This is a genomic window from Methanobrevibacter sp. (assembly GCF_017431965.1).
GTDB lineage: Archaea > Methanobacteriota > Methanobacteria > Methanobacteriales > Methanobacteriaceae > Methanocatella.
The window spans coordinates 1-44,275 of the sequence record NZ_JAFRKB010000048.1; the positions used below are offsets into that span (position 1 = coordinate 1).

The 44,275-nt window shown below is 32.1% G+C and carries 47 protein-coding genes; 20 read left to right on the forward strand and 27 right to left on the reverse strand.

Annotated features, from left to right (window positions below):
• Positions 1 to 111 precede the first annotated feature (111 nt).
• From IJI93_RS06625 to glp, 3 genes are read right to left on the reverse strand one after another with little or no spacing between them, the layout of a single operon-like run.
• Complete coding sequence (locus IJI93_RS06625; protein ID WP_292821441.1) at positions 112 to 360, reverse strand: hypothetical protein; 249 nt, start codon at positions 358 to 360, stop codon at positions 112 to 114.
• Between the two features lie 9 nt (positions 361 to 369).
• A complete protein-coding gene (locus IJI93_RS06630) occupies positions 370 to 831 on the reverse strand; it encodes a GyrI-like domain-containing protein (RefSeq protein ID WP_292821444.1) in 462 nt (153 codons plus the stop codon).
• Between the two features lie 26 nt (positions 832 to 857).
• The gene (gene glp / locus IJI93_RS06635; RefSeq protein WP_292821446.1) at positions 858 to 2,081 is read right to left on the reverse strand and encodes a gephyrin-like molybdotransferase Glp; all 1,224 of its coding nucleotides are present in this window, start codon (positions 2,079 to 2,081) and stop codon (positions 858 to 860) included.
• A 107-nt stretch (positions 2,082 to 2,188) separates the two neighbouring features.
• Between glp and eif1A the strand changes: the two genes are divergently transcribed.
• Together eif1A and IJI93_RS06645 are read left to right on the forward strand one after the other, a co-directional pair.
• Positions 2,189 to 2,494: a translation initiation factor eIF-1A gene (gene eif1A / locus IJI93_RS06640; RefSeq protein ID WP_067044464.1), complete on the forward strand. Its 306-nt coding sequence runs from the start codon at positions 2,189 to 2,191 to the stop codon at positions 2,492 to 2,494.
• Positions 2,495 to 2,520: 26 nt separating this feature from the next.
• Positions 2,521 to 3,294 (forward strand): serine protein kinase RIO, encoded by a 774-nt coding sequence (locus IJI93_RS06645; RefSeq protein ID WP_292821450.1) that lies wholly within the window; start codon positions 2,521 to 2,523, stop codon positions 3,292 to 3,294.
• Between the two features lie 99 nt (positions 3,295 to 3,393).
• Here the strand turns inward: IJI93_RS06645 and IJI93_RS06650 are convergent, their stop codons facing one another.
• Both IJI93_RS06650 and IJI93_RS06655 read right to left on the reverse strand, forming a co-directional pair.
• On the reverse strand, positions 3,394 to 3,945 hold the full coding sequence (locus IJI93_RS06650) for a hypothetical protein (protein ID WP_292821452.1): 552 nt from the start codon (positions 3,943 to 3,945) through the stop codon (positions 3,394 to 3,396).
• A 228-nt stretch (positions 3,946 to 4,173) separates the two neighbouring features.
• A complete protein-coding gene (locus IJI93_RS06655) occupies positions 4,174 to 4,353 on the reverse strand; it encodes a hypothetical protein (RefSeq protein WP_292821454.1) in 180 nt (59 codons plus the stop codon).
• A gap of 444 nt (positions 4,354 to 4,797) precedes the next feature.
• Between IJI93_RS06655 and IJI93_RS06660 the strand changes: the two genes are divergently transcribed.
• From IJI93_RS06660 to IJI93_RS06700, 9 genes are all read left to right on the forward strand, one after another.
• Positions 4,798 to 5,949, forward strand: a complete 1,152-nt coding sequence (locus IJI93_RS06660) for a KamA family radical SAM protein (RefSeq protein ID WP_292821456.1) — start codon at positions 4,798 to 4,800, stop codon at positions 5,947 to 5,949.
• Between the two features lie 390 nt (positions 5,950 to 6,339).
• Positions 6,340 to 6,957, forward strand: a complete 618-nt coding sequence (locus IJI93_RS06665) for a KH domain-containing protein (RefSeq protein WP_292821458.1) — start codon at positions 6,340 to 6,342, stop codon at positions 6,955 to 6,957.
• 500 nt (positions 6,958 to 7,457) lie between these two features.
• A complete protein-coding gene (gene top6B, locus IJI93_RS06670; protein ID WP_292821460.1) occupies positions 7,458 to 9,167 on the forward strand; it encodes a DNA topoisomerase VI subunit B in 1,710 nt (569 codons plus the stop codon).
• 8 nt (positions 9,168 to 9,175) lie between these two features.
• Positions 9,176 to 10,273, forward strand: coding sequence for a DNA topoisomerase IV subunit A (locus tag IJI93_RS06675; RefSeq protein ID WP_292821462.1), 1,098 nt, complete (start codon positions 9,176 to 9,178; stop codon positions 10,271 to 10,273).
• A 102-nt stretch (positions 10,274 to 10,375) separates the two neighbouring features.
• Positions 10,376 to 10,648: a metal-sensing transcriptional repressor gene (locus IJI93_RS06680; RefSeq protein ID WP_292821464.1), complete on the forward strand. Its 273-nt coding sequence runs from the start codon at positions 10,376 to 10,378 to the stop codon at positions 10,646 to 10,648.
• 60 nt (positions 10,649 to 10,708) lie between these two features.
• Positions 10,709 to 12,586: a cation-translocating P-type ATPase gene (locus tag IJI93_RS06685; protein ID WP_292821466.1), complete on the forward strand. Its 1,878-nt coding sequence runs from the start codon at positions 10,709 to 10,711 to the stop codon at positions 12,584 to 12,586.
• Between the two features lie 17 nt (positions 12,587 to 12,603).
• Positions 12,604 to 12,807 carry a heavy-metal-associated domain-containing protein gene (locus IJI93_RS06690; protein WP_292821468.1) on the forward strand — a complete coding sequence of 68 codons (204 nt, stop codon included), beginning with the start codon at positions 12,604 to 12,606 and terminating at the stop codon, positions 12,805 to 12,807.
• A gap of 121 nt (positions 12,808 to 12,928) precedes the next feature.
• Entirely contained in the window at positions 12,929 to 13,945 is a 1,017-nt protein-coding gene (locus tag IJI93_RS06695) for a phosphorylating glyceraldehyde-3-phosphate dehydrogenase (RefSeq protein WP_292821470.1), read from the forward strand.
• Between the two features lie 34 nt (positions 13,946 to 13,979).
• Positions 13,980 to 14,816: a TIM barrel protein gene (locus tag IJI93_RS06700; protein WP_292821472.1), complete on the forward strand. Its 837-nt coding sequence runs from the start codon at positions 13,980 to 13,982 to the stop codon at positions 14,814 to 14,816.
• Here IJI93_RS06700 and IJI93_RS06705 read toward each other — a convergent pair.
• Both IJI93_RS06705 and IJI93_RS06710 read right to left on the reverse strand, forming a co-directional pair.
• Positions 14,813 to 15,319 carry a zinc ribbon domain-containing protein gene (locus IJI93_RS06705; RefSeq protein ID WP_292821474.1) on the reverse strand — a complete coding sequence of 169 codons (507 nt, stop codon included), beginning with the start codon at positions 15,317 to 15,319 and terminating at the stop codon, positions 14,813 to 14,815. The genes IJI93_RS06700 and IJI93_RS06705 overlap by 4 nt on opposite strands.
• 13 nt (positions 15,320 to 15,332) lie before the next feature.
• Positions 15,333 to 16,403, reverse strand: coding sequence for a metallophosphoesterase (locus IJI93_RS06710; protein ID WP_292821476.1), 1,071 nt, complete (start codon positions 16,401 to 16,403; stop codon positions 15,333 to 15,335).
• 105 nt (positions 16,404 to 16,508) lie between these two features.
• Between IJI93_RS06710 and IJI93_RS06715 the strand changes: the two genes are divergently transcribed.
• Positions 16,509 to 17,633 (forward strand): AAA family ATPase, encoded by a 1,125-nt coding sequence (locus IJI93_RS06715; protein WP_292821478.1) that lies wholly within the window; start codon positions 16,509 to 16,511, stop codon positions 17,631 to 17,633.
• On the opposite strand, the gene hemA is transcribed toward IJI93_RS06715, so the two are convergent.
• From hemA to IJI93_RS06730, 3 genes are read right to left on the reverse strand one after another with little or no spacing between them, the layout of a single operon-like run.
• Entirely contained in the window at positions 17,634 to 18,833 is a 1,200-nt protein-coding gene (gene hemA / locus IJI93_RS06720) for a glutamyl-tRNA reductase (protein ID WP_292821480.1), read from the reverse strand.
• Positions 18,833 to 19,450, reverse strand: coding sequence for a bifunctional precorrin-2 dehydrogenase/sirohydrochlorin ferrochelatase (locus tag IJI93_RS06725; protein WP_292821482.1), 618 nt, complete (start codon positions 19,448 to 19,450; stop codon positions 18,833 to 18,835). The genes hemA and IJI93_RS06725 overlap by 1 nt, the downstream gene beginning before the upstream one ends.
• A 1-nt stretch (position 19,451) precedes the next feature.
• Positions 19,452 to 19,934 carry a methanogenesis marker 9 domain-containing protein gene (locus IJI93_RS06730; RefSeq protein WP_292821484.1) on the reverse strand — a complete coding sequence of 161 codons (483 nt, stop codon included), beginning with the start codon at positions 19,932 to 19,934 and terminating at the stop codon, positions 19,452 to 19,454.
• Between the two features lie 188 nt (positions 19,935 to 20,122).
• Here IJI93_RS06730 and IJI93_RS06735 point away from each other — a divergent pair, with 188 nt between their 5' ends.
• Positions 20,123 to 20,800 (forward strand): M48 family metallopeptidase, encoded by a 678-nt coding sequence (locus tag IJI93_RS06735; RefSeq protein WP_292821486.1) that lies wholly within the window; start codon positions 20,123 to 20,125, stop codon positions 20,798 to 20,800.
• A gap of 5 nt (positions 20,801 to 20,805) precedes the next feature.
• Here IJI93_RS06735 and atwA read toward each other — a convergent pair whose 3' ends face one another.
• From atwA to IJI93_RS06790, 11 genes are all read right to left on the reverse strand, one after another.
• Positions 20,806 to 22,407 carry a methyl coenzyme M reductase system, component A2 gene (atwA, locus tag IJI93_RS06740; RefSeq protein ID WP_292821488.1) on the reverse strand — a complete coding sequence of 534 codons (1,602 nt, stop codon included), beginning with the start codon at positions 22,405 to 22,407 and terminating at the stop codon, positions 20,806 to 20,808.
• Positions 22,408 to 22,480: 73 nt separating this feature from the next.
• A complete protein-coding gene (locus tag IJI93_RS06745; RefSeq protein WP_366513289.1) occupies positions 22,481 to 23,191 on the reverse strand; it encodes a tRNA-dihydrouridine synthase in 711 nt (236 codons plus the stop codon).
• 29 nt (positions 23,192 to 23,220) lie between these two features.
• Positions 23,221 to 23,982 carry a GTP cyclohydrolase III gene (locus IJI93_RS06750; RefSeq protein ID WP_292821492.1) on the reverse strand — a complete coding sequence of 254 codons (762 nt, stop codon included), beginning with the start codon at positions 23,980 to 23,982 and terminating at the stop codon, positions 23,221 to 23,223.
• 21 nt (positions 23,983 to 24,003) lie between these two features.
• Positions 24,004 to 24,909 carry a 2-phospho-L-lactate transferase gene (gene cofD / locus IJI93_RS06755; RefSeq protein WP_292821494.1) on the reverse strand — a complete coding sequence of 302 codons (906 nt, stop codon included), beginning with the start codon at positions 24,907 to 24,909 and terminating at the stop codon, positions 24,004 to 24,006.
• Between the two features lie 8 nt (positions 24,910 to 24,917).
• Positions 24,918 to 25,682, reverse strand: coding sequence for a coenzyme F420-0:L-glutamate ligase (locus IJI93_RS06760; RefSeq protein ID WP_292821496.1), 765 nt, complete (start codon positions 25,680 to 25,682; stop codon positions 24,918 to 24,920).
• Between the two features lie 33 nt (positions 25,683 to 25,715).
• A complete protein-coding gene (locus IJI93_RS06765) occupies positions 25,716 to 26,345 on the reverse strand; it encodes an IMP cyclohydrolase (protein ID WP_292821498.1) in 630 nt (209 codons plus the stop codon).
• Positions 26,346 to 26,357: 12 nt separating this feature from the next.
• Entirely contained in the window at positions 26,358 to 26,768 is a 411-nt protein-coding gene (locus IJI93_RS06770; RefSeq protein WP_292821500.1) for a biopolymer transporter ExbD, read from the reverse strand.
• Positions 26,769 to 26,776: 8 nt separating this feature from the next.
• Positions 26,777 to 27,616 (reverse strand): MotA/TolQ/ExbB proton channel family protein, encoded by an 840-nt coding sequence (locus IJI93_RS06775; protein WP_292821502.1) that lies wholly within the window; start codon positions 27,614 to 27,616, stop codon positions 26,777 to 26,779.
• A gap of 91 nt (positions 27,617 to 27,707) precedes the next feature.
• Positions 27,708 to 28,322 (reverse strand): ribonuclease HII, encoded by a 615-nt coding sequence (rnhB, locus tag IJI93_RS06780; protein WP_292821504.1) that lies wholly within the window; start codon positions 28,320 to 28,322, stop codon positions 27,708 to 27,710.
• 48 nt (positions 28,323 to 28,370) lie between these two features.
• Positions 28,371 to 29,444, reverse strand: a complete 1,074-nt coding sequence (locus IJI93_RS06785) for a rod shape-determining protein (protein WP_292821506.1) — start codon at positions 29,442 to 29,444, stop codon at positions 28,371 to 28,373.
• A 2-nt stretch (positions 29,445 to 29,446) separates the two neighbouring features.
• Positions 29,447 to 30,085, reverse strand: a complete 639-nt coding sequence (locus IJI93_RS06790) for a hypothetical protein (RefSeq protein WP_292821508.1) — start codon at positions 30,083 to 30,085, stop codon at positions 29,447 to 29,449.
• A gap of 390 nt (positions 30,086 to 30,475) precedes the next feature.
• On the opposite strand from IJI93_RS06790, the gene IJI93_RS06795 reads away from it, so the two are divergent.
• The 4 genes from IJI93_RS06795 to IJI93_RS06810 all read left to right on the forward strand — a co-directional run bounded on the left by IJI93_RS06795 (position 30,476) and on the right by IJI93_RS06810 (position 33,521).
• Positions 30,476 to 31,171: an archaetidylserine synthase gene (locus IJI93_RS06795; protein ID WP_292821510.1), complete on the forward strand. Its 696-nt coding sequence runs from the start codon at positions 30,476 to 30,478 to the stop codon at positions 31,169 to 31,171.
• Positions 31,172 to 31,232: 61 nt separating this feature from the next.
• Positions 31,233 to 32,387: a DUF515 domain-containing protein gene (locus tag IJI93_RS06800; RefSeq protein ID WP_292821512.1), complete on the forward strand. Its 1,155-nt coding sequence runs from the start codon at positions 31,233 to 31,235 to the stop codon at positions 32,385 to 32,387.
• Positions 32,388 to 32,424: 37 nt separating this feature from the next.
• Positions 32,425 to 33,147, forward strand: a complete 723-nt coding sequence (locus IJI93_RS06805) for a class E sortase (RefSeq protein ID WP_366513288.1) — start codon at positions 32,425 to 32,427, stop codon at positions 33,145 to 33,147.
• Positions 33,147 to 33,521 carry a dihydroneopterin aldolase family protein gene (locus IJI93_RS06810; protein WP_292821516.1) on the forward strand — a complete coding sequence of 125 codons (375 nt, stop codon included), beginning with the start codon at positions 33,147 to 33,149 and terminating at the stop codon, positions 33,519 to 33,521. Before IJI93_RS06805 ends, IJI93_RS06810 begins: the two co-directional genes overlap by 1 nt.
• A gap of 1 nt (position 33,522) precedes the next feature.
• Here the strand turns inward: IJI93_RS06810 and mfnA are convergent, their stop codons facing one another.
• The 3 genes from mfnA to rplJ form a co-directional block, all read right to left on the reverse strand.
• Complete coding sequence (gene mfnA / locus IJI93_RS06815) at positions 33,523 to 34,680, reverse strand: tyrosine decarboxylase MfnA (RefSeq protein WP_292821518.1); 1,158 nt, start codon at positions 34,678 to 34,680, stop codon at positions 33,523 to 33,525.
• 59 nt (positions 34,681 to 34,739) lie between these two features.
• Positions 34,740 to 37,016 carry a phosphoenolpyruvate synthase gene (ppsA, locus tag IJI93_RS06820; protein WP_292821520.1) on the reverse strand — a complete coding sequence of 759 codons (2,277 nt, stop codon included), beginning with the start codon at positions 37,014 to 37,016 and terminating at the stop codon, positions 34,740 to 34,742.
• A gap of 189 nt (positions 37,017 to 37,205) precedes the next feature.
• On the reverse strand, positions 37,206 to 37,688 hold the full coding sequence (rplJ, locus tag IJI93_RS06825; protein ID WP_292821522.1) for a 50S ribosomal protein L16: 483 nt from the start codon (positions 37,686 to 37,688) through the stop codon (positions 37,206 to 37,208).
• Between the two features lie 211 nt (positions 37,689 to 37,899).
• Between rplJ and IJI93_RS06830 the strand changes: the two genes are divergently transcribed.
• Both IJI93_RS06830 and IJI93_RS06835 read left to right on the forward strand, forming a co-directional pair.
• Positions 37,900 to 38,127, forward strand: a complete 228-nt coding sequence (locus tag IJI93_RS06830) for a KEOPS complex subunit Pcc1 (protein ID WP_292821523.1) — start codon at positions 37,900 to 37,902, stop codon at positions 38,125 to 38,127.
• Between the two features lie 141 nt (positions 38,128 to 38,268).
• Entirely contained in the window at positions 38,269 to 39,231 is a 963-nt protein-coding gene (locus IJI93_RS06835; protein WP_292821525.1) for a hypothetical protein, read from the forward strand.
• Here the strand turns inward: IJI93_RS06835 and IJI93_RS06840 are convergent.
• The gene (locus IJI93_RS06840) at positions 39,211 to 40,305 is read right to left on the reverse strand and encodes a nucleotidyltransferase family protein (RefSeq protein ID WP_292821527.1); all 1,095 of its coding nucleotides are present in this window, start codon (positions 40,303 to 40,305) and stop codon (positions 39,211 to 39,213) included. The genes IJI93_RS06835 and IJI93_RS06840 overlap by 21 nt on opposite strands.
• Before the next feature lie 87 nt (positions 40,306 to 40,392).
• Between IJI93_RS06840 and IJI93_RS06845 the strand changes: the two genes are divergently transcribed.
• Positions 40,393 to 41,649, forward strand: coding sequence for a dihydroorotase family protein (locus IJI93_RS06845; RefSeq protein WP_292821529.1), 1,257 nt, complete (start codon positions 40,393 to 40,395; stop codon positions 41,647 to 41,649).
• 44 nt (positions 41,650 to 41,693) lie between these two features.
• Here the strand turns inward: IJI93_RS06845 and IJI93_RS06850 are convergent, their stop codons facing one another.
• A complete protein-coding gene (locus IJI93_RS06850; protein ID WP_292821531.1) occupies positions 41,694 to 42,929 on the reverse strand; it encodes a 4Fe-4S binding protein in 1,236 nt (411 codons plus the stop codon).
• A gap of 21 nt (positions 42,930 to 42,950) precedes the next feature.
• A partial coding sequence (locus IJI93_RS06855) for a Ni/Fe hydrogenase subunit alpha (protein WP_292821532.1) occupies positions 42,951 to 44,275 on the reverse strand: 1,325 nt, incomplete at its 5' end.

Genomic DNA, 44,275 nt, shown 5'->3' on the forward strand with positions numbered 1-44,275 from the left:
AAAAAAGTAGAAGGTTTAAATTCAGAAATAAAACAATATGGGTCATTCATCATTCCTAAACTATTAGTGCATGATTTAAGAGTAGTTGGTCAAAATTAAAAAAAGGAAATATTAAATTCTCTTTAATTTTTCCCTATATCTTTCAATAGAAGATTCGCTATAATCCATAGTCAAATAATCTTCTGTTAATTTTTTATTATTGTCAAAATCTTTAATTTTTCCTTTTACGATCTTATCAATGTCTTCATCCAATTTTCTTATTTGATTTTCAAAAGCATATTCAGATTTTCTCATATTAATTTTGGATTTACGAGAAATTTTTTTTATTTCTTCATCAATATCAAATTCTTTTTCAGACATCACATCACCCTACATTTCTATAATAGGCAATTGAATTTCAGTTACAAAATCCTTTTCATCATCACAATTGTGGAAACTTTTTTCCAAAATCTCTTTAGGAGAACCGATAATATGATAATTCTTTTCCTGAGCAACCTCAACCAGTTTAGCATAGGTATCTAAAATATTATCTGTTGAGCCAAAGTGTTTTGCTGATAAAACCTTATTCTCTATCATATCAACAACACGAATCATATCTTTTTCATCAGCATCCTCTTTGATTACAATACTGACATCATATACAGCATCCCCCTGATTTACTTCATGTCTTGGGGAGAAATAAACAACAAAAGGTTCGCCTTCATATTCTATTTCTTCAGCATCAACCCAACCCATTATTTTAGAAACTAAAATGTCCAAATCAGTAATCGGGCCCTTATAATTAATAACTCCTAACTTTTGCTCCGGAATTACTTTTACCTCATAATCCATAATTACACCTTACATTAACTATAAATTTAATTAAATAAATAAACTTCTACTTCTTCACCTTCGTTTAACAATTCCACCAATTTAGGAATTTTTACATAACCATCGGCTGTTGAAAGTGAAAAAATTGCCCCTGAATCTTTAAAAATCGGATGAATTTCATCACCATCGACTTTTACAAGTTGATATTGCATTCTTCCAACTTGTGAGTGGATCCTGCGAGTCATCCTGCCTTTAACTGTTTTTAATTCAAAGTCTTTTTCAATACCTGCCAATTTAGATAAAGGTTGGGAAACAAATGCATTGAATATCATTAAAGCAGATACGGGATTTCCAGGAAGTCCAATTACTAATTTGCCTTCAATTACTCCCACAATAGTTGGTTTGCCCGGCTGAACTGAAATTCCATGAATATGGACTTCACCCAACTCATCCAAAACATGTTTTAGGACATCCCCAAGGCCTGCTGAAGTTCCACCAGAACAGAACAATATGTCTACTTCTTTTAAGGATTCTGTAATCTTTTGCTTAACCTCATCATAGTTATCTCTCATAACGCCTAAGAATTTGGCATCAGCGCCGCAGGAAATAGCATCGTTTTTAATCATTCCACCGTTTACATCATATATTTTTCCATATTCGAGCTCTTCACCTTGAAGTGTAATCTCATTTCCGGAAGAGACTATGCCAACAGTAGGTTTTTTGTAAACTTCAATGGTTTCAAAACCTTGTGACAGCAAAACACCAATTTTGCCAGGGTTTAAAAAGTCTCCTTTTTTAAGTATCAATTTGCCCTCTTCAATGTCGGAACCTTTTTTGGCCACATCCTGGGACGGTGTGGCAGTAGTCAATAAATTAACTTTATCATCAAATTTTTCAGCATATTCAACCATCACAACAGCTTCACTTCCTTCAGGCATGGCTGCACCAGTACTGATTTCAATACATTTGCCTTTTTCGACTTTTTTATCAGTAGTTGAACCTGCTTCCAAAAAGTCAATGACTTCCAAGGTATTTGGAGACTCTTCTGAAGCTCCGAAACTATCACTTGAAAGAATTGCAAAACCATCTTTCAGGGCTTTATCAAATGGTGGAAAATCCATTCTTGAGTAAACATCTTCAAACAATATCCTCCCATAAGATTCACTGACATCAATTTCTTCGCTTTGAGGTTTTAAATTATCATCAAACAACTTTTGTATAATATCAATGGCTTCATCGCATTCCTTAATTTTTAAAAATTCAGTTCCCATAATAACCCCTTTTAAATAATATCCAATAAATTAATATATAATATATCAATAAATATATAAATAATTTAATCTTATGGAGAAACGTATTATTATTTGGAGGAGAGTATTTGTCTAAGCCTAATCAAAATCAACAACAAGAATATAGGAGAGTAAGAACTCCTAAAAAAGGAGAAATACCTGGAGTAGTCGAACAAATCATGGGACACGGAAAATTAAAAGTTCGTTGTGCTGATGGTAATATTAGAATGACCAGAATCCCTGGAAAAATGAAAAAACGTATTTGGATTCGTGAAGGAGATGTAATCCTTGTAAAACCTTGGGATTTCCAAGCTGATGAAAAAGCTGATGTAATTTGGAGATATACAAAAACCGAATCAAATTGGCTTGAAAGAAAAGGCTACTTGAAAATGTAGCTTTACTTACTTATTTTTTGATTTAAATGGATAAAAAAGTAGCTAAAGCAGATGCTAAATACCAAAAAATACATTCCCAAAAAAGAAAAAAAGATAGCTCCGACAGAAAAGTTGGGAATGAGATTTTTGACAAATTAACTTTAGAAACTTTATATAAACTTGCTAATCAAGGCTACATTGATATCCTCAACGGAGCAATAAGTACCGGTAAAGAGGCGAATGTGCTTACAGGAATTACCGATGCTGAGAAATTTGTAGCTGTTAAAATTTATAGAATAGCTACTTCTGATTTTAAAAAAATGGATTACTATCTTAAAGGAGATCCAAGATTCAATATTAAAACTAAAAATAAAAGGAAAATCATCTATTCCTGGGTTACAAAAGAATTTAAAAACTTAACCAGATTGCACACTGCAGGAGTGAATGTTCCAGAACCCATAACCAGTTCCAATAATGTTTTAATTATTGAGTTTATCGGTGATGAGGACGGAAATCCTGCACAGCCTGTGAGAAACCAACCCCCTCAAAATCCAGAAGAGTTTTTCAATAAATTACTTGTTCAGTTAAAATTATTTGTTAATGAAGCAAAGTTAGTTCATGGAGATTTATCCAATTATAACATCCTGAATTTAGATGAAGAACCCGTTATAATCGATGTTTCCCAATCTGTTGTGCTGGACAATCCTATTTCAAAAGAACTTCTTGAAAGAGACATTAACACCCTTGTCCGAGAGTACACCAAACTCGGCGTGAAAACTAGTTTTGAAGAAATTTGGGAATATGTGGATCCAAAATTTTAAATAGGTTACTCTGATTATAACATCCATTATTTAAAAACAGGAAAAATCCGTTATAAATTTGCTTGAAACAACATTACTACCCATTAAAAATTAATATGATTAATAACCTTCATCTTCAAAGTGTTCTTTAATTTTAAGGTAAAATTCTTCACTGGTAAAATCAAAATCATTATTAAATGATTTATAGGCCAAAATACAATCATTTTTTAAATTAAATCTGAAATCTGGGCATTTTTCAAAGAGTTTATTGAAACAATACTTGGAATGTTCTGGAAAGGGAACTTCCTCAAAAGAAATTTTATCAATCACAATTTTCATTGCACAAGATAGGACAGTCAGCTGAAGAGCTGAAGCATAAGCGTCATAACATTCCCCATAATCCAGATTAACATTAAAATAAATCATGAAGTTAATCATTACATGAGACACCCAAATTAAAGAATTAGGCTCAAATTTTTCTAATTGCAAATCCGTAAACTTAAAAATTAATTCTTCTAAATCACCATCATTCTCTTGACAAAAATTTACAAAATCAATAAAAGAATAATTTGTTAAATATTTAATATACGCTTCTTTAATTTCCTCATCACAAGGAAATTTAGAAATTTTTTTTAACTCTTTGCGCATTAAAACTTTTGGATAAGTAAACATGATAACTCACTTTAACTTTGATAATTGTCTCATATATATTTAAATTTTGAAAAATTTCAATATAATATGTATTCTGAATGGTGATTTCTATTCAAATTACTGCTCATAATAATCATTATGAAAAAATAACTATTTAAAAGTTAATAAAATAATTTTTATAAGTAATTAAACCTCTAAAAATATTTATCCAATTATAAAAAAATTTTTTGAGAAATATTCCTAAGAATATCAATGTCCCTTGATATATAGAACAATTCCTGCAATAATGACAATTAAACCTAAAAGTGATACTATGTCAAAAGCTAAACCCATCAATTTAAAACCTAACTTCAAAAAGAAAGGTCCTAATGCACAGAACAATAATATCAAACCTACAATTATTGCAATTATTCCTCCGATTCCTCTCATTATTTTACCTCCATATTATAATTAAGATACATCAAATATCTCCAATTAAAATTATGAATACAATAATATTTAAAATTAATTTTTTCAAATGCAAACGAACTGGAAATTTTTAACAGCCAAAAACCCAAATGTTAACGCAAAAAAATTAACATGACACTATTAAATCTTCAAACGCCTGGTAAATCATAAGCCATAATATATTCATAGCCACACAAGGGATTTGCAGACTTAAAGTTTAAGACAAAAAACTGTTATTGAGACCTAATAATGTTTTGCATACCCATCATATTAACATATTATACCCCTATAAAATAAAATATATAATTGATGAACAATAATACTTATAATAAAAAAAGATTATGAACTGAGGTTGATAGCATAGACATCAATAAGAAAAAATCATTAATTCGCTCAAATGAACTCGACAAAATAGCTATTGATGATATGGGGCATAAATCAAAAGTTAGAACAGGATTTAGTGAGTTTTCTAAAAAATTATATGCTAATAATAAGAATAAGATTTTAAAAGAATTGAATGCAAGTGAAAAAGATTGGAATAATCCCAAATGGCAATTAAAAAATCGCATCAGTGATGTTGATGAACTTTCAAAATACGCTAACCTTACAAATGAAGAATATGAAAATATAAAAAAGGTTAGTGAAAAATATAGATTTGCAATAACACCTTATTATTTCTCATTAATTGACTTTGACAATCCGATTTGTCCAATAAAACTGCAATCCATTCCTGACATTAAAGAATTTGAAGAATTTGGGCAATTAGATCCAATGAAAGAAAATCAATCTAATCCTTCAGGAAAAATCACTAGAAGATATCCCAATAAATTGATTATCAATGTCACCAATGCCTGTCCCATGTATTGCCGGCACTGCCAACGCCGCAGATTAATAGGCAACATTGATAAACATACTTCTAAAGAAGATATCGATGAATCAATAGAATTTATAGAAAATAATCAGACAATCAGAGAAGTATTGGTTACCGGAGGAGATGCATTATTATTATCCAATAATAAATTAGAATATATATTCGACAACCTATCAGACATCAGCCATGTTGAAGTAATAAGAATAGGTACAAGAACCTTGGCAACCCTTCCATTTAGAATTGATGACAAGTTGGCTTCATTGCTTAGAAAATATAAGGTGCAGGTCTCAACACAATTCAATCATGCCTGTGAGATTACGCCGGAAGCCGTTAGCGCAATAGATACCTTAGTCGATAATGGAATACCTGTACGAAATCAGATGGTGTTGCTGCATAATGTTAACGACGACAAATATTGCATTCAAAAAACAAATGAGGAACTGCAGAAATATCGCGTTATTTCATATTATTTATTCCATCCGAAAGATGTTAAAAGCACTAAACACTTCCAAGTTGACATTTCGAAAGGTTTAGAGATTATGAAACATTTAGAAGGCAGAACAAGTGGCATGTGTAAACCAACATATGTATATAATTCGCCGGATGGTCTTGGAAAAGTACCTTTAGTGCCAATGGAAAATGTTGAATTTGATGAAAACGGATATAAGTTCACAACATGGGAAAATAAAATAATTAAAAAAGGTTAAATTTAATACTATAGCGGACATTATTTTTTAAATTTTAAAATAAGATGGAGAGGGCATATTTTACAGAATTATTCGCCATTTACCTATTTAATTTTTTGTTAGTGGAATACAATGAAAATATCCATGCAATATAACTATAAAACAAGTTGTAATACAAACCGCTTAAGCGCCCCATTATTGCCCAAAGGGTTTGATTGTTATCCTATATAAAGACAATGTTATATTAAAACTTTATTTTTTATTTAATTAAAAAGAAAAATATATCCTATAACATTATTAATCTAATGAAAATATTTAAAAATGATAAAACACTAAAATCTAACTACTTTGTAGAAATTATTATATAAAATTGATTAAATAACTATTATTAATTAACAAAAAGGTGATAAAATGCCAGAAACAGATTATTTGAAAATACCTCAAAATAGAGTAGGGGCATTAATTGGAAGCAATGGAAAAGTAAAAAAATCCATTGAAAACATAACTGGAACCATCTTAGATATTGACAGTGATGATGGAACAGTTTATATTACACCTAGCGAAAATATGGAAGATCCATTGGGAGTGTGGAATGCCAATCATATAGTAAAGGCAATAGCCCGTGGATTTAATCCAGAAGTTGCGCTTAAATTAATCAGTGATGACATTTATTTAGAAGTAATCAGCTTACCGTTATATATAGGCAAATCCAAAAAGGCCCTTGCAAGACACAAAGGTAGAATCATTGGAAAAGATGGGAAAACACGTGAAATAATCATGGAAATGGCCGAAGTTGACATGGCGGTTTATGGAAAAACCGTTTCATTGATTGGTGAAATGGACAATATTATGATTGCAAAAGAAGCCATTGAAATGATTTTAAACGGTTCCAGACATAAATCAGTGTACGGGTTTTTAGAACATAAAAAAGAAACCTTGAAAATGAAAGAATTTAAAGATCTTGTTGGAATTGAAGACGATAAAATCGAATTCAAAGATGGAATCGACTTTGATGAAAAAGATTACTAGGAGTGTAAACTCCTAAAACTTATTTTTTTAATTAATTTCTAATGAAAACCAATTTCACCAAGTGCCATATCAGACTCGGAACCTGATTTAGATTTTTCATTTTACAGAGAAATAAATTCTAATTTTAAATAATAATAATTTTACAAAATCTCATGAAATATTAAAGATTCATACAACTTTTATCAAGTTCAAAAAAAATAATAATCATGAAATCAAAATATCCTATCAAAGAAATATTCCAATTTACAACTAATTTTAATTGAATTTAACATAGAAAATTATACACTTATAAGCAAAATATTATATACTTTAACCCACATATATAGGTAGTATAGTATAAATACTATAATTTCGTTATGTTTTAAAATTATTATTTTACCATATTTTTAATCAACTTAGATAGGGCACCATAAAAATATTACTTTGCAAATGCTCTCTCACTTGGTTTAAATATTGTCATCATAATAAACATAAACATGTAAAATTTTAGGAGGAAAATTTTGTCACAGCAAGAACCAGGACTCGACTGGAGAAATGATTTTAAGAACTTAACTCCATCCGAGTTCTTTAGAAAAAACAAACAGATGTTAGGATTTACTGGTAAAATCCGTTCTTTAACAATTGTTTTTCACGAATTGATTACAAACAGTTTTGATGCAGCTGAAGAATCCGGAATCCTACCAGAAATAGACATCGAATTAAAACGTATTGATAAAGAGCATTACATACTCAGACATAAGGATAATGGTCCGGGTATTCCAGAAGACTATGTAATGAGAGTTTACTGTAGTATGTTTGCAGGGTCAAAATTCAGAAACATTCAATCCAGAGGACAGCAAGGTTTAGGATGTAGTGGTTGTGTGCTTCTATCACAAATGACTACCGGTAAACCTGCTCGCGTAATTTCATGCTATAAGGAAGGCGATGAAATTAAAGGAGTAAAAATGAAATTCCAGATGGATGTTAAAAACAACAGAGGAATCCTCATGGAACGTGAAGATTATCCTGCTGAAAGTACTGGAGTTTGTATTGAATTGCAATTTAAAGAAGTTTCTTACTCTATGGCAGAACAAGGTGCATTTGAATACATCAGAAGAACCATGATTGGAAACCCTCATGCTAAAATTACATTCAGAGATCCATCCGGACACAAATATATCTTTAAAAGAGCTGCAGACATTGTCCCGATACTTCCAAAAGAAGTATTGCCACACCCTAAAGGTGTAAGTGCAGACGATATTATGACCATGGCGCAAAACACCGACAGCAGAAGATATAAAAGTATGTTAACTTCATCCCTTTCAAGAATGTCAGCCAAAAGAGTGGATGAAATTGCAGAAATTACTGGAATTGACATGAATAAACGTCCGAAAGCCATGACATTTGCAGAAGCGGAAGCTATCGTTCATTGCTTTAAGAAAATGAAATTCATGGCACCTCCTACCGATGGACTTATACCTATTGGATCTGAACAAATTGAAAAAGGTATGAAGCAAATTCTTAAACCGGAATTTGTAGCAACCATTACAAGAAAACCTGTAACCTACAGTGGTGGTGTTTCATTCATTATTGAAGCCGGCCTTGCTTATGGTGGAGATGCCGGAAGAGTTGTAAATGAACAAAGGAAATCAGAGATTATGAGATTTGCAAATAGAGTCCCATTAACATTCGATGCAGGAAGCTGTGCCATTACTGAAGCTTTAAAAAGTATCGATTGGAAACGTTACGGTCTTAGAGACTTAGATAATACTCCATTAACATTATTTGTGAATATTATTTCAACACAAGTTCCATACCTCTCAACAGGTAAACAAAGTGTATCTCCAGAACCTGAAATCGTTCATGAAATAAGACAGGCAACAATGAAACTAGCCCGTAAACTCCAAAAACATTTAAGGGCTAAAAAAGCTGCAAAAGAAAAAGAAAAACGTTCCAAAGTATTTGAAGAATATGTGCCAGTTATCATCGAAGAAGCTGCAAAACTTGGTGAAACTGGAGTTCCAGAATACCAGGAAGTATTGGCCAAAGTTACAAAAAGAGCCCTTGCTGAATTACTCGGTGAAAAGGTCGAGGATGAAGAGGAAGAAGAAGAACTTGATGCACTCATCATGGAAGAAGTTGATGAATTTGGACATACCGTCGAAAGGGTCGATTCAACATTAGACAGCTTCATGGATGATGAAGACAAAGATGAGGAACCAGAGGAATAGGTGATTAAATGACTGAAGTAAAACAAGAAGGCAAATCCCATAAGGAAAAAAGGAAAGAATACACCTACAACAAACTTAAAGGATTAGGCCAGGAAATCATTGAAGAAATTGAAAAGCAAAAAGTTCCTAGCATAAGAGTTCCATCCAGAGGTACTGGAAACATTGTTTATGATGATGCAAAAAGATACTACGTATTAGGTGACAGATACGGAAGAAGATCTCTAGGTAATGTAAAACAAATTAGAAAATTAGGTCAAATGGTATATGTTGCTAATTTCTGTAAAGATTTAGTTGCAAGAGAAAAAACCGCTACCATCAGGGAAATGTATTATGTTTCTGAAGGTTGGGGAATAAGTTTTAAAACACAACAGGAATCAAATATTGTTGGAGAAGACTTGGAAGTGACTCTTGGAACTACTCGTGAAGATTTAGGATTAATGCCAGAAGAAGACGGTGCATCCGTATACGGGGACATTACCTTATTTGATGAAACGGAAATCAATGCTTCAAAAATGGGTAAATCAGGCTATACTATCTCACCAACAATTGACCAGGTGGACTTCCTCGACTATAATGTTGATAAGGTATTGGCAGTGGAAACCATGGGAATGTTCCACAGGCTAGTGCAGGAAAATGCTCACAAAAGATTTAACTGTTTGATTGTTGGACTTAAAGGGCAAGCTGCTCGTGCTACCAGAAGATTCATCAAAAGAGTTAATGAAGAACTTAACTTACCAGTTTATATCTGTAACGACGGAGACCCTTGGGGATTCCACATTGCACAGGTAATTATTTCCGGAAGTGCAAAATTAGCTCATGTTAATAAAGATCTTGCAACTCCAGATGCCAAATTCATTGGAGTAACTGCATCTGATATTATCAACTATGACTTGCCAACTGATAAACTCAAAGATGTTGACGTCTTGAGATTGAAAGAACTATCAAAAGACCCAAGGTATAAAACTGATTTCTGGCAAACTGAAATTAAAAAGATGCTTAAAATTGGTAAAAAAGCAGAACAACAATCTTTCTCAAAATATGGGCTTGAATACGTTGTAGATGAGTATTTCCCAGCTAAATTTGAGGAAATGGAAAATCAAGCATAGGCTTGAAATTTTCCTCCTTCTTTTTTTATTTTTTTATAAAAAACAAAATGTTTATATACTACTTTTATAATATATACCCTTACAGGTATAGGTTGTGTTATTTTGAAAGAATGTATGGATAGCGAAAATTTACATAGAAGACTTAAAAAAATCATCGGCCAAATTAATGCTATTGATCGAATGATTGATGACGATATCCCATGCGAACAGATATTAATGCAAATAAATGCATCCAAATCCGCATTACATAAGGTTGGACACATCATTGTTGAAGGACATCTCGAACACTGTGTTAAAACAGCAATTGAAGAAGGCGATGCAGATGATGCCTTAAGCGATATTACATCAATTTTGGAATACTACTCTAGACTTTAATTTTTTTTAAAATAACCAATATACCCATAGGGGTATACCTATCCTGAGGGGCTGTTTAAAATGAAGTTAAGATTTGACAAAAAACAAATAGTAGATCTTCTACTCATCATAGTATCCGCAATAAGTATTATTGCAAGTTTTATACTATCAATAAACTATCTCTCATGGATAGCAGTAATATTTTGCGGTATACCAATATTTAAAGAATGTATCGAAGGACTAATTACTGAATTTGACATTAAAGCAGATTTGCTTGTATCCCTTGCAATCATAGCTTCAATAATAATTGGTGAAGTATTTGCAGCAGGTGAAATTGCAACAATTATGGCAATAGGTGGATTTTTAGAAGAATATACTGTATCTAAAACTCAAGGAAAAATTAAGGAACTTGCAAAACTTACACCCCAATTTGCAACAAGAGTAAGAAATGGAATAGAAGAAAAAATATCTGTCGAAAAAGTACAAGTCGGAGATATCTTAAAAGTACTCCCTGGTGAAAGTATTCCAACAGATGGAAAAATAATAAGTGGAGAAACATCTATTGATCAATCCACATTAACCGGAGAGTCATTGCCTGTTGATAAGGAAATTGGTGACGAAGTATATAGTGGAACCGTAAATCTTTACGGGTCATTTGCAATGGAAACTACAAAAGTAAGTGAAAATAGTTCACTGCAAAAATTGATTAGATTGGTTGAGTCATCCTCACCAGAAAATGCAAAAATAGTCAGAACAGCCGATAAATGGGCAACATTGATAGTAGTAATTGCATTTATAGCTGCCTTATTGACTTATTTATTTACATTTGAAATAACAAGATCCGTGACAATATTGGTGGTATTCTGCCCATGCGCTTTAGTATTAGCTACCCCAACTGCAATTATGGCTTCAATTGGAAATTTGACAAAATATGGAATTTTAGTAAAAGATGGAGCATCAATTGAAGAATTAGCAAAAATTGATGAAATAGTATTTGACAAAACAGGGACATTAACCTATGGAACACCAAAAGTGGTTAATGTCATTTCAAGTGATGAAAATGAAATGATGTATTTACTTGCCTCACTTGAATCAAAATCTGAACACCCCTTAGCAAAAGCTATTGTAAACTATTACGATAGTAATGAGTTAGCTCAAGTAGATAATTTTAAAATAGAAATCGGAAAGGGAATTAGCGGGACAATTGATGGCTCTAAGATAATTGCTGGAAATAAAAAATTTTTAGAATCTGAAAATATTCCGCTAAAATATAATCAGAAAATAGAAAAAGGTGAAATAGAACTTTTTGTTGCAAAGGAATCCGAGGTAATTGGTAAAATAGTGCTTGCCGATACTTTACGTGACGATGCAAAGCAAACAGTTAAAAACTTAAAATACTTAAGAGTCAGAATTGCATTGCTTACAGGGGATAACGAAGAAACTGGAAAATTCATAGCAAAACAAGCCAATATTATAAAAGTACGATGCAATTGCTTGCCTGAAGATAAAACAGAATACATAAAACAAGAACAAATAAAGGGAAATAAAATGGCCATGATTGGAGATGGCATTAATGATGCTCCCTCCCTAAAAAAGGCCAATGTTGGAATTGCAATGGGTACAATGGGAAGTGATATTTCTATTGAAGCAGCAAATATTGCTTTAATCAAAGACAATATCAAAGATCTGCCCCATCTAATAGGAATATCCAGAAAAACAATAAAAACAATTAACATCAGCATTGGATTTGCATTAATTTTAAACATTATTGCAATGGTTTTAGCGATTTTAGGAATGTTAAATCCGATTGAAGGAGCATTAATCCATAATATTGGATCAGTTATTGTTATACTCTATTCCTATACATTAGTAAACTTTAAAATGTCTAAAAAAGATTACAAAAAATCTAAAAAATTAGGCATAGCTAAAAGTTTAAATAAAACAATGACCTATTTATAACTATAAAGGTGATTATTATGGCTGAAAAAGAAATTAAAGTTGTGGGCATGCACTGTCCATCATGCGTAAACGCTGTAGAACTTTCCTTAAAAGATGTTGACGGAATTGACGATGCTAAAGCTGATTTAGACTCAGGAATTACAAAAATTACAATGTCCGAAGATGTAAGTGATGCAGACATTACCGAAGCTGTCGAAGAGGCAGGTTTTAAAGTAGAATGATTCTACTTCTTTTTCTTTTTTTTCTTATTTTATCTATTTTAAATATCAAATTATATATAATTTAAAAAACAGATTTTAATCCATATAATATTAAATTATTATAACACAAAAAGGGATTAAAATGAAAACTGTTGCAATTAATGGTTATGGAACCATCGGTAAAAGAGTGGCTGATGCAGTAGCTGCTCAAGAGGATATGAAAATAGTTGGTGTAAGTAAGACTAGGCCTAACTATGAAGCAAGAACTGCTGTCGAAGAAAAAGATTATCCATTATACATTGGAATTCCGGAAAGAGAACAATTATTTAAAGATGCCGGAATTGAAATAGCCGGTACCGTTGAAGACATGATTCGAGAAGCAGATGTTGTTGTTGATTGTACTCCTGGAAGTATCGGACCACAAAATCTTGAAATGTATAAAAAAGCAGGTGTTAAAGCTATTTATCAAGGCGGAGAAGACCATGAATTAACCGGTCTTTCATTTAATGCTATTTCTAATTATGATGATTCATATGGTGCAGATTACACAAGGGTTGTATCATGTAACACCACCGGTTTGACCCGTACATTATTTACTATTGACAAAATCGCAGATATCAAAAAGGTTAGGGCAGTAATGGTAAGAAGAGGATCAGACCCATCTGAAGTTAAAAAAGGTCCAATCAATGCAATTGTACCAAATCCTCCAAAAGTACCTTCTCACCACGGACCAGATGTAAAAACAGTGATGAAAGGTATTGATGTAACTACAATGGCATTGCTCGTACCTACTACATTAATGCACCAACACAACATTATGGTTGAAATCAACAATGATGTGGAAACTGAAGAGATACTTGAAGCTTTAGAAAAACGTTCAAGAGTAATTGTAGTTTCTGCTGAAGAAGGATTAGGCTCTACTGCCGAGTTAATGGAATATGCTAAAGAACTTGGAAGAAGCAGAAACGATTTATATGAAATTCCAGTTTGGAAAGAATCCGTTAATGTCGTAGACAATGAACTGTTCTATATGCAAGCAGTACATCAAGAATCTGATGTAATACCTGAAAATATTGATGCGATTCGTGCACTTTTAGAAATGGAAAGTGACAACGAAAAATCAATTGCAAAAACAAACAAAGCAATGGGAATTTTATAAATTCCTATTTTTTACTATTTTTTTAACGATTTAAATGAAACATAAAGTACTTTTTGGACCTGCAGGAAGTCCTGTTAAATATAAAGGTCCAGCATATAAGGCGCCCAAATACATCACCGAAGAAGGTCTTGATTCCTATGAATATCAAACCCCCTATGGAGTGAGGATTGGTGAGAAAGCTGCGACCACTTTAAAGGAAGAATCTCAAAAGCATGATGTTTTAGTTTCCATGCATGGACCATACTACATCAACTTATGTGCAAAGGATGAGGAAAAATTAAATAAAAGTATGGGCCATCTAATATCCCTGGCTCGTGCAGGCGAATGGATGGGAGCTTACAGATTGGTATTCCACCCAGGAGCATATATGAACAGAAAACCTGAAAAGGCTATGGAAATATCAAAAACAACAGTTAACAGATTATTTGAGGAACTTGAAGCTGAAGGGATTGAAGAATTTACCTTTGCTCCAGAAACAACAGGTAAAAGAACCCAACAAGGCAATATTCAGGAAATTGTTGAATTGTGTGCTACTTTTGATCATTTTGAACCAACAATTGACTTCGCACACATACACGCAAGAGGAAGAGGTTATTTAACTAAAAAAGATGATTACAATTGTATTTTTTCAACAATTGAAGATAAATTAGATATTGACATATTGCATTGTCATTTTACAACAATCGAATATGCACCACATGGTGAAGTCAAACATCACACCCTAGCTGAAAGTGATGAATACGGTCCAAACATTGAAGATTTGCTTTCAAACTTAATAGACAATGGTTGGAATGCAAATATAATTTGTGAAACACCTCTTCGTGATGAGGATGCATTGAAAATGAAGGAAGTATATGAAAATATGATTTAATAATCTTTTACCGAATCTATTAAATCATCTAACTCTTTTGTTAAATCATTTACTTCTTTTTGACTTTTATCAGCAATGTGAATTATCAGCTCATCAATAAAATCTTCAAATTTACTGATTATACTGTTTAATGTATCAATCTTCACATCCAATTCATTTTTAATTCTGTTTGAAGGTTTACTAGCTAAATCAATTATATTTAAAGCAACTTCAACATTATTGTAGAAGATATTGTTACTGTTATTTATTGTTGAGATAAAATTATTGTAGCTCATTTCTGAAGGTTCAAATTCTTTTTTAATTAACTCCAACGCTTTTGCCACTTTTATATCATACTCTTTGTTTAAATTTTCAATTCTGATTTTATATTTTAAAAAGAAATCTTTGTCATGAATTAATTCGAAACTATCGCTTTCACCTACTTTAACACCACAATTTGAACAGAATTTATCATTAATATCAAGTTTTGAACCGCAATTCATACAATAATTAAAACCTTGCATAATAATCCTCCATTTACTTTATTAATTTTAGAACTACCAATTCCGAATCAGTTCCCCACCTCATTGGAGTGTCCATGGATCCCACGCCTGTTGTGACATGAAGATATTTGCCGAACCTATTTTTAAAAAGACCTTTATTATATTCAAAAAGCCTATTTGCAAAATTTACTGCAGGGTAAAATTGTCCCCCATGAGTATGGCCGGATAATTGAATATCAAAACCTAAAGATGAAAATTCCTCCCAATAATAAGGAACATGGTAATTGATAATATTTATCAGATCAGGATTTAAAACTTCCTTAATCTCATCAAGAGTTGGCATTTCAATTTCATCAAAACTGAATGTCAATCCATAAATGTTTAAGTTTTTAAATTCAAACCTGCCATTGTCTAAAACAATAATTCCCGCATTCCTACAGGCTTTAACAACATTTTCAATTCCAGGATAGAAATCATGATTTCCCGGAGTGAATATAATTGGCATATTTACTTCTTTTAGAGCATCAAAATCATGTTCCTCAACTACAGATGAACCATCTGCCAAGTCCCCCGAAATAATTACTACATCACATGTTTTTTCCAATTCTTTTAATTTATCAGTAATCTGTCTGATAATCTGTTTATGCCTTACTGACCCAAAATGCACATCCGACAAATGAACAATATTAATCTCATGAGTTAAATTTTCTAACTTCAAAACACGTTCATTAATAACTAATTTATGAGCCTTATAATAGTTATAAACTCCCAATATTGGAACAATTGCAAGCAATATCAAAATAATCGGTCTAGGAAGCACAACAAATATTCCAACCAAATAAATTGCAATAATATCAATCAAAAATATTACTGAAGCCCACATCCAAACACCATCAATTGTCTGCAGGAATCTTGTTATCTTTCTTGATTTTTTTGTTTCAAATAACATTGGAACAACATGCAATAAACCGATAATTATTGCCAGCACAACTAGAGACATATCATTTAATCCCCCAACCAATAAAAACAGATATTTCAAAAGGAAAAATTGAAATATTGTGTAAAATGGAGCCATAAACAATACTCTTCTTGTTCTAAAACTCATAATTTTTTTCACCAAAATTTAATATATCCTAACAAGTATTTAAATAATTAAACATACAAATAAGAAAAATGTTAAAAATAAGCAAAAAATCTAGGAGGTGATTGATTGAAAAGTGACAATAAAAAGCCTGAAATCAAATCCAACTCACAAAAATCAGCTAAAAAAGAAAATGAAAATAAGGACTATGCAGAATATGTTGTCCTTAAAGCTGTTGGCTATCCATTTGATTTTAATTTGATGGAAACTGATTTCGAGATAAACAATAAAGAATTATTTGAAGAATATGCTCGCGAACAGTGGCTGGGTTTAGAAGTAAATGAAAAATCCTACCTTTTCGATCAAAAAATCATACCTGATTATGGTTTTGAAATAGTAACTGCAAAACCGAATGGCTCAATAATTTCTGAGAAAACTAAAATCAAACTTGTTGATGAAGAAATCAATAAATTAAAAGATGAAGTTAAAATAGACAATTCATTAAAACTTTCAGACATTGTTGGTCAGAATAATGCTAAAAATAAAGTTAAAGTTTTAATTAAATATTTGGAGAATCCGGAAAAATTCGGACCGTGGGCTCCAAAAAATATATTATTTTACGGACTTCCGGGCACTGGTAAAACCATGCTTGTCAAAGCATTAGCCAATGAACTTGAAGTTCCACTTCATTTAATCAAAGCTACCTCATTAATTGGTGACCATGTTGGAGATGGTGCATCTAAAATTCATGATTTATTTAAAAAAGCTAGTGAAAAATCACCATCAATAATATTCATTGATGAAATTGATGCAATAGCTCTCCACAGATCATTTCAATCATTAAGGGGAGATGTATCTGAAATTGTTAACTCACTTTTGACCGAAATGGATGGAATTAGTGAAAACAAATCAGTCATTACAATTGGGGCAACTAATAATGCGACATCCCTTGATTATGCTGTGCGAAGCAGATTTGAAGAGGAAATTGAATTTAGTTTACCGAATGATGAAGAGAGAAAAGAAATTTTAGAAAAAAATCTCAAGACAATGCCATTAGAATATGATTTAGATATCAACAAAATCGTTAAGATAACAAAAGGAATGTCTGGAAGGGATTTGAAAGAAAAAATACTTAAAACTTCACTTCACAATGCAATAGCTAATGACCAAGAATGCATTACAATGAAAAATATTGAATATTCACTACAATCCTCTAAAATAAAAGATAGTGACATTAAAGGAATGTTTGAATAATCAATCAAAATTAAAAATATACTCTACAGCCTCAAGAATATCTTTATCTTCTTGTTTTGCTGCATTTTTTACTTTTTTAGAAATATCGAAAAATATCTTATTGACAATAGAATTTGTTAAATTATCAAGAATTTTTGCACTGCCATCTACATCAGATAATTTAGCACGTGCCTTTTGAGTTTCACGTTGTCGTATCTCTTCCATAGATACTCTTAAACTGGCAAGTGTATCCTCAACTTCCATTATTTTAAAGGATTCTTTGAGTAAATTGAACTCATCATCGATGATGTTTTCAGCTTCACCAAACTCCTTAATTCTAAGTTGAGTATTTGTATCTGCAATTTCCCTTAAATCATCTATATTAAATAATTTAACACCAATTTCTGAAACATCATCAGAAATATCACGAGGATTTGCAATATCCACCATCATCAAGCCATCGTAATTCCGGTCAATTGTTAAAAGACGATTTTTATCTATTATTGTGTGAGGTGCACTAGTTGCACTAATTACCAAATCCGCCTCGGCCAGATATTTTTCCAAATCAGCGAATAAAATAGCTTCACCGCCAAGGTCCTTTGCAAGTTCTACAGCAACATAATAAGTTCTATTAGCCACAAAAATAGCATTCAAATCTTTCTCAGCGAGTGCTTTAGCAACCAATTTGCCCATTTTTCCAGCGCCTATTACCAAAACAGACTTGTCATCAAGATTTCCCATATGTTTTTCAGCCAAATCAATCGCCGCAGAACCAATGGAAACGGAACCCTTGTTAATATTGGTTTTATTTCGAACAACTTGACCTACATGAATAGCTTTTGTAAAGACTGTGTCCAAAACCCTACCGCAATGATGGTCTTTATTAGCTTTCTTTTTTGAATCCTTGACCTGACCTAAAATTTGGTCTTCACCAACAATCATTGATTCTAAACCGGAAGTCATTCTCAACAAGTGAATCACAGCAGATGGACCATATTCAATGATAATACTTTGATTTTCATGAGACAATAGCTCATCATCCTCCAAAATATAATCATTGTGGATGTAATATTCTTTCCTATTGCATGTAGAAATTTCAATATATTCCCCAATGGAATATTTTTCTTGTAAGCGCCAAAACAGCTCATCTATGTCCTTTGAGATATTTTCCATGGACTGTATGTCAGCAATTTTATGGTCAACCCTTAAATTAAGTATCACTATAATCCCCTTATCAGTTTATCAATATAATTTTTAGCTTCATCAATTTGTTTATTTTTAATGAATTCATTGATTTTTTCATCCTCAAAAATGTCATAAAGATATTTACGTCTTTCTTTTTGGTCTTCAACAGATCCCTTAAGAATCGAACGAGCATAATCCTGAAGTTCAATTTCTAAGATATCCTCTTCAGTAATTATTGATTGAATCTTTTTTCTTAATTGACGAGCCATTAACGGACTTTTACCGTTAGTAAAAATAGATATTTCAACATCACCAATTTCAAAGCTTGTAGGAACAATGACATCTCCCTTTTGAGGAAAATCTGCACGGTTAATTAATTTATCCCGAGCAATATTTGAAACATGACTTGACAACTCTTCATCACCACTGGCTATTACAACCAAATCACACCACTCGACTAACTTATCCACATCATCACTAGAACATAAAACAGCCCCTTTATCTTCCAACTCTTTAGATAAATTATTTCCAGCCAATTTTACATTAGCTCCATGGTCTAGAAATTTATTAGCACGCCGGGTTGCAACTTCCCCCGTGCCTAAAATAAATACATTCAAATCCAATGTTTTAAAATAAAGAGAAGTCCAATCCATTTTAATCAGATTTTTCAAGTGATCTGGCATGCAATACTTTTACTGCAGCCCTTAAATCATTATTACAGTCAGTTAAAACATTCATAGCTTCAAGTTTGGATATATTGAATGTTTCAGCTAATGCTTCTGCCTTTTCATCAGGATTAGGTTTTTTGACCCCCACCAATCTTTCAGAAAGTTCTTTTTTTAAGTCTAAATACTCCTCATGACTCATGCCCATATTTCTTAAGGTCATGTCCCTTAAAGGACATGGTTTAGATGGTTTACAACACCATACAAGTGATCCAAAACAAGTTCCTGCCCCTTCTCCCAATCTAGTTTCTCTTCCAAATTGAGTTTTGATTTCAATAAACTCTTGAGGAGTCAAATTTACTTCTTGTAAAGCATTTAATACTGGGCATGGTTTTATTGGGGGACAGCAAAAAGCTAAACCTCGTATATCTCCACCCCTACAAATGTGAGACGGTGCATCTTCCCATGTCATAATAAACCTCCAAATAAATTTCAATTCTCATTGTAAATTAATTAAGCAATAATTATAAAATAATAATATAATTTATTTAAACAATGAATATATAATCTTTTGTAATGAAAGTATAAACCATTTAAGATAATAGTATTAAATAGAAAAAATATATTTAGATTTCCAACTTATCATACCGAGTTATTTGAATGATTATTGAAGATATTCCAATTATCGTTAAAAGAAAAAATATAAAAAATATGTATCTTAGAGTATTGCCTCCAAATGGAGAAGTAATAGTCTCTGTGCCATCATATTTACCTGAAGAGGATGTAATAAAATTCATAAAATCTAAAAAAGAATGGATTTTAAAAAAACGGCGACTAATTTTAGACAATAATATCCAACCCCCATTAAAATACAAGTCTGGTGAAAAGCACTTAATTTGGGGTAAGGAATACACATTGCAACTTGTTTCTAACGAAACATTGAAAAAAATAACTGTGGATTATGAAAAAAATATAATTTATCTGCCAGTCACTAAAAGAAGTAAAAAGGAAACTCGTGAAAAACTATTAAATGAATTATATCGCCAAGAACTTAAAAAAGAAATACCTGATGTTTTAGAAAAATGTGTTAAAATAGTTGGAAAAAGACCATCTGAAGTGAAAGTAAGAAACATGAAAAATTGGGGAAACTGCAGGTATCAGGACAAAAGAATAACCCTCAATTTAAAACTTGCAAAAAAGGACCCGATCTGTCTTGAATATGTGATGATACATGAATTATGTCATCTTATAGAATTTAATCATGGAAAAAAATTTAAAAAATTAATGGATAAATATTGTCCAAACTGGAAAGAAATTAAAAAAAAATTAAATGAATAAGAAGATTATCTGTTTTCTTTAAGCATATCTTCTTTTTCATCTGGAGTTAATTGTTGAACTATTTCTTCAGGAGTACCAACATCTAATATTTTACCCCCTCTCATTAAAGCAGCCCTGTCACAAACATCTAAAACAAAGTCCATATCGTGAGAAATGATAATAAATGTTTGTTCTAATTCTTCACGAGCTTTTAAAATTGAATCAGTTACAACAACACGAGTAACAGGATCCATAGTACCTGTTGGCTCATCCAAAACAATAAGATTAGGTTCTTTGATTAAAACCTGTGCAAGAGCAACCCTATGCTTTTCCCCTACACTTAATTGATCAGGGTATTTATCAAGGATACTTGTTGCAACAGCATCGGTAAATCCAACTGTAGTTAATGCATGAATAGCCTTAATCTTACCAAATTCGGCAGGCAAGTTTAAACTGATTGCATCAGTCAAGTTACCTAAAATATCCCTGTGAGGATATAATGAATACTCTTGATGTAATAAACCAATATAAGGCATAATACGACCACGATTAAGAGGTCCGACTTTAGTCATGTCAATCCATTCATCACCAAGCTTAATTTCAATATTACCGCTACTTGGTTCAGTCAATCCCATCAACATTCTTGTAGTGGTTGTTTTACCAGAACCGCTCAAACCTACAATACCGAAAATCTCCTCTTTGTTAATGTCCAAGCTAATTCCGTCAACAGCTTTTACAACTCCTCTTTCGATAGAATAATAATGCTTTTTAACATCTTCAAGAATTACTTCCTTTTCACCGAATTCAGGAACTTCAGGTTTTTTAGGAATAGGAACTGTTTCCATGAAGTGGTCAACAATCTCGTGTGGTTCTCCCTCTTCTTTAATTTGGCCATCTTCTAACCAGATAACACTATCCGCGAGTTCAGTCATTACTTCCGGCCAGTGAGAAGTGATTAACATGGTGATTCCTTCATCTTTTACTCCTTCCTTTAAAGTATTGTGAAGTTTAACTGCAGTTTGTGGATCCAAAGTACCTGTTGGTTCATCTGCTAAAAACATCATTGGACATTTAGCCAATTGTCTTGCAAGAACAACTCTCTGCTTTTCCCCACCACTTAAGTCACGAGCGATATGGGTGATCCTATGGTTCATTTGGACCATTTCTAATAATTCCAAAGCAAAGTATAAGCCTTCTTCATAGTCCATATCATCAGGAATTGCCCTCATAACATTCTCAATTACAGTTTCTTCATCATACAATGCGAAGTTACGTTGTAACATGATGGAAATTCTTCTTTTAATACTTGCAAACAATTTCCTTTCAGCATTAAAGAAATCTACTTCCTTAGCTTCTAATGTTGCGCCGCAAACACATTTTTCTCCGACGTGAGATGGAGAGTCAACTGCCAAACAATCTGGACATACAGCAATATTCATGATAATATTACCTGCATCAGGCTTATAATCCAATGTTCCCCTAAGCATATTGATTAAAACAGATTTTCCACTTCCACTACGTCCCAAAATACCTAATGTCTCTCCTTCATTAATCTTTAAATTAATATCTTTAAGAACATCAACACCATCGAAAGTTTTTGTAATATTCTTAAGAGTTATAAAATCCATGAAATCACCTATTAAAATATTTTATATTCTAAACCATTAATAATACTTTCTAATAACAATTGTTTTAAAAATATTAAAATTGAGAAATATTAAAGTCTAAATTACCAGAAATAACTGCACGAGCTATTGAAAAACCATAAACCCCCGTTTCAATCATTTTTTCAATATTGGCTTCGCAATTTAAAGAATTATTTCCGATTACTTTAATTTCAGTACTATCACAAATTTTTTTTACAAGATTATAATCAGCATCAAAAATATCTTTTTTCATGGCATCAATATGTAAATAGTCCGCACCTGCATTCTCAATTTGTTGGGCAACTTTTATCGTATCAATCCCTTCAACATTGGCTCTAATCTTTACTGAAACTTCACAGTCGACATTATCAACAACTTGAGATACGAAATCGGCTAAATCAGCTCGTTTTAGCATTTCCTGCCCACAACCAATAGCTACAATTTCTTCTTGGCGACAATGACAATTAATTTCAACAATATCCAAATCCTTAATTTTTCCAACTTCAATTATCGGTTGCGGAGTTGTTGCCCTTACATTTGCGGATACTTTTACGTTATCATGAACTTTTTTAATCGAAGCAATTTCATTTTCAATATGTGAAAAAATCTCATCTAAAGGAAAATCAAATTCTTTCCTTCCCCTTTCTACAATTTTTTTGCTTGCTTCAATTGTAGGTTGATCTAAACTATATCCCCCCAAAGTAGCTACATCAAAACCAAATGGAATAACTCTGTTCAAAAATTCTGAATTTGAGATTCCTGCCATTGGTGCAACTACTTTCATCATAATTTCACTTAATATTCTTTTTCAATTACCCAAGTCCACATTTCATTATTTTTGGCACGGATTTCTTCAAGCCCAATATCTGCCATATATGCTGCATCTTCAGCATTTTTACCTCTGCCAATACCTGCCTTAAGTTTTATGCCAATTTCTTCATCAATTTCAATCATTATCTCTTCAATTTCTTCTTCGGATAATCCATTACATGGAGACATGAAATTATCTCCACCAATAAAGAATAATAATGCTCCTTTTTTAATCAATTTAGTCATCAAATAATGTTGAGCTTTATTAACCATGAAACTTGTATCAAAAGCAGATTCAATGTCAGTCAATGTTTCAGTTACACTATTAATATCAATGTGAGCTGCTTGAACAAAGCTATCTTCTTCACTGACTAAACTATCAATAGCCAAAATTTCTTTTCTTTCACCAGACTGAGCGCTACCTGCTTTCTGAAGAGCAATGGTCGCTAATTTTTGAGCTTCATGAGGAGTTTCAGCAGCACCCACACCCATACTTATAGTAATAGGATATCTATTTCTGATTGATCTTTGAATTCTTAAGTGATCTTCTTCATCAAGACCATTGGAAATTGCAAGTAAATTATCAAATCTGGTAAAGAAAACTAAACCTTTCTTATTACCGAAATGATTATTTAAATCAGCAAATAAATTAGCTTGAAGCATTTGTAAATCAGATTCTGTACGTGGCCTTGGAGTTACAGTCCATGGTCCGTAGTTGTCAATTTGTATTAATGTCATTTGTATCATTTGATAATCGCCCCTTTTTTATTAAGGAATACTATCTATAATTGTTTGTGCCAAATTTTTTTTAACACCTAAATTATTCATTATAGTATTTGTAATTGTTACCTTATTAACTATTTGCTTTAATTGTTGTTTTTTATCAATGTCTTTATCATCAATTACAATATTATCTAAAAAGTCTTCATATAATGATGCCACACCTATTGATGAAACATCAATATTGAGTGCCTTCATAAATTTACTGGCCGGACCTGAAACAGAATCAGAGCCAATAATTGGAGAAACTGCAACAACATAAGTTTCATTTAAAGCATCTTTAACACCATCTAAAGATAATATTGGTGAAATTGAAGTAATTGGATTGGAAGGACCAATGATAACTGCATCAGAATTTTTTATAGCATCTATAACACCTTCAGCAGGAGAAACATTAGAAAATTTAATGTCTAAAACTTCTGGCTCGGATTGGTGCTTAATTAAAAAATCATGGAATTCTAATTCACCCATATCAGTTATTATCTTAATATCAGACTGTTCATCACTCATAGGAATAATTTTAGATTTGATTCCCATATTTGTAGCTTGAATTTCAATTGCTTTTGAAAGATTATATTTTTCCATCAACTGAGTCTTTTGAATTTTAGTAGCTCTATCAATATCGCCAATCCTAAGTAATTCAGGGCAGCCAAGCTCCTTTAAACGTTCATGAGTGATAAATGTATCTCCTTTAACACCATACCAAAATTCATCATTAATCATGTCTGCCATTGTATACAAAACTGTATCAACATCGGCTGAAACATAAATACCGGAAAAATAATTATTTTCCAAGGTATTTACAATAATTGTTAATTCACTTGGGTCAACAATTTCCTTTAACCCTTGCAATAATTTTGGAGTGCCAGTACCCCCAGAAAAAACAGTAATCATAATATCACTTACTTTCTAAATACATCAAATTCTTTTGGCATTATGATTGATTTCATATTACTGTCGGCATTTCTCAATACATCAAAACTACTAAAACCCCTTATTAAAACAACAGGGAGTCCTTCATCAGCTTGTCCCATAATAAGTGAAGCGGCAGCTGCCAGCTCATCTGCAGTTGCAATCTCAGTAGTTTCTAGTTCCCGGCCATATAAATCCTTTTCACCAACTCTTCTCCAAAGAGGAGAAATTCCTGAACATCCAATTGCAGTTCCAATAGCCCCGAATCTAAATGCCCTGCCTTGAGTATCAGTGATTATGACTGCAATTTCTTCTCCAAATTCTTTTTCTAAAAATTCTCGAATTTCAAAAGCAGATTTATCTGGACTAATAGGCATAGGAGTTGCCAAACCATCAGCCACATTAGATTCATCAATTCCTGCATTTGCACAGACAAAACCATGTTTAGTTTCAGTTATAATAAAATTAGGTCCAACTTCAACAACTTCATTAGATTCATTTAAAATAGCTTCAACTAGTTTAGGATCTTTTTTAGATTTTTCAGCCAAATCAATTGCCAATTCTGAAGGAGTTAATTCATCAATCTTTATAAAATTTCCTTCAGATTTTGAAATTAAAGTCTCAGCAATTAAAATAATATCCCCATGATTTATAGAACATCCTTGTTCAACGATTGCATCCTTAATAATCTGTGAAATATTACTATCACTATCCACAATTGGAATATTCTCTAAACCGATTAATTCAATTGTCATAATATCATCATTAAAAATTAAAAAAAATAAAAATTATGGATTATAGACATCAATAGTCCATTCTCCATCAAAAACAGCAGCACAAGATGTTACTGGTTTTTCATAATTTGCAAATGTGCCTTCATCAAAAATAAATTTAGCAGATTCAGTAGCCCCTTTTGCATCAAATTCCACTTTATCAGGTACCTGACTACCATATGTTGAAATAAAAGCCGCATCACCAAATGGAACCGCCTCAACTAAAATTTTATTGTCATTAACAATTCCAATATAACATTCATATTCATCTTCCGCATCAGTTGATGTGACAGCACCAGCTATTCTTGGAGTATTATAATCATCTTTTTCATAATCCATAGTAAGCAGTGAATATGCCATAGCATCCCTAATGTTCATACCTAATGCTATTTTATCTGCAATAACGTCAGTTTGAGAACCATTGGATATAACAGCTACACCATCTACAATGCGAAGACAATTATATGCAATATAAGTATTTTTATAAATATCGTTTTCAAAACCTTCTATCGGAACAATAGCTGCGCGATTCTCAAATTTTAAACATTGCCTGTTAGGAAATGAACGACTTGATACACGATATGCCACAAAAGGTTTACCATCATTGTTCATACCAACTGATAATATTCTCCCAGTATATACCATAAAATCCCTCCTTTAAATATTAGGACGTTGGACAGCTTTTTCCGGAGATATCCCCGCAGGGGTAGTGATAATTATCTCCCCAGGTTTAATGATTATTTGTCCCTCATCCATAACTTTTGCTTGAACACCAATTGCACTACCCGATATCAGATTTGACATATCAATACCATTAACAGTAACCTTATTAAGGTTAGCTACCGGCACAATATAATATTCCTGGTCACCAGAAACATCAGTAACATTTGGTTTCCCGCTTGAATCTGAAGCATCAGCATCATCAGCTTGAATATCAGTAGCTGAAAAATTACTTGTAACAACTAAAAAGATCATTATAGTGAATAAAATATCGATGAAAGGAACTAAGTTTATACTTGGTTTTTGATCAATAACCTTCTTTTTGTGTTTTCTAACATCAATAGCCATTGTACCACCTATTGTTTTAGTTTGCTTTCAGTAATTTCAGCATTAACATTACACTTTTCTAAAATAATATTTGAAATACTTTTATCCAACATGCTCGGTTTAAATGAAACTTTAATATTGGCATAAGGATCTGAAATCAATCTTGTATTTACAACACCTTCAGCCTCTTGAAGAGCTTCTAAAGCGCATTCCACATTAGAATCAACTCTAACCTTTACAACTGCATAACCCCAATTAGTCATTTTTGTGGCAAGCTCAATTTTATCCATTTCCGCTTCAATTAATCCTTGAATATAAGTATACAGCGGAAGTAAAACAATAGCAACCAAAAGACCCATGATTGTAGTGGTTAATGCAATATAAATACCTTCAGCCATAGCAGCTGAATCCGGATGTACTCCCAAAGACTTGAATGTCATCCAAATACCTATAACTGTACCTATTAATCCTAAAAATGGAGCTAACTCAGTTAAAGTCTTAAGAGTATTCAATCCTTTAGTCATCTTAGCAACTTCGACTATAAAAATTTGCTCCATACTTTCTTCAACTTCAGTTTTATTTTTATAGCCTATTTTTAAAGTTTCGGAAATAATCCTAGAAATAGGATTTTTAAACCCGTTGATCTGTTTTAAAGCTTCAACAGCCCCACCTCTTTCCATAGAAGCGGTTACAACACCAAATATTTCAGTGGTGTCAACTTTACTAATTCTCTTAAGATATGCTATTTTTCTAATAGAAATAATGAGACCATAAACCCCTACAAAAAGAATAATATAAGTTATAAGGCCCCCCTGAGTAAAAATATCCATCATTCCATTAAAAAATGAAGTAATATATTCAATAATCATATTTATCCTCTATTTTTATCCCATCTGAAAAAATGTATAGAAATAGATTTATTAATACCTATACTTAAATATTATTTAAAAAATCGAAAAACTATTTCATTTTAGATACTGTAGCCCAAGACCTTCTAACAAAATCAGGCATTTCATCATAGGTATAATTTGTTAAAAATTCCTTTGTTGTTGGGTCTGATGGATAGCCCGAACCAATACCGCCCATTTTAATATATTCATTATTAATTTGTGAAATTTGAGCATCTCTTTCGGCTTTTGCTATGATTGAAGCCGCACTTACTTGAATATACTTATCATCAGCCTTATGCTCTGCAATAACATTAACTCCAGTTGATTCACAGAGATTATTTTGAAATCTCTCAGCTTTTACATCAACCGCATCAACAATAGCTTTTTCAGGATGCAATTTAATAATTAAATCCCTCATAGCATTTTTTTCAATATCATTGAGGTTGACACCATCAGCCCTCAATTGATCAATTTCTAAAGCTGAAATCACAACAATTTCATATTCAAACATCTTTTTTAATTTTCTAGACAAAATAGTTCGTCTATGAGGAGCTAATCTTTTTGAATCCTTGACTCCCATTCGTTCAAGAACTTTCTCCATTTTTTCAGGAACGATTACTCCTGCAATGACCAATGGGCCTAAAACAGAACCTCTTCCAGCTTCATCAATGCCTAAAATATCCATAAAAATCAATACAAAAAAAGTAAAAAAAAAGAAATAAATTAATAAAATTTATTTCATAGCCCTAAGACGGACTTCAGGTTCTAATGCAAGCGGTTCTGCAGCAACAATAGCAGTACCTTTTGCAACAACAGTCATCGGATCTTCTGAAATTTCAATAGGAATAGAAATTTCATCAAATATTCTTTCTTTTAATCCTCTGAGTCTAGAACTTCCACCAACTGCAACGGCATTATTATAAACACCCATCATCAATTCCGGAGATAATCTTTCTAAAATTACATTTAATCCGCCAACAATTTGTTGCATATATGGTTCTACAGCATCAGCCACCAACATTGAATCAATAACAACTTTTTTAGGCCTGTTAGTTTCTAAAGATTTACCAATTACTTCAACACTTAAGTTTTCATGCTGTTCACTACTATGAACCATACCAACTTCAATTTTTGCGGATTCTGCATCATGAATACCAATAGCTACATCATATTTTTCTGCGACAAGTTCCACTATTTTATTATCAATATCATCTCCACCGCACCTAACGGTTTCAATGTCATTAATACCACCAAGAGAAATAATCACAATATCGGTTGAACCTGCACCAATATCAATAACCATAGTGCCGTTTGGTTCGGCAATAGGTAAACCGGCACCAATAGCTGCTGCCAATCCTTCACTAATAACTAAAATATTTTGAGCACCAGCTTTTCTTCCAATCTCTTCAGCAGCATTCTTTTCCACTTCAGATGCATCACCAGGAATTCCAATGACTATCCTACCAACACTTTCACCCTCATTAATACCAATTTGCATTGCTTTAATGAGTAATGCCTGTGCTTGGACAACATTTTCAATAACTCCTTTTTTCAAAGGCCTTACAGCAAGAATATCTTCAGGGGTTCTTCCAAGCATTCTTTTAGCTTCTTCACCAACAGCCAAAACTTCAGATGGATCATCCTTTTTAACAGCAACAACAGATGGAATCTGATATAAATCAAATTTATCTCCTGAAGGTTTTGCAATAACGGTGTTTAAAGTTCCTAAGTCAATTCCTAAACTATTGCTAATAACTCTAGTATTAGTAACTTGTGGTTCTTCCTCATCTTTTCCAAAAATATTCATGATTATTCCTCCGTTACAATATCTTTAAAATCTATAACGAAAATTTTATTTGATGTAGCAACACTTTGAACCTTTTCAACATAAGCGTCATTATCAACTGAAATCAAAATTGTTGACAAGACAACTTCATTTGCATTATAGAATGGCTTCAAAGCAGATTTGATGAAGTTTGGTAATTTTACTTCATTACTTAGATCAATATCAATGAAACTAGTAGTTTGGGATTCTTGTAATATGGCAAATGAAATTTTTGATTTTTCTATAATTGATACAAAATTTCTTATTACATCATCAGGAGCAACAAGAGCCATTAAATTAGGCTCTTCAGTTACAAGATTACGAGGAATGCTAATAAATGCACCTCCACGTTTTTCAGTTTCCCTTTTGAAATCAATTATGCTTATTGAATTGCCGTGAAGCATGATAAAATCAAATTTTTTATCCAATTTGCCTTTTTTTAATATAACATGTTCCCTAAATAAAATCTTAACAATATGATTTGAAGCAATAGCCTTATAAGCCATATTATCAATTAATTTCGCATTACCTGCAATTACGCACCAACTTTTTTCAATTTTATAATTTTTATCTGTGGTGATTCTTGCAGCTTGCCTCAGAACACGAATATTATCTTCAATCATTTAACTACACACAATTATATTAATCTAATATCATTTTACTCAATAGAACAATTAAATAAATTAAAAATACAATTTCAAATTTATAATCATCTATAAAGTCTAACAATTAATATTTTTTTAATCTATTATTATATATATTTTATCTATCACGGTCATATATTGAAAAATAAATTAATAAATTATACCTTTTAAAAATTTAATAAACAAATCAATATTTAAACTAAAAAACTAAAATAATCTCTAACTAAATATTAAAATAATAAGTAAATAATTTTTTTTATAGAAAAATAACACTTATTAATAATTAAAAATAAATATAAATTATAATAACACAAAATACAAGAAAAAGTTAATAAGAAATGAGTTGAAAAGTATTACTGGAGTTAAAACATGCAAATTGAAAAAACAAATATTCAAAATTTTTTAGCAATATCAGACTTCGTATCCTTATTGAATATGAGTTCTGGATTTTTATCAATAATATGTTCCATTAATCATAATTTTGAACTAGCTGCAATTCTAATGATTATTGCAATCATGTTTGACTCCATAGATGGTTGGGTAGCTCGAAAAACAAATAGACAAGATGATTTAGGATTTGGAAAAAACATTGATTCACTTTCTGATGCCATATCCTTTGGTGCGGCACCCGCAGTATTTATTTATACAACAATCAACACCACATCATTTGCATTACAGTTAATTGTAATACTTATTAGCTTATTAATTGTTGTTTGTGGAGTTTTAAGACTAACAAGATACAACGTAATAGCAGACCATATAAAAATAAGTGGTTTTATTGGATTTCCCATTCCGGGAATATCCCTAGTATTAGCAACATATTACTTAAGCGGATTATATAACAGTTATATTGCGTTAATATTGAGTATAATAGTTTCACTACTTATGGTAAGCAATATCAAGTATCCTAAATTCTCAAATATGCCGATAATCACAATATCCTGTATATTGATTGTATTAATAATTCTTCCAATTCCAACTACAATTTACAATATTAATGTACCTGCATTAATATTATTATTATTCTGTCTATACTACCTCATTAGCAATTTAATTAAAAAATGAGACCAATTACTCCTATTAATTAAATTAACCATCTATAATTTATTAAAAAGGAGTATTTAATATGAATAATAAAAAACCAAGAGATCCATTATATCCCGAAGGTTTCGAAAAGATTAATAAACAAAAAGAGACCTTACCAAAACCAAAACCCAAAGATGATTTATCACTGCTGAAAAGATTTAATCGTAAATTAGGAGTGTATTTAAGCCCCAGTACAACCGATATAACTGAAAACGAAAAAAAGAGGAAAATTGGAATTATTATTACTCTAATGATTTTATTTACTTTGATAATCTCATCATATTACTTTATTGTATATGAACCATTTCAAAAAGAATTATCTTTAGAAAAGACTACCAAACTGAATGAGCTTCATGAATTATATTCCGGAGCACTAACCACATCACCAAATGCAATGATGTTGGAAAATAAAATAAAAGATGGGAAAAGTATTGAGGAAGTTGAAATGATAAATGTCCTAACTCCCGCAACAAAAGATTGGAAATCATACCATTCTAAATCAATTCACACAAATTTAGATAAGTACAATAGAACAATGGCCGTTTATTCCAACGAAAGTAAAAACATAATAATGTCTGAAAGTGAAGCGATGAAAATTGTCAATGGAAATGATGCGAAGATTTTATCAAAAATACATTTTGAAAAACCAAATACCGTTTCAGTTCCCATTTTAATTTCAAGGCTTCAAGCAGGTGCCGGTTTGATAAATGTCGGAAGCATCGTGGATATATACACAAATCTGAATGATACAGATGGAAATTTTACCTCCAATAAAACAAATCCTGACATTAGCGGCTGCACAGTATTGTCGATAATGAGATACGAAGAAAGCGGAGAAGTGGATTCTCAATATTCAAAATCAAATATGATTGTAAAGGGGAACAACTCCAATCCTCAAGAAAACACTAAAAAATTTTCATCAAATGTGTTGGAAATAATCAAAGGAAGCATTATGAAGGGATATAGTGAAGATGAAACTTTTGAAATGCTTAAAAACTATGGAGTGAAATTATCCAATTATGAAAGGCAAATAAATTTAGGCGATTTGGATGCGCAATATATGATTTTAATTGAAACTCCCCAAGATAAAGTAAATTATGTACTTAACAATATGGAGAATATTGTATTGACAATCCCCACAACCAATGCGCCTGATTGGATGATAAACGAAATTAGTTCAACATACAAAAATTAAGAAAAATATATATTAAAATATAACAAAAGTGATTATTATGAAAAAGCCAACTATTTCAACTATAATCATAATAATCTGTATACTAATAATAGGGCTCTATGCAATGGGTGAAGTCAATTATTTTTCATCTAAAATAGTGACTGAAAGAAATGTTGAATCTCCAATCATAATAATCCCATCTATTGGTGTTGAAGAAAAAATAAACAATGTATCACTTGATCAAGGAGTCATGCATGAAATTACATCATATACGCCTACTATAGGAGATACTTTAATATTCGGACATAGGACTCTGCAAGGTTCTCCATTCTTAAGACTTAATGAACTTCACGAAGGGGATGAAATAATCTTAGAATGGCCAGGAATTGGAGAGATAACCTATACTGTAGTGAGCAGCACTATAGTTCCCGCAACCTATCAGCTTGATGCCCAAGAAGGTGGAACAAGTTTGTATTTAATCACATGCGATCCAATTGGTTCAACAGAAAACAGATTAATTGTTGAAGGACAATTACAAGCACAAAACCCTATAAATGAGCAAATATTGCAAGATAATCCTCAGGAATCAAATGCATTAATCATTACAGCAATATTCTTAGTCATAGGCCTTATATTTAGCTTTATATATCCTAAAGACAATAGAATATACATATTAGCCACAGTGCTAATAATATCTGCAATTCTTTTCTATTTCTGTATTAATCCAATCCCTTCAGAAATAATTTACGATAAAATCAATTTCTTAAATGGGGGATTATAATGGATGTTGATAAGACATACTTTTCAAATATAACTTACAGAGAAAGAGCAATATTTGAAGGCGCAATTAGTATGGGTGCATTATTCCACCAATTTGTCGGAACTCCAGTTAATAAAAACACCAAAAAAAGTTTAGAAGTTAGTATGGAAGAGTCCTTAAAACTGCAACCAGCAATTGAAGATGTTAAAGTTGAAATTAGGTTTGACAAATTAGAAGAGTCCATGACTGAATTTGACTATACTTCCCTAACTGGAGATATGTTGGATGTTAAGATATTTACAAAAGTGGAAAATGTTAAAGCAACTATAAGAATTGAATTCATTGAAGAATTAAACTATCCATTAATGTATGTTGAAAAAATAGAAGAATTATAAGTTAGTAGATTTTTTCCAAATCTCCTAACAATTCTTTTAAATGACTTTTTTTAAGATGATTCATCAAAACGATACGAATTGCACAAGGGCATTTAGCAACAGAAACTTTCCATCCTAATTTTTCTAATTTTCCTGCAAATTCGTGAGCTTCAATTTTAGGATGATTAAATGCCAAAATGTTCAATTCAGGTTCACAAACAACATCATATCCCAGATTTTCCAAACCCTCTTTTAAAAAGTAAGTGTTTTCCATTACCTCTTGAGCCAATTTAGAATATCCTTTTTTGCCAAAATAATTCATAATGGCATAAGTGGCCGCAGCAGATGCACCTAAACGAGTTCCCACAATTGTTGATTGAGTTTTTACAGTCAGATATGGTGAATCAACAGCCATGACCTGAAGATATTCTTCTTTTCTGAAAATAATTCCACCAGCAGGTATAGGTGCCAAACCCATTTTGTGAGGATCTACAGTAATAGAACAAACACCCTCAAGCGAAAAATCAAAAACAGGCAAATCATATCCTGCTTCTTTTAGAAATGGAATAGAAAAACCTCCAAATGCTGCATCAACATGGAAATAAATATTATTTTCATGAGCTATTTTAGAAATCTCTTCAATCGGATCTATTAAACCTAACTCAGTTGTGCCTGCAATAGCTACAATAGCAACAGTTTTATCACTGATTTTCTCTTTTAGTGATTCAACATCTATCTTATAATTATCATCTAATTTTGCCTCAACAATTTTTAGATTTAACATGTCGGCCGCTTTTTTGAATGAAAAATGAGCAGAATCAGGAATGATTATTTCACCATCAATTATTCCTTTGTATTTTCTTGCATGATTCCTGGCGGCACGAATAGCCATTAAATTTGCTTCAGTTCCACCAGTGACAATATTACCATAAGCTTTATCCAAAGAAAGCAAATTACCAATAGATTGTACAACTTCTTCTTCAAGATGTTTAGTCCCCTTAAATAATCCGGGATCTCCCAAATTAGTATCCAAAAATTTACAATAAACCTCTTTTGCAAATGGATGTGCTTCAGTACACATGGAACCCAAAATTCGTCCATCCGCATAATCATGGTCTAATTTTTTAATTTCAGATAGCTTTTTTAAGATATCTTCTTTGTCCATTGGTTCGTCTTTCATAAAATAACCTGATTTTTAAAAGAATTAATAAAAAATAATAAAAAAAAGAAAAAATAAAATTATTCTAGACTTTTACGAGCGGCGTCAAGAATAATTTTTTGCTCTGCACGAGCAACAGTTTTTCTAACTTCTTCTACAGCATCTGCATTTGATGAAACACTTGTAATTCCAAATCCAACAAGTTTTTCAACAATGTGTGGAACACTACCCGCTTGACCACAAATACTGCATTTAACACCTGCTGCAACACATTTCTTAATTGTTCTTTCAATTAACTTCATCACTGCAGGGTGCTCTTCAGTATAGTGTTTTGCAACAAACTCATTGTTTCTGTCAACAGCAAGAGTGTATTGAGTTAAATCGTTTGTTCCTAAACTTACAAAGTCTATTCCGATGTCAATATACTCATCAATCATTATTGCTGCAGCAGGAATTTCAACCATCATTCCAAATTCAACATCTTTTTGAGGTTCCAAACCTACTTCGGAACATAATGCTTTAGCTTGAACTAATTCAGCAGGACTTTGTGATAATGGAATCATAATGCCAATATTGGTGTATCCTTTTTCATGTAATTTTTTAATCGCTTTAAATTCACACTTAAGGATTTCAGGTTGGTCAAGTTCTCTTCTAATTCCTCTCCAACCAAGCATTGGATTGTGTTCTCTAGGTTCGTTTTCCCCACCTTCTAATGTAATGAATTCATCAGTTGGTGCATCTAAAGTTCTGTACCATACCGGTTTTGGATAAAATGCATCTGCTACAATCATAACATTCTCTGCAATAGTATCAATCAATTCATCTTCCCGACCATCTGCAATAAATTTGCCCGGGTGAATACCTGCAGTTAACATTAAATGTTCAGTTCTTAAAAGCCCAACACCATCTGCACCCGTAGCGGCTGCCCTTTCTGCAGCTTCCGGCATACTTACATTAGCCTTAACTTCAGTTACAGTTAAAATTGGAGCTGAACCAACATTTGCTACAACAGGTGCTTCTTCAGCATTAGCTTCGGAAATACCATCAAATACTAATCCTTTTTTACCGTCTAAAGTAACTCCAGAATTTTCTTTTAAGGTAGTTGTAGCATCACCAGTACCTACAACACAAGGAATGCCGAGTTCACGGGAAATAATGGATGCATGACAAGTTACTCCCCCTTCATCAGTGACAATACCGCTAGCCCTCCTCATAGCAGGCACCATGTCAGGAGTGGTCATGGTTGTAACCATAATATCCCCCTCTTCGATTTTATCCAATTCATCAATATCTAAAACGATTTTTACATTACCAGAAGCCATACCTGGACTTGCTCCAAGACCCCTGACAAGAACATCACCTAAATCAGATGAATCATCATCTTGTGAAGCATCCGCATCACCTAAAGTAGTAATAGGTCTTGCTTGCAATAAGAATAAATTACCATTTTCAAAAGCCCATTCTGTATCCATTGGTTCACCGTAATGAGCTTGGACTCTTTTACCCATTTCGGTTAATTCGATGAGCTCTTCATCAGATAAAACTCTTTCTTTTCTTTTATCTTCAGCAACGTCCACTTTGATACTGGTACCATTCTCATCATTAGTGTACATTACTTTCTTATCACTGATAGTGACGTTGATGATTTCATTATTCTTTTTATCAACTTGATAATTATCAGGAGTCACATCTCCAGAAACAACCGCTTCACCAAGTCCCCATGATCCTTCAATTAAAGCAATTTCTTCACCAGTGGATGGATTTACAGTAAACATTACTCCTGCTTTATCTGCATTTGCCATTTTTTGAACAACAACTGCAATGTAAACTTTAGAATGTTCGAAATTATTTTCTTCCCTATAGAAAATTGCTCTTGCTTCAAATAAAGAAGCCCAACATTTTCTAATATATTCCATCACTTCATCATTACCAGAAACATGTAAAAAAGTATCTTGTTGACCAGCAAAGGAAGCTTCAGGCAAGTCTTCTGCAGTAGCTGATGAACGAATAGCTACATCTGTATCATCTTCACCAACCCTAGTACAAAGTTGATTATAAGCTTCAGTTATTAAGGTAATCATATCTTCTGGAATAGGAGTTTCATTAATAATAGCTTTAATTTCTTCAGAAGCCGCTTGAAGAGCTTTAGTATCATTAATATCAATTTTATCAAGAATATCCATTACTTGACCGTTAATTCCAGAGTCTTCCATGAACTTTTCATAAGTTTCTGCAGTTACTACAAAACCTGGTGGTACAGGAATGCCTGCTTGAGTCAATTCACCCAAATTAGCTCCTTTTCCACCTGCAATTCCAATATCAGATTTGTTCAAATCCTCAAATTTTACAACATACATGAAAAATAACCTCTTGGTTTGAAAATATTAATAATATTGACAAAGTTTAGATAGTAAAAAACATAGCCAATAGTATAATAATATCTTTAAATTTTAATCTTTAAATATTTAATTATAAAAATAAGAAAAAATTAGTAAAAAAATAGTTATAATAAAAAAAAATAGAAAAAGAGTTTAGTTAAAATAAATCTATTTAACTAAATCTGCACCTTTGTCGACAACAATTTTACATGGAACCGGTAATTTCATACCTGCTCTTTTTAATGCAACTTTAGCTTCTTCAAAGTTTTTTTCTTGACAATCGATAGTAACAATTCTTTGATCTTTTTTAACAATAGCTTCAACACTGATAGGTTTACCGAAAGCATTTCTCATACCACTTTGTACCCTATCTGCACCTGCACCAGTTGCCATTGGATTTTCCCTTACAATTTGGTGAGGATAAACTCTTAATTTTAAGTGGTATCCCATTCTACCAGCAGCCCTTTGCATTAATCTGTTAGAAGCAATCCTTGCAGCTTCTAAAGAATTGTGTCTGATTTGAGCTGGTTTTTTAACAGCTAAACTTACAGAAACTGGAAATTCATCTCTTAAATTCCCCATATCGTATTGAACGATTCTTGAATTTGGGGTTTTTCTAATATAATCTCTTCTTGTATAAGCACGAACCATAATTATTCCTCCGAAATAAAAATAACATGTTAAAACATGTTTAATTAAAAAATAGCTACGAATAAATTATTTTTCCAAAATAGCTATATAAAAATTATATCGTAATATAATAGAATACTTAAATATATTAATTTAGTTATTAATAAAGGTTACCCTATTTTTCAAATTTTAATAACAAAATTATATTAAATACAATAACATAAATAATTTTATGAAAATAAACTGCAAGATTACTTTCATATATAACAATGATCATGACGCAAAATCAGTGTTTAATTCCTTGGAAGTGGATAATGAAGATTTTCTTGAATCCGAATTGTGTGGAAATAAAATTAATTATAACATTACTTCCAAAAAACTTGGAAGTTTTCTTTCAACAGCAGATGATTTAATATCATCAGAAATAGTATCTGAAAACATAATCAAAACAACAAAATAAAATAATCTTACCTTTTTTTATCAATATAATAATTATTTTAGAACTATTTTTTTGAAAAAAAGATTAAAAATAGCAAGTTTTATATAAATAAAAAAAAATATATTAAATTAATATTATTAATTGTTTAGAGAGTGTTAAATTATGACATGTCATTACCACCCTGAAAGAGAAAGCACTGATAAATGTGCGATATGTGGAAAACAAATTTGTAAAGAATGTGGTTTAGAGATTGCAGGTAAAGTTTATTGTAAAGATTGTTTGCAAAAAATTGTGGGTGTTGGACTCGATGAAACAACTGAAAATCAACCAGTAGAAGATCCAATATCTGAAACTGAGTATTTACAACCAGAAGATATCTATAGCCCACAAGAAGAAGTTGTATCTACCAAACAAGAACCAATCGTACAAGAATATCAAAAGATTGATGAAGATTCACCATATAATATCAAAGACAATATTGGTGCAGGAACTCTCGAATCATCTTACCTTCATGAAGAAAAACCTCAAGCTGCCCCAATTGAAGACCAAGCAGAGCAATCTGAGACAATAGTTGAAGAGGAATATGACATCATATATCCTGATCATTCATACCAACCTGAACCAACTAGCGCAAGATTGGATTTGGAAGACAAGTATGAAAAATATTTGGATGACTTGTACTTTGATGAAGCTCCTTTAGAAGAACAGCTTGCAAAAGATGAAGAAAAATTTGGTTCCTTAACTAAAAAACCTAAAAAAGCTAAACCTAAGGAAGCACCTGCAAAAGAGCAAAAAATGGCTAAATCTCAAAGACCTGAAACTCCTGAAGAAATGGAAGCTAGAATTAGGGCTGAAATTTTACAAGAATCAGGGCTTGCATCTAAAGTTGAGGATGACACTGAAAAAAGCATTCATAATTTAAACTATCAAGAAGAAAAAGAACCTATGGGCATTGTCGATATAATCCTCACAGTTATATTGATTATTGTCATCCTAATTGTAATATACTACTTAATTTACTTATTCCTATTACACAATAGTTATCCTACATTTATGGATGCGGTATTCGGACTTAAAAATCCTCAAAATGTTATTAATAATCTTTTAAGTAGTGGTCCTAAATAATGAAATATTTTCATTATTTATTTTTTCTTTAAAACTTTCTAAACACTCTTTATTTTTATATCCTAAAATCCGAATATTTGATGGGTATTTCTCAATATATTCGGAAATTCTATTTTTTTCTATTGGAATTTCTAAAATACTCAAAATACGTTCCTTAAAATGTTTTGAAAATCCAAATAAAATTGATTCTTTTAATTCATCCAAATTATCAAATGGCCTATTATCAACAATATTTTTAGCAAGATTATCATTAAACAAATTCAAATCAATTAATTGATCATATGAATAACTGTTAGCTGTTTTTAAAATTGAATCGACATCCCTAATTCCATAAATAATATCATCATTTTTAATTGCCTCTTTTAAAACTTCAACTGTTTTTGCAGGCATCATGTCTAAAACATCATTAAAATTATCTTCAAGAATACTTTGTCTTATTGAGGTTCCACTAACTCCTTCAATCCTCTCAACAAATAAAAATTTATTTCTATAATCAAATCCTATTTTTGATAGGGAATTAGCAAATGAAGTAATTACATAATTGTCCTCTTCAAGTTTATCTTTCAAAATAACTTCACCAGTAGTTTTATCAACAATTTTATAAGGTTTTGGAGCAATATGATGTCCTAAATTAATTCTTTTTAAAATCTCATCCATCCCATCAACTTTTTTATATCCTCTTGGAATATATGATGTGTTCAGTGCCTTAAACATTTTGCAAAGACATAACGAATACTGACCGGAGCCCATAATCCCCATAGGCGGACCTTCAACAACAATATCTGCCCCAACAGAAATTGCAATTTCTGCCCTAAGTTCCCTTGGCAATATATATGGAATACCTCTACCACTTCTTTCAAATAACCCCGGTACAACAGCGACAAATAATGCATCAGGAAAATGATGTTTTGCAGTTTTCATGCAATGAAAATGACCGTTATGTAAAGGATTATATTCTGTAAAATCTGCAACTAATTTAATATCAGAGGATGTAGTAGAAATTTTACATTCACTATTCAAATCTTTTGAAAATAATTCCATATCTCTTTTAAGAATATCAGAAACTTGAACCATAAATAAAATATAATTTTCAAATTAAAAAAAATTTATGTTTCATTAAAAATATATACCTAATAAGAAATAACTTTAGGAGTAAACACAATGGATTTGGTTATAAAAAATTGCAAATTAGTTGATAAAATCGGAGAGTATTTTATAAAAGTTGATGATGGAAAAATAACTGACATCTCAAAAAAACCCCTAAAAGCAAGTGAAACAATAGACATTGAAAACAATTACATACTTCCAGGATTTATTGACCCCCATATACATTTTAGAGATCCGGGGCTAACCCAAAAAGAAGATTTTAAAACCGGAAGTTTAAGTGCTGCTAACGGCGGTTTTACAACAGTATTTGATATGCCCAATACTCTTCCTAAAACCAACACCTATAATGCACTCAAAGAAAAGATTAACATAGCCAAATCAAAATCCGTTGTTAATTTTCAACTTTTTGCAGGAACTAACTCCTTGGATGAAATGGAAAAAATGATTGAACTGAATCCGATAGCATTTAAGATATTCATGGATTTGGAAAGTGATGAACAACTTAAAGAAATATTCCATAACTTATCTGTTCTAAAAGAAAAAACCTCATACAGCGGCCTTGTTGCAACCCATTGCGAGAAAAAATCAATTGTAGAATTTGAAACTGAAAGATTAAAAGAAAAAAATGAAAATAATGCTATTGACTACAGTTATGCAAGACCTGCTAAATCAGAAGATGAATCTGTAAAACAAGCAATCAAACTTGCAGGTGAAAATAATTTATCATTACATATCTGCCATTTAAGTTCAAAAAAATCACTTAGTTTTGCAAAGGAAGCTAGTAAAACTCAGGCAATAAGTTGGGAATTTACACCGCACCATTTATTACTTGATAATGATGCTTATAATGTATATGGAACTTTCATAAAAACAAATCCTCCACTTCGAGAAAAGAAGGATAGCGTAAGAATCAGTGATTTAGATGAAACTTCCATAATCGGAACAGACCATGCTCCTCATACTCTAGAAGACAAACAAAAAGGTGTATGGAATTCATCACCGGGAATTCCAAATCTAGAAACAGTAGTTCCACTTCTTTTAACTGAAGTTAATAAAGGAAACCTTGATTTTAAATTAATTCCTAAAATATTATCTCAAAATGCGGCCAATATCTATGGATTAAATAATAAAGGAAAAATAGCTATTGGAAAAGATGCTGACTTTACTGTTGTTGATTTAAAAAGAGAAGGTACTTTCAATATTGATGAATTTGAAACAAAAGCAGAATACTCTCCGTTTGATGGTGAAAAATATATTGGAATGCCTGTAATGACAATAGTCAACGGAAAAACAGTAGTGGATAAAATATAACTAATTTTTAAAAAAAAAGAAAATAAAAAGGTGTGTTTTCACACCTATTTATAACATAATGCGTCTTCTGGACATGCTTCAATACATTGACCACATAAAGTACAGAATCCTGCAATTGGTAATTTAGGATTTTCTGTTTTGTGGATCATGTCATATGGACATGCATCGATACAGTCACCACATTGGTCACATTTAGATGGGTTGAATGCAATTCTGTCTCTAACAACAGGTTCGCCATCAATAGTAACTTCATATTGTTCAACTTTTAAAGCATCGTTAGAACATACTGAAGCACAAGCTCCACATCTAATACAACTAGTGAAAGATGGTTCTGCATCAGTTTCTACTAAAGCAGGGCAGGACATACCAGTTTTGGTAACTACACGAATAGCTTCAGTAGGACATTTGTTAGCACATGCACCAATGAAATCACATTTTTCAACATCTCTTCCGATACCTTCAGCATCTACAGGAGCACCTTCACCCCATTCGACTACGATATCTAATGCGTCAACAGGACACATTTTTACACATAAACCACATGCAGCACAGACACTAGGAATAGCAACAGTTAAACTGGAACTGTTTGCTGAAATAAAGTCTCCAGGACATGCTTCTACACAAGTGTTACAACCGATACATTTAGCTGAATCGAAAGTGAATGATTCGATTTCTTTAGTACGTTTGACAGGTATTTTTTCGGAAATGAAAATTGCATTCCAAGGACAGGTTTGTGAACATAAACCACATCTGATACAATCGTCATTTACAGTAATAGGACTTCCTACTTCTTCAAGTGTAATTGCGCTTACAGGACAAGGATCAACACAAGTTCCACATCCAACACAATCTTTGATGTAAACAGGACCTTTGCCTTTGAGGTCTAATTCATATTCAGCAGGTTCTTTTACACCAGAAACTCCGATTACATCTACCGGACAAATGTCAACACATTTTTGACACATTACACAGAAACCTTCAACTTCTTTTAATTTTTCGCCAGTGACTTTAATAGTTTCTTGTGGACATACTTCTTCACATTTACCACAGGAGTCACATAATACAGAGTTGAATACTAATCTTGCTTGTTCAATACCTTCAGCAACTTCGTATTGTTCAACTTTAAGAGCTCCGTTAGGACAAACGTCAGCACATTTAGGTTCTTCACCACAAGTGTCACAGTGAATAATTGCACTAGGTGTTACCTCAATAGCTGATGTAGGGCAAGTACCTTCACAAGCACCACATTTTATACAGCCATCTTCATTAAATACTATCATTTGTAAAAAACCCCCTTAAACTTAGAATTTTTTAATGAGGTTTCCTTCACTGTCTACAATATTTACTTCAGCTAATCTCATTTGACTATCCATTGAGTGGGTAGCACAAGATAAACATGGGTCGTAAGCTCTGATAACCATTTCCATTAAGTTGAAAATGCTGTCATCTACTTCTACACCAGGTTTGATGTAATCTTTAGCAACTTGGTGAATACCCATTTCCATAGCTGGGTTATTTTGGATTGTAGCTACAACAATGTTAGCATAATTACATAATCCATTATCATCAGATTCGTAATGGTGGATTAAAGTACCACGAGGAGCTTCTACAATACCTACACCTTTACCTTCAGTTCTTTCTAATTCATCTGGGAATTTTTTACCGGATAAATCTTCTTCTAATGCAGCAGCAGCACATTCAGCAGATGCTAACAATTCAATGAGTCTAGCATAGTTGAATAATAATGGTGCTTGTGCATAGCCGAAAGCATCACGGAAAGCGTTAAGAGCTTCTTGTGCGAGAGGTGCTTCTTTAGGCATTTGATCACAAACGTTAATCCTGGATAATGGTGCAACTCTGTAAATACCTTCTGGGTATCCCATATCTTTAATGTAAGGGAATTTTAACCAGGAGTAAGGTTTTACGTGTTCAGCAACATAGTCAGTGTACTCTTCGTTTCTGTATTCGAACATGTCACTTCCATCTTTGTCTCTGAATCTGATGTTACCATTATATACATCCCAAGTTCCATCAGGTTTTACAGTACCACAGTGTCTAGTGTCACCGAAGTTACCTAATGAAGCGATTAAATCAATGTTTTCTTCAAATACAGGAATAGCTAAGTCTAAAGTAGCTTGTGCTAATTCTACGTTTTGTTTTGCTCTTTCAAGTAAGTCTTTTTGAGTATCAGCGTCTAACTCGGTAGAAATACCACCTGGAGTGGATGAAGTAGGGTGAATAGGACGACCTCCTATTTTTCTAACCATTTCTAAACCGTTTCTTCTGATGTTAATTGCTTGAAGTGCAATTTCAGGCATGTCTTTAATAACTTGGAAAACATTTCTAGTTCTTCTAGTTCCGTTAGGGATTATTAAATCTGGTGCAGCTAAGAAGTAGAAGTGAAGAGCGTGGGAGTGCATGTAGGAACCCCAGTTCATAATTTCTCTCATTCTGTATGCAGCAGGTAAGATTTCATAATCATCGAAACCGAAAATTTGGTCAACTGCTTTAGCAGCTGCTAAGTGGTGTTGTACATCACAAATACCACAAATACGAGGTACTAATCTTGGTAATTCTTCTACAGGACGACCTGTTAAGAATTTTTCGAAACCTCTGAATTCCATAA

Excerpts from the sequence above, each read along its gene's own strand:
- IJI93_RS06625 (WP_292821441.1), bottom strand. The coding sequence starts at position 360 with ATGTCTGAAAAAGAATTTGATATTGATGAAGAAATAAAAAAAATTTCT.
- IJI93_RS06630 (WP_292821444.1), bottom strand. The coding sequence starts at position 831 with ATGGATTATGAGGTAAAAGTAATTCCGGAGCAAAAGTTAGGAGTTATT.
- glp (WP_292821446.1), bottom strand. The coding sequence starts at position 2,081 with ATGGGAACTGAATTTTTAAAAATTAAGGAATGCGATGAAGCCATTGAT.
- IJI93_RS06645 (WP_292821450.1), top strand. The coding sequence starts at position 2,521 with ATGGATAAAAAAGTAGCTAAAGCAGATGCTAAATACCAAAAAATACAT.
- IJI93_RS06650 (WP_292821452.1), bottom strand. The coding sequence starts at position 3,945 with ATGTTTACTTATCCAAAAGTTTTAATGCGCAAAGAGTTAAAAAAAATT.
- IJI93_RS06655 (WP_292821454.1), bottom strand. The coding sequence starts at position 4,353 with ATGAGAGGAATCGGAGGAATAATTGCAATAATTGTAGGTTTGATATTA.
- IJI93_RS06660 (WP_292821456.1), top strand. The coding sequence starts at position 4,798 with ATGGGGCATAAATCAAAAGTTAGAACAGGATTTAGTGAGTTTTCTAAA.
- IJI93_RS06665 (WP_292821458.1), top strand. The coding sequence starts at position 6,340 with ATGCCAGAAACAGATTATTTGAAAATACCTCAAAATAGAGTAGGGGCA.
- IJI93_RS06675 (WP_292821462.1), top strand. The coding sequence starts at position 9,176 with ATGACTGAAGTAAAACAAGAAGGCAAATCCCATAAGGAAAAAAGGAAA.
- IJI93_RS06685 (WP_292821466.1), top strand. The coding sequence starts at position 10,709 with ATGAAGTTAAGATTTGACAAAAAACAAATAGTAGATCTTCTACTCATC.
- IJI93_RS06690 (WP_292821468.1), top strand. The coding sequence starts at position 12,604 with ATGGCTGAAAAAGAAATTAAAGTTGTGGGCATGCACTGTCCATCATGC.
- IJI93_RS06695 (WP_292821470.1), top strand. The coding sequence starts at position 12,929 with ATGAAAACTGTTGCAATTAATGGTTATGGAACCATCGGTAAAAGAGTG.
- IJI93_RS06700 (WP_292821472.1), top strand. The coding sequence starts at position 13,980 with ATGAAACATAAAGTACTTTTTGGACCTGCAGGAAGTCCTGTTAAATAT.
- IJI93_RS06705 (WP_292821474.1), bottom strand. The coding sequence starts at position 15,319 with ATGCAAGGTTTTAATTATTGTATGAATTGCGGTTCAAAACTTGATATT.
- IJI93_RS06710 (WP_292821476.1), bottom strand. The coding sequence starts at position 16,403 with ATGAGTTTTAGAACAAGAAGAGTATTGTTTATGGCTCCATTTTACACA.
- IJI93_RS06725 (WP_292821482.1), bottom strand. The coding sequence starts at position 19,450 with ATGGATTGGACTTCTCTTTATTTTAAAACATTGGATTTGAATGTATTT.
- IJI93_RS06730 (WP_292821484.1), bottom strand. The coding sequence starts at position 19,934 with ATGACATGGGAAGATGCACCGTCTCACATTTGTAGGGGTGGAGATATA.
- IJI93_RS06735 (WP_292821486.1), top strand. The coding sequence starts at position 20,123 with ATGATTATTGAAGATATTCCAATTATCGTTAAAAGAAAAAATATAAAA.
- atwA (WP_292821488.1), bottom strand. The coding sequence starts at position 22,407 with ATGGATTTTATAACTCTTAAGAATATTACAAAAACTTTCGATGGTGTT.
- IJI93_RS06745 (WP_366513289.1), bottom strand. The coding sequence starts at position 23,191 with ATGGCAGGAATCTCAAATTCAGAATTTTTGAACAGAGTTATTCCATTT.
- IJI93_RS06750 (WP_292821492.1), bottom strand. The coding sequence starts at position 23,982 with ATGATACAAATGACATTAATACAAATTGACAACTACGGACCATGGACT.
- cofD (WP_292821494.1), bottom strand. The coding sequence starts at position 24,909 with ATGATTACTGTTTTTTCTGGGGGTACTGGCACTCCAAAATTATTGCAA.
- IJI93_RS06760 (WP_292821496.1), bottom strand. The coding sequence starts at position 25,682 with ATGACAATTGAATTAATCGGTTTAGAGAATATTCCAATTGTGGATAGT.
- IJI93_RS06765 (WP_292821498.1), bottom strand. The coding sequence starts at position 26,345 with ATGGTATATACTGGGAGAATATTATCAGTTGGTATGAACAATGATGGT.
- IJI93_RS06770 (WP_292821500.1), bottom strand. The coding sequence starts at position 26,768 with ATGGCTATTGATGTTAGAAAACACAAAAAGAAGGTTATTGATCAAAAA.
- IJI93_RS06775 (WP_292821502.1), bottom strand. The coding sequence starts at position 27,616 with ATGATTATTGAATATATTACTTCATTTTTTAATGGAATGATGGATATT.
- rnhB (WP_292821504.1), bottom strand. The coding sequence starts at position 28,322 with ATGGATATTTTAGGCATTGATGAAGCTGGAAGAGGTTCTGTTTTAGGC.
- IJI93_RS06785 (WP_292821506.1), bottom strand. The coding sequence starts at position 29,444 with ATGAATATTTTTGGAAAAGATGAGGAAGAACCACAAGTTACTAATACT.
- IJI93_RS06790 (WP_292821508.1), bottom strand. The coding sequence starts at position 30,085 with ATGATTGAAGATAATATTCGTGTTCTGAGGCAAGCTGCAAGAATCACC.
- IJI93_RS06795 (WP_292821510.1), top strand. The coding sequence starts at position 30,476 with ATGCAAATTGAAAAAACAAATATTCAAAATTTTTTAGCAATATCAGAC.
- IJI93_RS06800 (WP_292821512.1), top strand. The coding sequence starts at position 31,233 with ATGAATAATAAAAAACCAAGAGATCCATTATATCCCGAAGGTTTCGAA.
- IJI93_RS06805 (WP_366513288.1), top strand. The coding sequence starts at position 32,425 with ATGAAAAAGCCAACTATTTCAACTATAATCATAATAATCTGTATACTA.
- IJI93_RS06810 (WP_292821516.1), top strand. The coding sequence starts at position 33,147 with ATGGATGTTGATAAGACATACTTTTCAAATATAACTTACAGAGAAAGA.
- mfnA (WP_292821518.1), bottom strand. The coding sequence starts at position 34,680 with ATGAAAGACGAACCAATGGACAAAGAAGATATCTTAAAAAAGCTATCT.
- ppsA (WP_292821520.1), bottom strand. The coding sequence starts at position 37,016 with ATGTATGTTGTAAAATTTGAGGATTTGAACAAATCTGATATTGGAATT.
- rplJ (WP_292821522.1), bottom strand. The coding sequence starts at position 37,688 with ATGGTTCGTGCTTATACAAGAAGAGATTATATTAGAAAAACCCCAAAT.
- IJI93_RS06830 (WP_292821523.1), top strand. The coding sequence starts at position 37,900 with ATGAAAATAAACTGCAAGATTACTTTCATATATAACAATGATCATGAC.
- IJI93_RS06835 (WP_292821525.1), top strand. The coding sequence starts at position 38,269 with ATGACATGTCATTACCACCCTGAAAGAGAAAGCACTGATAAATGTGCG.
- IJI93_RS06840 (WP_292821527.1), bottom strand. The coding sequence starts at position 40,305 with ATGGTTCAAGTTTCTGATATTCTTAAAAGAGATATGGAATTATTTTCA.
- IJI93_RS06845 (WP_292821529.1), top strand. The coding sequence starts at position 40,393 with ATGGATTTGGTTATAAAAAATTGCAAATTAGTTGATAAAATCGGAGAG.
- IJI93_RS06850 (WP_292821531.1), bottom strand. The coding sequence starts at position 42,929 with ATGATAGTATTTAATGAAGATGGCTGTATAAAATGTGGTGCTTGTGAA.